Consider the following 57,671-nt stretch of genomic DNA (forward strand, 5'->3'; position numbering starts at 1 on the left):
TTGGATTTTTGACGCCGATACAGTGTTCGATACCATCGGTCTGCTGGAATGGTCGCGTCTTGCTCCTGTTGGACGCGTGAAGGGGGTAATGCGTATTAAAGAAGGACTGGTACGCATTAACCGCCAGGGAGACGACTGGCATATAGAGACGCAAAACGTCGCACCACCCGATAGCCGTATTGAACTCATCGCCGATACCGAGACCGACTGGAATACGTTACAGAGCGCGTTGTTGAGACTTCGTTTAGACGCTAGCGCGTAAGGTTGCCTTCGTTTTTAGCAATGGTAAACGACGATGAAAACCCGATACCCTTCAATCCTCCTGCTAAATATTGCGGGCCTGGCACTGTTTATGTCCTGGTATATTCCAGCCGGGCATGGGTTCTGGTCTTCACTGGATACGGGCGTTTTCCGCTTCTTTAATCATAAACTGGTGGAAAGCCCACTGTTCTTATGGGTTGTTGCTATTACCAATAATCGGGCATTTGATGGCTGCTCATTGCTGGCTATGGGCGCATTGATGCTGCACTTTTGGCTCAAAGAGACGTCGGAAGGTCGCCGACGTATTGTGGCTATCGGTTTGGTTATGCTGCTCACCGCAGTGGTATTAAATCAGCTGGGCCAGGCGCTTATTCCCGTTAAACGCGCCAGCCCGACCCTGATGCTGGATAATATTTATCGCGTCAGCGAACTGCTGCATATTCCGACCAAAGATGCGTCGAGAGACAGTTTTCCTGGCGATCACGGCATGATGCTGCTTATTTTTTCCGCATTTATGCTGCGTTATTTCGGAAAAGTCGCAGGAATAATCAGCCTTATTATTGCTGTGGTTTTTGCCTTTCCACGCGTAATGATTGGCGCTCACTGGCTCACTGATATCGTGGTTGGTTCCATGACGGTGGTCTTGATTGGCCTTCCCTGGTGGCTAATGACGCCATTAAGTGACCGATTAGTCACTCTGTTCGTGAATTATCTCCCCGGCAAAAACAAACAATTTTTAAACAAATAACGCAGAGTAATTAACATCATCAGGGATACTTCTGATTCCCTGATGATGCCGGGCAATATTTCATCATTCTGATTGTCATTCCCCTGTCATCTTATTCATGTTTAAAATGAGTAGGTTGCGTATTTTTTACCCTGATTGTTCTTAATTTAGACAATGCCGTTTATTCACTTTCTGTATCAATTTTTCTTATAAGAAATCACGTAAAATCACTCGCATTGACCGGAACGATCGGGTAATCTCGAACTCGTTTTGCCTCGCGGGATAATTATTCCCTTTCAGAATAAATTTGTGCGTTCTGCCACAGATTTGACCTTAAGGAATTGTCTCATCGTGCGATGGTAATTAGTCTCGTCACGTTTGGCATTTTTTATAACGATATTTATCGTTAAGGACTTCAAGGGAAAACAAACAAAATGGTCAAATCTCAACCGATTTTGAGATATATCTTGCGGGGCATACCCGCGATAGCAGTTGCGGTTCTGCTTTCTGCATGTAGCACAACGAACACCGCCAAGAATATGCATTCTGAGACGCATGCTGTGGGCAATGGAGATAACTCTTCACTGCAAGCCTCTCAGGATGAATTTGAAAATATGGTACGTAATATCGATGTTAAATCACGTATTATGGACCAGTATGCTGACTGGAAAGGCGTGCGTTACCGCCTTGGCGGCAGCACCAAAAAAGGTATTGATTGCTCAAGCTTCGTGCAGCGTACATTCCGCGAGCAATTTGGTTTAGAGCTTCCGCGCTCAACCTATGAACAACAGGAAACGGGAAAATCCGTTTCGCGCACTAATCTGCGCACAGGCGATCTGGTTCTGTTCCGTGCTGGCTCTACCGGCCGTCACGTCGGTATTTATATCGGTAACAACCAGTTTGTACATGCCTCGACCAGCAGTGGCGTTATCATTTCCAGCATGAACGAGCCTTACTGGAAAAAACGCTACAACGAAGCTCGCCGGGTTCTGAGCCGCAGTTAGTTTCGTTTGGCAGCTATCCCTTGGCTATCCTGATGAGACATTCCAAAAGCACTGCTTCGGCGGTGCTTTTTTGTTTCACCCTGCGACTAAGAAAAATCTCACAACATGAGTCATTTCAGGTTATATTCATACAGAGTAAGCGGTTAAATCAGGTAAAATAAGGATCTATGTTCAGACGCTCTTCTTCATCCGGTCGGAAAATCCTGCTTTCCTGTATGTTAACGGGGCTTATCGTCGCAATACTCGTGAGTACCCTGCAGTTTTTCGTCACCTGGCATAAACGAGAAGTTAAGTACGACACGCTCCTTGCCGATATCCAGAATTACGTCAGCAGCTACTTCACCGACCTCAAAACCACCACCGATGCCCTTCAGCCGCTGGTTGCCAACAGTTGCCAACAAGTCAGCGCTAAACTGACCTCCAGTGCAGCCTTTAGCCTGAACGTTCGCGCTTTTTTACTGGTAAAAGACGGCATCGCTTTCTGCTCTTCCGCAACAGGTTCCATGTTCACTCCGATTTTAGATTTGATCCCGAACCTCGATATCAGCAGAAATATTGATGTGGAATTACTTCCCGGTACGCCCATGATGCCGGACAAACCAGCGATCATGATTTGGCACCGAAACGCGTCGTTCAATGATAGCGGCGTATTTACCTCACTGAATATCAATCTGGCGCCTTACCTACTCTATACCGCCCGGCAGGATGATTTTGACGGTATTGCTATTATCGTCGGTAATACCGCAATTTCGACATTCTCATCGCGAATCATCGATGTCTCCGCTCTTCCTCATACTTCCTGGCGGCAGGCCACTCTTGAAGGGATCCCGCTTAAAATTCGCTTATACGCACAAGAGTGGAACTATACCGACGTCTGGTATTCTATTTTGTTGGGATGTATGGCCGGGATTATTGCCGCCCTTCTCCTCTGGTACTACATCTACAGCATCCGTTTACGCCCAGGCAAAGATATCCTCAACGCCATCAAACATAACCAGTTTTATGTGGTGTACCAGCCCGTCGTAGAGATGCAAACGCTGGAAGTGAAAGGCGTCGAGGTCCTGTTACGTTGGAATCACCCAACAACGGGCGAGATCCCACCGGATGCCTTTATTCATTACGCTGAATCACAGAAAATGATCGTCCCACTGACTCAGCATCTCTTTAAGTTGATCGCCCAGGATGCCCCGACACTGCAAAAAGTGTTACCCGCTGGGGCAAAATTAGGGATCAATATCGCGCCATCGCATCTGCATGGCGAGACGTTTAAAGACGACATTCGCCACCTACAGGCCTCGCTTCCCGCAAACTATTTTCAGATAGTACTGGAAATCACAGAACGAGATATGCTCAATCAGCACGAGGCCACAAAGCTATTTGAATGGCTGCATTCCGCAGGTTTTGAAATTGCGATTGATGATTTTGGCACCGGCCATAGCGCGCTTATTTATCTGGAACGCTTTACCGTTGACTACCTGAAAATCGATCGCGGATTTATTAACGCCATTGGGACGGAAACACTGACTTCTCCGGTACTGGACGCCGTGTTGACACTTTCTAAACGTCTTAATATGCTGACGGTTGCGGAAGGGGTAGAAACTCCTGAGCAAGCCCGTTGGCTGCGCGATCGTGGGGTGCATTTTTTCCAGGGGTACTGGATTAGCCGACCATTACAGCTTGCTGATTTTGTGCGTTGGATGGCACAGCCCAATAAGCCGACGTGGTGATCGCAGTATGCGATTCATATACTCTCACTCGCCGCTACATCCCTTATCTTTCAGGCATGATGCCCGTCGGGTTGTGGCAGGAAAAGGAAAGCGCTTTTATATGATCCCTCGCGTACTGCTACTGTTTATTACCCTCATCGGGTTTAGCGCCCAGGCGCAATCCATCAAAGAAAGCTATGCTTTTGCCGTACTGGGTGAGCCGAAGTACGCATTTAACTTTAATCACTTCGATTATGTTAATCCCGCAGCCCCTAAAGGTGGTCAAATCACCCTGTCCGCCATTGGCACATTTGACAACTTCAACCGCTATGCAATGCGCGGTAACCCCGGCGCACGTACCGAAACGCTTTACGATACGCTGTTTACGACCTCTGACGATGAACCAGGTAGCTATTACCCGCTCATTGCCGACAGCGCACGCTATGCTGACGACTATTCCTGGGTAGAAATTGCCATTAATCCGCGGGCGCGTTTTCACGATGGCTCACCCATTACCGCCCGCGACGTCGCATTCACCTTCCATAAATTTATGACTGAAGGCGTGCCGCAGTTTCGTCTGGTCTACAAGGGAACAACGGTAAAAGCCATCGCGCCATTAACCGTACGCATTGAATTAGCCAAGCCGGGTAAAGAGGACATGCTCAGCCTGTTTTCATTACCCGTGATGCCAGAGAAGTACTGGAAAGATCATAAGCTCAGCGATCCCTTATCATCGCCACCGCTCGCCAGCGGCCCTTATCGCATTACCAAATGGAAGATGGGCCAGTATATTATCTACTCGCGCGTCAAAGATTACTGGGCCGCTAATCTGCCCGTCAATCGTGGACGCTGGAACTTTGATACCATCCGCTACGACTACTATCTGGATGATAACGTCGCCTTTGAAGCGTTTAAGGCCGGGGCGTTTGATCTGCGTCTTGAAAATGATGCCAAAAACTGGGCTACGCGTTATACCGGGAAAAATTTCGCGAATAACTACATCATCAAAGATGAACAAAAAAACGAGTCCGCCCAGGATACTCGCTGGCTGGCATTTAATATTCAGCGCCCGGTATTCAGCGACCGACGGGTGCGGGAAGCCATCACGCTGGCCTTTGATTTTGAATGGATGAATAAAGCGCTGTTCTATAACGCCTGGAGCCGGACCAACAGCTATTTTCAGAATACCGAATATGCCGCGACAAAATACCCCGACGCGGATGAGTTGGTGATACTCGCGCCCTTGAAAAAGGATCTCCCCCCTGAGGTCTTTAGCCAAATCTATCAGCCGCCAAAATCAAAAGGCGATGGCTACGATCGCGACAATCTGTTGAAAGCCGATACCTTACTGGAACAGGCCGGGTGGGTACTAAAGGGTCAGCAGCGCGTAAACAGCGCCAGCGGTAAACCTCTGAGCTTTGAACTGTTGCTCCCTGCGGGCAGCAACAGTCAGTGGGTGCTGCCGTTCCAGCACAACCTGCAACGCTTAGGTATTACCATGAATATCCGCCAGGTGGATAACTCACAAATCACGAACCGCCTGCGCAGTCGCGACTATGACATGATGCCGAGGTTGTATCGTGCGATGCCGTGGCCGAGTTCGGACCTGCAAATTCTGTGGGCCTCTCAATATATTGATTCCAGCTACAACGCCCCCGGCGTACAAAGCCCGGTGATTGATAAACTGATCGACCAAATCATCGCGGCGCAAGGCGATAAAGCCAAATTGATCCCACTGGGCCGGGTGCTGGACAGGGTATTAACCTGGAACTACTACATGTTGCCTATGTGGTTTATGGCAGAGGATCGCATTGCATGGTGGGATAAATTTTCACATCCTGCTATTCGCCCAATTTATACTATTGGCCTCGACAACTGGTGGTATGACGTCAACAAAGCGGCGAAGCTGCCCGCAGCCAGGCGGCAGGGAGAATAAATGGGCGCTTATCTGATTCGACGTCTGCTGCTGGTGATCCCAACGCTTTGGGCCATCATCACCATCAACTTTTTTATCGTGCAGATAGCCCCCGGCGGTCCAGTTGAACAGGCCGTCGCCGCCATTGAGTTCGGGCAAAGCGGAGCATTACCCGGCGCAGGTAGCGAAGGCGTTCGTGCCAGCCACGCGCAAACCGGCGTGGGTAACATCAGCGACAGTAATTATCGAGGCGGCCGGGGTCTGGACCCGGAAGTGATCGCCGAAATCACTCGCCGCTATGGGTTCGATAAGCCCATTCATGAGCGTTACTTCAAAATGCTCTGGGATTACATTCGTTTCGATTTCGGTGACAGCCTGTTTCGTAGCGCCTCGGTGCTGACGCTTATCAAAGACAGCCTGCCTGTTTCCGTCACGCTGGGGCTGTGGAGTACGCTCATCATCTACCTGGTGTCGATACCGCTTGGGATCCGCAAAGCGGTGCATAACGGCAGCCGGTTTGATGTCTGGAGCAGCGCATTTATTATTATCGGCTATGCCATACCGGCCTTTCTGTTTGCCATTTTGCTGATCGTCTTTTTTGCCGGGGGAAGCTACTACGACCTGTTCCCGCTTCGCGGGCTGGTATCCGCCAATTTTGACTCCCTGCCCTGGTATCAGAAAGTAACCGACTACCTTTGGCATATTACCCTGCCGGTGCTGGCGACGGTGGTTGGTGGGTTTGCCGCGCTGACTATGTTGACCAAGAACTCATTTCTGGATGAGGTGCGCAAACAATATGTCGTCACCGCACGCGCTAAAGGGGTCAGCGAGAAAAATATTCTGTGGAAACATGTGTTTCGCAATGCCATGTTGCTGGTGATCGCCGGCTTCCCGGCAACGTTTATCAGCATGTTTTTTACCGGCTCACTGCTGATTGAAGTGATGTTCTCACTTAACGGCCTGGGATTGCTGGGTTATGAATCTACCGTATCACGCGACTACCCGGTAATGTTTGGCACGCTTTATATCTTCACCCTGATCGGTCTGCTGCTGAATATCCTCAGCGACATCAGCTATACGCTGGTCGATCCTCGTATTGATTTTGAGGGACGCTAATGTCGCGATTAAGCCCCGTCAATCAGGCCCGCTGGGCGCGCTTTCGCCACAACCGTCGCGGCTACTGGTCGCTGTGGATTTTTCTGGTGCTGTTCGGCCTTAGCCTGTGTTCAGAACTGATTGCCAATGATAAGCCGCTACTGGTGCGCTACGACAATAGCTGGTATTTCCCCCTGTTCAAAAACTACAGTGAAAGCGACTTCGGCGGACCGCTGGCGACTCAGGCTGATTATCAGGACCCGTGGCTACAACAGCGCCTGGAAAACCAGGGCTGGATCCTGTGGGCACCAATACGCTTTGGGGCCACCAGCATTAACTTTGCCACCGATAAGCCCTTCCCTTCCCCGCCTTCCGCACAAAACTGGTTGGGAACAGACGCTAACGGCGGTGATGTACTGGCACGCATCCTCTACGGCACACGTATATCTGTCTTGTTTGGTCTAATGCTCACCCTGTGTTCGAGCGTGATGGGCATTATGGCTGGCGCAATTCAGGGCTATTATGGCTGGCGCAATTCAGGGCTATTATGGCGGCAAGGTGGATCTGTGGGGGCAACGATTCATTGAAGTTTGGTCAGGAATGCCAACGCTGTTTCTCATCATTCTGCTATCGAGCGTGGTCCAGCCTAACTTCTGGTGGCTGCTGGGCATTACCGTACTGTTTGGCTGGATGAGTCTGGTTGGCGTGGTGCGCGCGGAATTTTTACGTACCCGAAACTTTGATTACATTCGAGCCGCTCAGGCGCTCGGCGTAAGCGATCGCAGTATTATTCTGCGTCATATGCTGCCCAACGCGATGGTCGCGGCCCTGACTTTTTTACCGTTTATTTTATGCGCCTCGATAACTACTCTGACCTCACTGGATTTTCTTGGGTTCGGTTTACCGCTTGGCTCGCCATCACTGGGAGAACTCCTGTTGCAGGGTAAAAACAACCTGCAGGCACCGTGGCTTGGCATCACCGCGTTCATCTCCGTTGCCCTGCTACTATCGCTACTGATCTTTATTGGTGAAGCGGTACGCGATGCGTTTGATCCCAACAAGGCGATTTAAAATGACACAACCTCTGTTAGCCATTGAGAATTTATCGGTAGGTTTTCGTCAACAAGAGACCGTGCGCACCGTAGTCAATGCCCTCTCACTACGGGTTGATGCCGGACAAACGCTGGCGCTGGTGGGTGAATCTGGCTCGGGTAAAAGCGTGACCGCGCTTTCTATCCTACGGTTGTTACCGTCCCCTCCGGTAGTTTACCCTTCCGGGGACATCCGTTTTCATGGTGAATCATTACTTCACGCCAACGAGCAGACGCTTCGCGGCGTACGGGGGAATAAAATCGCCATGATTTTCCAGGAGCCGATGGTGTCACTGAACCCGCTCCACAATCTGGAAAAACAGCTTTATGAAGTGCTGTCGCTGCATAGGGGAATGCGTCGGGAGGCGGCGCGGGCAGAAATCCTGACCTGCCTGGATCGCGTTGGCATCCGTCAGGCAGCCAAACGTCTCGCAGACTACCCGCACCAGCTTTCCGGCGGTGAACGCCAGCGTGTGATGATCGCCATGGCGTTGCTGACACGACCAGAGCTGCTTATTGCTGATGAACCGACTACCGCGCTGGACGTTTCCGTACAGGCGCAGATCCTGCAGCTGTTGCGGGAGTTACAGCGTGAGCTGAACATGGGATTACTGTTCATCACCCACAACCTGAGCATTGTGAAAAAGCTAGCCGATACCGTGGCGGTCATGCAAAACGGTCAGTGTGTAGAGCAAAATAAAGCGGTACAACTGCTCGCTGCGCCAACGCATCCCTACACGCAGAAGTTGCTAAACAGTGAACCTTCCGGCGACCCGGTACCTTTGCCTGTCGGACAAGCCCCGCTGTTGGAAGTAGAAAAGCTTCGCGTCGCCTTTCCTATCCGCAAAGGTATCCTGAAACGCGTGGTGGACCACAACGTCGTCGTTAACGATGTCAGTTTTTCCCTTCGGCCCGGTGAAACGCTGGGGCTGGTTGGAGAGTCAGGCTCCGGAAAAAGCACCACCGGGCTGGCGTTACTGAGGTTAATCACCTCACAGGGAAGCATTGTGTTCGATGGTCTGGCGCTGCATACCTTAAATCGTCGCCAGCTGTTACCGGTCCGGCACCGCATTCAGGTGGTATTTCAGGATCCCAACTCCTCGCTAAACCCACGCCTGAGCGTGCTACAGATTATCGAGGAGGGGTTGCGCGTTCATCAGCCTACCCTGTCAGCTGAACAGCGCGAGGCACAGGTGAAAGCGGTGATGGCGGAAGTGGGACTGGATAGCGAAACACGGCATCGTTATCCTGCGGAGTTTTCTGGCGGGCAACGCCAACGCATTGCTATTGCCAGGGCATTGATTCTTAAACCTTCCCTGATCATTCTGGATGAACCAACATCGTCGCTCGACAGAACCGTGCAGGCGCAAATCCTGACGCTGTTAAAGTCGTTACAGGAAAAGCATCGCCTGGCTTATATTTTTATCAGCCATGATTTGCACGTAGTACGCGCGTTATGCCATCAGGTTATTGTGCTAAGGCAGGGAGAGGTCGTGGAACAAGGGCAATGCGAGCACGTATTTAACGCACCACAGCAGGCCTATACGCGTCAGCTGCTCGCGCTAAGCTGACGCTCAAAAAGGATTGTTGTTTGAAAACGGTTCTGCGATAGCCACGCCGAAGTTTTTCAGTCTGCAGGTCGCGGCAAATTCGTCCTGGCGATTCACAAACAGGCACGGCTCTCCTTCACATTCCAGTACGGAACAAGGAACCTCGATATCACTGAGGGCCTGGCTGAGCTTATGCATGACTGACCACGCGCTGTCACCATCAGGGCTGAGCAATTTGAGTGCCACCAGGCTGTTCTCATTACTCTGACCGTTTTGCGGAATCGGTTCAACTTTCGAACCTGCGAAACCCACCGACCAACGATAGCTCTGCGGCAGACGATGAACGATTGAGAGTTGTAATGTCATCACTTTCTTTCCCTGGAAGTACAATTACTTCACAATTATTTTACATCAATATTAACACATCATTGACAATACGTCTTTAGACAGTTGGTAAACGTTTACACCCTGTCTTTATGCAGCTTTTCAAACCCGGTAATTAAAATTATTCAATGGTTCTGGCATATTTCCGGGCTATATGTACTCGTTTCTGCGATCTAACTCAACCTTTTTAACTACAATGATGTGACTTTTTACATAAATTGATTTTACATAAAATAAACATAAGCGGGGAAAATGATAGATTTGCGGTTGATGTACATCAACTCTGGAGACCTTATGGCCCCCAGGTTGTGTATTAGATCACCGTTTTTGGGCGCGACTGGCGTAAAGATAGAAGAGAATTGAGCAGGTAGCGCAAAATGCGATCGACCATATCATTGGCCAGGCCGAGTTAAAGGTCGCCAGAGACAACAGCGCCCCGACAATGGCGCCAATGCCGAAGCGGAATGTCCCAGCCAGCGATGACGCCGTTCCCGCCATATGCGGAAATTCATCCAGAATAACCGCCATGGCGTTAGATGACACCATCGACACACAGCCAACAAACGCCGCAACGCCCACGACCAGGGCCCAGAACCCCAGCCCAAACAGTGCGCTAAAGACCATCCATCCCGCCATCACGAACTGGATCCACAGACCGGTACGGAACATATTCAATGCCCCAACCCGACGCACAAAGCGGCTGTTGATGATAGTCATCACGAACAGGAATACGATGTTAAGTGCGAAGTAATAACCGAAATGCTGCGGTGAAACGTGGTTAATCTCAATGTAAACAAAGGGTCCGGCGCTCAGAAACGAGAACATCCCGGCAAAGCTGAACCCGCTGGCCAGCATATAGCTCAGCACTCGTTTATGACGAAACAGCGAGGCAAAGTTGCCAATAGTGGTACGCAGGCGAAACGGCTGGCGACGCTCTACAGGCAGGGTCTCTTTGATTAGCGTAAAGATCATCACCGACGCCAGAACAGCCGCCATGGCGAGGATCCAAAAGATATAGTGCCAGCTAAGCCATACCAGCACCCAACCACCCACGATAGGTGCCAACAAGGGCGCAATTGTGGTCACCAGCATGACGAATGACATCATGCGCGAGAACTCTTCCTTCGGATAGATATCGCGCATCAGGGCGTTGATAACCACGCTCGCCGCCGCGGCAGCCAGACCGTGGAAGAAACGCATCACGATCAGTTGATCGATAGTTTGCGCCAGGGCGCAGGCCACTGCCGCCGCCGCAAACACCAGCGTTCCGCCCAGAATCACCGGCTTGCGCCCAATGCTGTCAGCCATTGGGCCATAGAGCAACTGCCCCACTGCAAACCCCAGAATATAGGTACTGAGGGTCATCTGCGCGCTACCCGCAGGCACACCAAACTGTTCTGAGATAACAGGTAGCGCCGGAAGATACATATCAATCGACAACGGCATCAGCATGGCTAACAAGCCAAGGATAAAGACTATGGCAATTGACGAGTTCTGCCGGGTGGTCACATTTAGCTCCTGAAATTAACGCGGGGTTAAGTTAACGCTGGCGATTTCTTCTTCGGTCAATGGACGGTATTCACCCGGCTCCAGATCGTCATCAAGCCTGATGTCACCAATTCGTTCACGGTGCAGTTCCACAACGTGGTTACCCACCGCGGCAAACATACGTTTTACCTGATGATAGCGCCCTTCGCTGATGGTCAATCGCACCTGAGTTGGCGTAATGACCTCCAGAACAGCCGGTTTGGTCAGGTCTTTTTCATTATGCAACTGTACGCCACGGGCAAACTGCTCGGCGGTATCGTCTGCCACTGGCGACTCCAGCGTCACCAGATAGGTTTTCTCACAATGGTGACGAGGAGAGGTGATACGATGCGACCACTGTCCGTCATCGGTCATCAGTACCAGTCCGGTGGTGTCGATATCCAGACGCCCTGCCGCATGCAGTTTGTAGGCAACCGGTTCATCAAGGAAATAGAGCACCGTCGGATGATCCGGGTCATCCGTTGAGCAAACATAACCCTGAGGCTTATTCAGCATAAAATAGCGCGGGCCATTTTGTTGAACCAGGGAATTACCGTCATATTCGACGTCGTGTTCTGGTAGCAGCTTAAAGGCACTGTTTTTAACGATTTCACCGTCGACGGTAACGCGGTTAGCACGGATCTCACGCCCGGCAATAGCGCGGCTGACGCCGAGTTGCTGAGCGATAAATTTATCAAGTCGCATGAGTGTGATTTTTGCCTGTAAAAATACGAGAAGCGGGTTTACGCCCGAAAAGTGGGACTGTTATCCGCCCAGTATAGCGGTGTTACACCATCCCTCAAGGGAAATGATTCATGGCATACTATACATTGTTGCTGTTTACCTTAATGAGCTCATGATTTTTACTCTTCGCCCGTACCAAAAAGAAGCCGTGGACGCCACGCTCAACCATTTTCGCCACCACCGCACGCCAGCGGTTATCGTCCTGCCAACCGGCGCGGGCAAAAGTCTGGTGATTGCAGAACTGGCCCGCGTGGCACGTGGTCGCGTACTGGTACTGGCGCACGTCAAAGAACTGGTCGCACAAAACCATGCCAAATATTGTGCGCTGGGGCTGGAAGCCGATATTTTTGCCGCAGGCCTGAAGCGTAAAGAGAGCCACGGGAAAGTAGTCTTTGGCAGCGTACAGTCGGTAGCGCGTAATCTGGACGCCTTTCAGGGTGAATTCTCCCTGCTGATCGTCGATGAATGTCATCGTATTGGCGATGATGAAGAGAGTCAGTATCAGCAAATCCTCACTCACCTGACTAAAGTAAATCCCCACTTACGTCTGCTCGGGCTTACCGCCACACCTTTTCGTTTGGGTAAGGGCTGGATTTATCATTTTCATTATCATGGTATGGTGCGCGGCGATGAAAAAGCGCTGTTTCGCGACTGCATTTATGAATTACCGCTGCGCTACATGATTAAACACGGCTACCTGACGCCGCCAGAACGCCTCGACATGCCGGTCGTGCAGTATGACTTTAGCCGCCTGCAGGCACAGAGTAACGGCCTGTTTAGCGAAGCGGATCTGAATCAGGAGCTGAAAAAGCAGCAGCGAATAACGCCGCATATCATCAGCCAGATTATCGAGTTTGCCCAAACCCGCAAAGGGGTGATGATTTTCGCCGCCACCGTTGAGCACGCCAAAGAAATTCTGGGCCTGCTGCCCGCTGACGACGCCGCGCTAATCACTGGAGATACGCCAGGCGCTGAGCGAGACGTGCTGATTGAAGAGTTCAAAGCCCAGCGCTTTCGCTATCTGGTGAATGTGTCGGTCCTGACCACCGGCTTCGATGCCCCGCACGTCGACCTTATCGCTATTCTGCGCCCAACAGAGTCAGTTAGCCTTTACCAACAAATTGTCGGTCGTGGGTTGCGCCTTGCACCGGGTAAAACCGACTGTCTGATCCTCGATTATGCCGGCAACCCGCACGATTTGTACGCACCGGAAGTGGGTGCTCCGAAAGGAAAAAGCGACAACGTTCCGGTACAGGTGTTCTGTCCTGCCTGCGGATTTGCAAACACCTTCTGGGGCAAAACCACGGCAGACGGCACGCTGATTGAACATTTTGGCCGCCGCTGCCAGGGATGGTTTGAAGATGATGACGGCCATCGCGAACAGTGCGATTTTCGTTTCCGTTTTAAAAACTGCCCACAGTGCAACGCGGAAAATGACATCGCCGCCCGCCGTTGTCGGGAGTGCGACGCGGTGCTGGTTGACCCGGATGACATGCTGAAAGCCGCGCTCAGGCTCAAAGATGCGCTGGTCCTGCGCTGTAGCGGTATGGTGTTACAAAACGGGCAGGATGATAAAGGCGAATGGCTGAAAATCACCTATTACGATGAAGATGGCGCTGACGTCAGCGAACGCTTTCGCCTGCACACTCCCGCGCAGCGTACGGCCTTCGAACAACTGTTTATTCGCCCGCACACCCGAACACCCGGTATACCCTTACGCTGGATAACCGCCGCCGATATCCTCAATCAGCAGGCGTTGTTACGGCATCCTGATTTCGTGGTGGCGCATATGAAAGGTCAGTACTGGCAGGTCCGTGAAAAGGTCTTCGATTATGAAGGACGCTTTCGTCGGGCACATGAATTACGCGGTTAATCGTACTTTTGATTGATGTACCAGCCGTTTGAGTATAGAATCTCGCCCGCTTTTGCATACGCAAAGCAGATCACTTACCTGTTGCTGGGTCGCCTGTAGCAGGAATTATTAAAGAGAGATTTAAATGTTTACTATCAACGCTGAAGTACGTAAAGAGCAGGGTAAGGGTGCGAGCCGCCGCCTGCGTGCCGCTAACAAGTTCCCGGCAATCATCTACGGTGGCGCAGAAGCCCCGATTGCTATCGAACTGGATCACGATGCAGTTATGAACATGCAAGCTAAAGCTGAATTCTACAGCGAAGTTCTGACCATCGTTGTTGACGGTAAAGAAGTTAAAGTTAAAGCTCAGGCTGTACAGCGTCACCCGTTCAAGCCGAAGCTGTCTCACATCGACTTCGTTCGCGCGTAATCGCCAACAAGTTGAAGAAAAACCCCGCCTTGGCGGGGTTTTTTTATGGGATTTTGTCATCGATACTGATGGTTCTCGTCGACCGGATAAGGCATTAACGCTCTCACCCGGCAAACGGTTTTATTTCCCGCCTGACGTGCGGCGCTGCAGCTGGTCGCGCAGGTTCGGCGGCGTACCTTTGATGGTCAACGTATCTGTAGCCGGATCCCAGAAAATACGCTCACCCAATAACATAGCGTCGAAGTTAATGGTTAACCCACCGCCGCTGCCGGCAAATTTGGTTAACTGACGCAGCGTACTGCGATCCGCAGGGAAGCTCTCTTCCAGCTCGTAACCTTTATCAGCGGTAAATTCGCTGAAGCTAACTTCACTGACGCCGGAAAGCTCTTTAGACAGCGACTCCAGTTCGATCTCTTCACCAGCCTGCAGCTGCTCGTTACAGTAGCTATACACCTGCTGACGCACGTTCTGGCGTTCGGCTTTATCGAGTTGCGCCTCGGCAGTAAAGTCATCGACCGCCTGCAGCAGGCCACGGTTTTGCGCTTTGGCATTCAGACCTTCGCTGGCACCGAGGAAGTCCATAAAGAAATCGGCGACTTTGCGCCCTACCCGCCCTTTCAGGAACGTCAGATAGCGCGTGGACTCCGGGTTGGTTTCCCACTCGGTTAAATCAATGCGCGCCACGATGTCCGCATGATTGATATCCAGATAGTGCGTCGGATTGATATCCAGATTTTCATTGACGCGCATGCTGCTTAAATTGTTCAGCACAGCAACTAACAGATACTCTACCGCCAGATAGCGATAATGGCAGAACAGAACAATACCACCGTCGGCAAAAGGATATTTCGCCAGTTCGTCCCGCAAGCGTCCGGTCGCGGCACGACTAAATGCCAGAAAACCCTCTTCACCCTGACGCTGTAAACGCAGCGTTTGCGCCAGTTCACTCTCTTCGCTAAACAGGCCATAGGCTTTATTCTTGGCGCTATACACCCGATGCAACTCAGCCATCATATCGACAACCGTCGCTGTCGGTTCCAGTAATGAATCGCGCAAGACCAGCTCAAGATTCTGCTCGTCACGTTTGATAAGCTGGTGCAGGGCAATCTGGTTGATATCCAGACTCATGATAAACTCTCCTTTTAGACCGGGCGGTATTCAACCACCTGCCGGGCAGTGACGCAATAGAAGATAAAAAAGCAGAAAAAAAACTGTCTGTACGGTAATATGTTGCCCTTTCATGAACAGACTGATTTCGATTTATGCCACAAATTTCCCGCTATAGTGACGAACACGTTGAACAACTGCTGAATGAGATGCTCAACGTACTGGAAAAACATAAGGCGCCGACCGACCTTTCCCTGATGGTACTGGGAAATATGGTGACTAACCTTATCAATACAAGCATCGCACCGGCCCAGCGCCAGGCGATTGCCAATTCTTTTGCCCGCGCATTGCAGTCTTCGGTAAACGACGACCAAGCGCATTAAGAGCCTGCTCCGGGGAAACGAACAACAGTTTATGGTAACTCATCGTCAGCGCTACCGTGAGAAAGTCTCCCAGATGGTTAGCTGGGGGCACTGGTTTGCCTTGTTCAACATTCTGTTGGCCATGGTTCTCGGTAGCCGTTACCTGTTTGTCGCCGACTGGCCGACAACTCTTGCAGGTCGTGTATATTCCTACCTGAGCGTTGTCGGGCATTTTAGCTTTCTGGTGTTTGCCACCTATCTGCTGATCCTGTTTCCCCTGACGTTTATCGTCATGTCCCAGAGGCTGATGCGATTCTTATCAGCTATCCTGGCGACGGCTGGCATGACGCTGTTGTTAATCGACAGCGAGGTTTTCACCCGCTTCCACCTGCACCTCAACCCGATCGTCTGGGAACTGGTCATTAACCCTGACCAGAACGAAGCGGCGCGTGACTGGCAACTGTTGTTTATCAGCGTGCCGGTTATCCTGTTAATAGAAATGTTGTTTGCGACCTGGAGCTGGCAAAAGCTGCGCAGCCTGACGCGTCGTCGCCATTTCGCCAAACCGTTAGCGGCATTCTTTTTCGTTTCTTTTATCGCCTCGCATGTGGTGTATATCTGGGCTGATGCCAATTTCTATCGCCCGATTACCATGCAGCGCGCAAACCTGCCACTCTCTTACCCGATGACGGCGCGTAAGTTTCTGGAAAAACATGGCCTGCTGGATGCGCAAGAGTATCAGCGTCGCCTGATCGAACAGGGTAATCCGGAAGCGGTTTCCGTGCAGTACCCGCTCAGCGAACTGCACTATCGCGATATGGGCACCGGCCAGAACGTTCTGCTGATCACCGTAGACGGCCTGAACTACTCACGCTTTGAAAAACAGATGCCTGCGCTGGCTGAGTTCGCCGGGCAGAATATCTCCTTTACGCGTCACATGAGCTCAGGCAACACCACGGATAACGGGATCTTTGGCCTGTTCTACGGCGTTTCGCCAAGCTACATGGACGGCATTTTATCGACCCGAACGCCTGCGGCGCTGATCTCTGCACTGAACCAGCAGGGTTATCAGTTAGGGCTATTCTCCTCGGATGGCTTTACCAGCCCGCTTTATCGTCAGGCGCTGCTGTCAGATTTCTCCATGCCGAGCGTGCAAACGCAATCAGACGAACAAACCGCAAGCCAATGGATTAACTGGCTGGGACGCTACGCGCAGGAAGATAATCGCTGGTTCTCCTGGGTCTCCTTTAACGGGACAAACCTTGATGACAGTAACCAGAAGAACTTTGCCAAACGCTACGCCAGCGCCGCTCAGGATGTGGATGCCAATATTAACCGTGTTCTTAGCGCCCTGCGCGACTCGGGTAAACTGGACAACACGGTGGTAATTATTACCGCTGGCCGCGGTGTACCGCTGACGCAGGAAGAGAACAACTTTGCCTGGTCGCGCGGTCATCTGCAGGTTCCTCTGGTTATTCACTGGCCGGGAACACCTGCCCAGCGCATCAATAGCCTGACCGATCATACAGACCTGATGACGACGCTGATGCAGCGCCTGCTGCATGTCAGCACGCCGGCTAACGAATACTCGCAGGGGCAGGATTTGTTCAATGCTACACGCCGCCATTACTGGGTGACCGCCGCTGACGGCAGCACGATGGCAGTGACCACACCAGAGATGACGCTGGTACTGAACAACAACGGTAATTACCAGACCTATGATTTACATGGCGAGAAAATTAAAGATCAGAAACCGCAGCTCAGCCTGCTGCTACAGGTTCTGACGGATGAGAAACGATTTATTGCTAACTGATTAATTATAAATCAGTTAGTGAGGCATCCTCTTGCATTCGTAGCGGAAAGCAGTAGTATTAGCAGCGCGTCGGCACGTAGCGCAGCCTGGTAGCGCACCGTCATGGGGTGTCGGGGGTCGGAGGTTCAAATCCTCTCGTGCCGACCAAAAATCCCAGAAAAAACCAACCCTTGTGGTTGGTTTTTTTATGCCTGTTTTCTGAACGGGGATTAATCGGGGAAAAATCCCCAACGCAAAGCGTCGACTTCGCGGTAACATTTCAGCTATACACATCACCGGGAAGTCATCAACCTCGTTTATGAAAACGGAATTTTGATGGTCTGCCCGGTGCAAAAGATATCCTGAAGCAATGCTATTGTCAGAGAAAACGAATTTAAGAAACTCATCCTTTTGTTGCTTTTTCTGAAACAGTTGAGCTTCCCTTTCCACATCGCCATCATCTACCTATAGCTTACCCATTTCTGATATCGTAGACAATTTCCCCACAATGGTCTTCAACCACAGACCACTTCGTATTAGCAACGTCAAATTTACAAAGTTGCTAAAGTAGCCAACCATCGACTTAGCAAAGGCTGCTATTTTTGATTTACCATCACTTATCGTTTTCTGTCCAGCCAAATACACCGCATACAGAACGCTTCCCAAATGGAATGAAGCCAAGAAAGTTTTAAAGTCACATAGGCCCCAGCCCAATCATAATACCCTGCATTCACTTTGTAATGACAAGGCTGATTTATTCAGAAACCAGATGATTTATAGTAATTTAATTTTAAAGAATTCAGAATTTATCCCGGAAAGAAACATTCCCTATGCTTTAGGGTAGGAGTACGATTAGCGCATAAAACAATACAAATAATATGGATATGCTATACCCGTTGACTGGACAATAAACCCCACGTCGGGAACTCCCATAGTCCCCGGAGGGGTCAGGCAACTTACAATAGGAGAGATTGCACTAGCCAGGACGCTGTTTGGTGGAAGTATTATCTATAGCAAGGTGTGGGTACACCTTGAAAGCTATCTCCCCTTCAATATGCAACCCATAAATGTTGCCATGACGCCAAACGGTGAACTTTGGTTTAGAGAGGGAACTTATTCACCTGATTTCTCTTTGGAACGTGACATACAGAAAAAACACAGATTCATGCATGAGATGGTTCACGCCTGGCAAGCACAGAAGGGAATGTTTGTTAGAACCAGAGGTTTGTTCTCTCGTTTCGCTGATTACAGTTACAGTTTAGATAAGGCTGATTTTCTTCATTACGGATTAGAACAGCAAGCATCAATAGCCAGTGATTATTGGTTACTTCTCACATATGGATTTAATAGTGGCACCTCATATTTATCTGTATACAGAGATTACAATCCTAATGAATCAGTTTATTCTTTAATATCAAAATATAAAGCTGTTATGAAAGGATTTCCAGGATGAAAAAGTCAACCATTGTCCCCTTAATATTTCTTCTGTCGGGCTGCCCCGGTGGAGGTGTACCAGTTTCACAGCAACGTAGTGTTTTTAAACAAGGCGATACTATTTGCTTCACTGTAAATAAAACAGATATTTTAGAGCGTTATAGTATCTACTATTCGCCTGACAGAAAATATACGGTTATTAAAGCAGATGATGGAATCTCTCTAAAATATCCTGACACTTGTTTTAAAATTAAATTAAAGAACGGATATATATATAATATATCTTATTCTCTCAATAATAAAAGCTATTCAGATTCATTCTTTATAGATAACGATGGAAACTATTAATCATGTCATTACCAGCTTATTTATTTTTATATGATGAAAACGGAATGCAGATTCCGGGAGATTGTTCATCTTTAGGCCGTGAAGGTGCCATAGAAGTCATGAATAGTAGTTACGGTGTTAGACAGCCTGTTGATAGCAACACTGGCAGCATGACAGGCTGCAGGCAGCATGACAGGCTGCAGGCAGCATAATCCCGTAATTGTGCATAAGCAACTTGATAAAGTCAGCCCTTATCTGGCTGTAGCTGTTTGTGAAGGGAAGAGACTGCAAAAGGCAGTCATTAAATATTATGAGACTATAGAGGCAGGGATCGAAGTAGAGATTTATAATATTACTCTGGAAGATGTCGTTATATCCTCTGTAGATTTTACACATGTCTACTATCCCGGTAGTTCATCCCCTAATATGCATGAGGTAGTAGGTCTTAGATTCCGTGGCATTGAATCGAATTATGTTAGAGGAAATATTAAATACAATGATGCCTGGATTAAATGAGTAAAGAAAGAACAGCAGCAATAAATAAAGGGGCATCACGCGCCCTCTATTTCATCAATAAATTTTAAACTCAACAATATCAGAACGTGGGTAACTTTTTTGTACTTGGGTACCCATTTCTGATGAAGAACGACGGCTGATGTGTAAAGACGTACGGGTCGATCCTCAATGCTCCAGAATGTTACACCACAACCATTCGTGAACGTTGGTTCTCAATAAGGCGCGGTAACTATACATTACTGACAGAACCGTAACCGTATACAGGATCGGCCGATTGCAGATACTGAAAAGTTATGCCATAGCCTGATCCCATTTTCCACCCACCCCCAGCACCCTCCCGGCTTCTTACCGTTCTTGAGCATCACATTGTCCAGGTATCCCCTCTCTCTTCAGCACAGGTTTTACTACTTACCCATGCATAAATTGGGGTAAAATTTATCTTCTCATCAGCGCGATGAATCTGGACGATTGATGCGCTGAAAACAATAATGATACTAATAAAAGCTCAGGAGAATAGTATGCCTGAAGTAACGCCTTTTCGGGTGCTGATTGTCGACGACCACCCGCTCATGCGGCGGGGAATTAGTCAATTATTGCAACTGGATCCCGCATTTGACGTAGTCGCTGAAGCTGGCGACGGCGCAAGTGCTATCGATCTGGCAAACCGTCTGGACCTTGATGTGATCCTGCTGGATCTCAATATGAAAGGTATGAGCGGGCTGGACACCCTGAATGCGCTGCGTCGGGACGGCGTCACCGCGCAAATTATTATTCTTACCGTATCGGATGCCGCCAGCGATGTGTACGCCTTAATTGATGCCGGCGCGGATGGTTATTTACTGAAAGATAGCGATCCTGAAGTCTTGCTGGAAGCCATTCGTAACGGCGCCAAGGGGGGTAAAGCGTTTAGCGCTCGCGTTAGCGAATATCTGCGCGAACGTGACCTGTTTGGCGCACAAGAAGATCCGTTCAGCATTCTCACCGAACGCGAGCTGGATGTATTGCATGAACTTGCTCAGGGGCTGTCGAACAAACAGATTGCATCAGTGCTGAATATTTCTGAACAGACGGTGAAGGTGCATATTCGCAACCTGCTGCGCAAACTCAATGTGCGTTCTCGCGTTGCTGCCACCATCCTGTTTTTGCAAACGCGCGGCATGCAGTAATCAATGAGATGCCGGATGACGACGCAGCAGCGTCATATCCGGCCTACAAAGCTCGCACAGGCCCGAAAGCAGCACGCCTTCGGGTAATCTGGACTCTTACTTCTCCTGCGGCGTTAGCTGCTCCATCGCCTGCTTAATGCTGCGTTCTATCACCGCCCGACGGGTATCATTGGCCGGTAATAATTTCAGCATCATCTCCCACGCCGCAACCGCCTCACCAAAGCGCTGCTGTTCAAAAGCGTTAAATGCGTACATGCTGAGAACCCGCACGTTGGCATGCTCGCCGCGCACCAGCTGGCGTAACAGCTCCCCGCCCCTGCGATTATCGTCAGGATCGGATGAACGGGTCAGTGCTTCCGCATAACCCAGCGCCGCATCGCTGTTTTTAGGATCCAGTCGATATGCATTGGCATAGGCTTCAGTGGCCGTACTGGCATTACCGAGTACCATGCCAATACGGCCAAGCATGATCCAACCTTCAACGTTTGTAGGATCGGCTTGTAAACGCGTGCGCAGCCCCAGCGCCAGACGTGTCATATCCTCTTCATTGAGCGGGTCAGCTTTCGGATCCAATGCGCGTTCCAGCAGCGCCGGAGCCTGAGCAGTGGCCTGATGCCAGACCTGAACCTGCTTATAGCTGCCGGTTTCATAATAGCTCACCGCGCCAACGATCAGCGCCACCACTATGCCGGGCACAAACAACCCAAATCCACCGCGCTTGCCATCCGGGATAACGTCATCAGGAAACTCTTCCAGCTTCACCCGAACGCGTCGGCGAGTACGGGCAAAAATAATCCAGCCGCCCAAACCAATCGCTACTACCGGCATCACCCACAAAAGCACTGTAAGCGGCGTCAACGGCGGATCGTAGGTGACGAAGTTGCCGTAGCGCGCCACCATGTAGTCGACAATCTCTTTCTGACTTTTTCCTTCCTGCATCAGTTCGTACACTTTCTGGCGCAGGTCGGTGGCAATCATCGAGTTAGAATCGGCGATACTGTTGTTCTGACATTTAGGACAGCGCAGCTGTTCGGTAAGCTGACGGAACTGCTGCTCCTGCGCTTCATCCTTAAACTGCATCACATCGATGGTCGCCAGCGCAGATCCCGAGATAACCAGCATCAGCAGGCCCAGTAAAAATCTCATTGCGCAGCCTCCTTACTGTACTTATCCCACAACGGTTTGATCTCGCTCTCCCACACCCTGGCATTCAAATCACCGGCATGGCGATAGCGAATAATACCTTTACCGTCGATCAGGAACGTCTCCGGCGCGCCGTACACGCCAAGATCCAGACCGAGCATACCGTCACCGTCAAACAGGCTTAATGAGTAAGGATTGCCCAGCTCTTTCAGCCAGACAATGGCTTTCTGACGATCGTCTTTATAGTTCAGACCCACCACCCGCACGCCTTGTGCAGACAGCTGGTTCAGATACTGATGTTCGGCGCGACAGGTCGGACACCAGGTCGCCCAGACGTTCAGCAATACCGGTTTGCCCTGGGTCAGCACATCGGCCTGATAATGCTGACCTGGATTCTCCAGCGACTCCAGGCGGAATGTCGGAACGGGTTTGCCGATCAACGCCGATTCCAGATTCGTGGGATCGTCCCCCTGAGCGTTACGCGCCAGCTGCCACAGCAGCGCCGCCGCAATGATCAGAAAAATAATAAACGGAATTAACAGTGCGTTGCGCTTCATACAGCCTCCGACGCATTTTTTTGCACCGCGGCGCGAGGACGCGCGCGCTGACGATAGCGTGGATCAAACAGGCAGAACAATCCGCCCAGCGCCATCAGCAATCCTCCGGCCCAAATCCAGCGAATAAACGGTTTGTAGTACAGACGCACAGCCCATGCGCCGTTATCCAGTTCTTCACCCAGCGCGGCGTACAGATCGCGCGTGAACCCGCCGTCAATTGCCGCTTCGGTCATCATCGAACTGGTGCTGTTATAGAAGCGTTTTTCCGCATGCAGCGTGGCTTCCGGTTTACCATCTCGGGTAACGCCAATAATGGCGACACCGCCCCGGTAGTTAGGTCCGGTAATATCTTTCACTTCGCGGAACGTGAACTGATAGTTATGGATACTGACGCTATCACCCGCTTTCATGCGGACATCGCGTTCAACGCTGTAGTTCTGGCTGAAGGCAATACCGACAATAGTAATCGCCAGCCCAACGTGGCCCGACACCATACCCCAATAGCTTGGTGTTAACTTCGTTCCGCGGGAAACACGCAGGAATGCTTCGGACATCGCCAGCACGAATATCCAGCATGCCATCGCCAGCCCTACCACCGTCATAGCGGCAATGCGATCCTCAAACAACCACGGCAGCAGCAGCGACAGAACAAGCGTGGTGACAAACGCGATAATCAGTAACGTTTTCAGTTTACGCGGTCGGTCACGGCCCCAGCGCACTAATGGCCCAATTCCCAGCAGCAATGCGAACGGCGCCATCAGCCAGGTAAACATGGTGTTGAAGAATGGTTCGCCAATCGAAATGCTGCCCAGCCCCAGCTGTTTGTGCACCAGCGGCAGCAGCGTGCCCAAGAGCACCACCAGCATGGCGGCAATCAGCAGGACGTTGTTGCCCAACAGCAGAGATTCACGCGACCACAGCGCGTTGTTTACCCGTGAGCGGACCTTGTGACCACGCACGGCAAACAGCAGCAGAGAGCCGCCAATCACCAATACCATAAAGGCCAGAATAAACATCCCGCGCGACGGATCGGAGGCGAAAGCATGCACCGATACCAGTACGCCGGAGCGCACCAGGAAAGTACCTAACAGGCAAAGCGAGAATGCGCAGATTGACAGCAGCAGCGTCCAGGCTTTAAAGCTGGCACGTTGTTCGGTTACTGACAGCGAGTGCATCAGCGCCGTTCCCACCAGCCATGGCATAAACGAGGCGTTCTCAACTGGATCCCAGAACCACCAGCCGCCCCAGCCCAGCTCGTAATAGGCCCAGGCCGAACCGAGCACAATGCCCAGCGTCAGGAACACCCACGCCGCCAGCGTCCACGGACGCGAAAAACGAGCGAAGGTACTGTCCAGTCGTCCACTCATCAGCGCGGCAATCGCAAACGCGAAGGCCACGGAGAAACCGACATACCCCATGTACAGCAACGGCGGATGGAAAATCAGCCCCGGATCCTGCAACAACGGGTTCAGATCGCGCCCTTCAATAGGGAAGTTGGGCAACGTACGGGCAAACGGGTTGGAGGTAAACAGAATAAACAGCAGGAAGCCAACGCTGACCATCCCCATCACTGCCAGCACGCGGGCAACGATATCCAGCGGCATACGCTGACTGAACGCCGCAACGGCGAACGTCCAGCCGCTCATCAGCAATACCCATAGAAGCAGAGAGCCTTCATGGGCCCCCCAGGTTGCTGCCACCCGATACCAGACCGGAAGCTGGGTATTGGAGTTGCTGGCAACGTAGGTGACGGTAAAGTCATTAACCACGAAGGCGTTAACCAGAATCAGGAACGCCCCCATCACGCAGATAAACAGAACCCAGGCAAAAGGCCGCGCGGAGGCCATCATTCGCACGTCGCCGCGCGCTACGCCCCACAGCGGATAGACCGACAGCAATAACGCGACGCCTAGCGCAAGGCACAACAGCGCATTGCCAATTTCAGGCATCATGACGTTTTATCCTTATAAACACTTTCCGGGCGACGGTGGTTTTCCTGCATCGCTTTTTCGACTTCCGGCGGGGTGTAATTCTCATCATGTTTAGCAAGCACTTCTTTAGCCTGCACATGATTTCCCCCGTCCAGCTCGCCCTGAACAACGACGCCCTGCCCTTCGCGGAACAGATCCGGCAGAATGCCTTCATAGGTGACATCCACCACACCTTCGGCGTCATAGATACTGAAATTCACCTTCAACGACTGCGGATCGCGCTTTACGCTACCGGGCATCACCATTCCGCCCACGCGCAGGCGCTGACCGACTTCGGGCATCTGCTGCGTTTCGCGCTTACCGTAGAGTATCTCTCCCGGCGTATAGAACAGGTCAATATTAGAACGCAGCGCATAAAGCACCAGCGTAATGGTCAAAGCCAGACCCGCCAGTACCGCACAGGCTATCCATAACCGATTTTTACGTCGAATATTCACGCCGCCTCCCGTTGCACTTGCGCCGCACGCATACGCGCTTCTCTCGCCCGCTGCTGCGCCACACCGCGTAAAATTGCGCGATGTTGTAACGTGGAATGCAGTACCAGCACCACCAGCGGGATTACGCTCATCGCTACAGCAAGCCAGACATACAAGGCGTAGCCGCCCATCGCGAAAAAATCACTCCATGATGCAAATGCAGGGGTCATTGGCGGCCTCTTTTTAAGATCAGTTCGCTCACCCACGGGCGGCGTTTTTCCATCATCAAAATCAGGTTACGCATGCGCATCAGCGCCAGCGTGACAAACAGTAACAGGTAGCCGACGATCGCCAGACGCAGCGGCGTACGCATCGCCGGATCGATGCTTTGCTGCATGCGGGTAGACCCCTGATGCAGCGTATTCCACCACTCAACCGAGTAGTGGATAATCGGTAAGTTGACTACGCCAATCAGCACCAGAATACCGGCGGCACGACCTGCCAGACGGCGGTCGTCAAAGGCATGCCACAGCGCAATGGCGCCAACGTAGAGAAACAGCAGCACCAGTTCAGAGGTGAGTCGGGCATCCCAGACCCACCAGGTTCCCCACATCGGTTTGCCCCATGCGGAGCCGGTCACCAGCGCAATAAAGGTAAACACTGCACCAATCGGCGCCATCGCAGCCAGCGCCAGATTGGCCATTTTCATCTGCCAGACCAGGCCGATAAACGCGGCAACAGCCATCGAGGCATAAATGCCCATCGACCAGATTGCCGCCGGAACGTGCAGATAAATAATGCGATAGCTTTGCCCCTGCTGGTAATCCGCAGGCGCGAAACCAAAGCCCCAGATCCATCCCGTTATCAGTACCACCGCACTGGCAATCGCCAGCCACGGGATAAACCAGCCACAGATCTGATAGAGCCGAGGGGGCATCGCCAATTGATGAAGTGTTTTCCACATAGTTCAGTCACCAGACTCCATAAATTAAAATCCGTTGTGCCAGAGCGCCTTGCCCGGCCTACACATCTAATTCTCGTTACTGCACGCTTATCCGTAACGCAGCGGCTGTGGCAAACGGGCTTGACGTGGCGCTGCCGACCAGCAACGCACCCAGAATTGCCATGTACCCTTCAACCGGTAAGTGCATAGAAGCCGCATCCATCGCGGCGGTCGCAAAAATCAGTAAGGGTATGGTGAGCGGGAGCACCAGCACGCTTAACAGCACGCCGCCGCGCTTTAATCCCACCGTCAACCCCACACCCGGCGCGCCGAGAAAACCCAGCGTCGGAGTACCAAGTAACAAGGTCAGCGCCATAATTTTCCAGCCGTACATATCCATGCCCAGCAGCAGCGCCACCAGCGGCGAGAGGATCAGCAGCGGCAGGCCGGTCACGACCCAGTGCGCCATCACTTTTGCCAGCACCACGGCCGGCAGCGGCAGCGGCAGCAGCATCAGTTGCTCAAGGCTGCCGTCCTGCAGATCATCACGAAACAGGCGCTCCAGCGCCAGCAATGACGCCAGCAGCGCCGCAACCCAGATGATGCCCGGCGCAATGCGCGCCAGCAGCTGTGGCTCCGGCCCAATGCTCAGGGGGAACAGCGTAATAACAATCAGGAAGAACCATAAAGGATTGGCGATTTCCGCACTATGACGAAACGCAACTCGCAGTTCTAAACGGAAGATTCGCCACATCATTGCGTTGCCCTCTCGCTGGTCAGCGCAATACGTCGCACTTTATCGGTTTCAACATTGAGCGGTTGGTGGGTGGTGAGAATAACAATGCCGCCCTGCTCCGTATGCTGCGCCATACGCTGAGTCAGTCGCTCAACGCCGTTCACATCAATGGCGGTAAAGGGTTCATCGAGGATCCACAACCGGGCGCGGGTCAGCCACAAACGGGCCAGCGCTACGCGCCGCTGTTGTCCGGCGGAGAGCTGGTTCACCGGGATATCTTCATATCCGGCAAGTCCCGCCTGCGCCAGCGCAGCCAGACACTGTGCAATGTCGCCGTCATGATGGAAGAAACGCAGGTTCTCCAACGCCGAAAGCCGGGTTTTTATCCCCGGCTGATGTCCGATCCACAGCAGTTGCTGATGGTAGTTGTCCCGCACGTGATGCAGCGGCTGCTCTTGCCAGCAAACCTCCCCTGCATCGGGACGCGCCAGCCCGGTAAGCAACCGCAGCAGAGTAGTTTTCCCTGCGCCGTTGCTGCCGGTAATTTGTACCCATTCCCCTGCGTTGACGCGAAATGACAGATTGCTGAACAGTATTCTGTCATCCCGCTCGCAAAGTAATTCTCTGGCTTCAAGCATACCTGGTTATCTACATCCTGTTAAAAGCCCGGTTTGACTTCGCGCATATCAGGCAGTTTGTGCGCTATCCCTTTATGACAGTCAATACAGGTTTGCCCGTCTTTCACGGCCTGGTCGTGCATTTTGGCCGCAACGCCTTTCTGGGCGGTTAAATCCATAAACTCGAAGTTGTGACAGTTTCGGCACTCTTGCGAATTATTATCTTTCATACGCCGCCACTCATTTTGCGCCATCGTCAGACGATGATCTTCAAATTTCTGCGGTGTATCTATCAGCCCCAGTGCTTTCGCGTACAGCTCTTTACTGGCCTTGATCTTACGAATCATTTTCGGGCCCCACTCATGCGGGACGTGGCAATCAGGGCAAGTCGCTCGCACACCACTGCGGTTGTTGTAGTGTACGGTTTCCATGTATTCCTGGTATACCGTATTGCGCATTTCGTGACAGCTAATGCAGAACTCTTCTGTATTGGCCTTTTCCATACCGGTATTAAAGCCGCCCCAGAAAATAATGCCGCCCACAAAGCCGATTAACAACAGCGTGCCGAGCGCCAGACGGCTGGGGCGACGCCACCATTGCCAGACGCGCTTAATCCAGCCTGGTTTACGGTTAGAATTTTCCATAATGACCTCTTATTTCCCGTAACCTTTCGAGGGGGTGAAGGTATTTTCAACAATCGGCGCGGCGTCAGCCTGCGGAACGTGACATTGCAGGCAGAAATAACGACGCGGCGCAACTTCAGCCAATACCTTACCGTCGCTGTCCATAAAGTGCGTCGGACTGATTCGCGGCGCACCGGTAGTGCGATAGCTTTCCACACCGTGGCATTGCAGGCAGCGGTTAGTGTTAGTCGTCACCTGATACCCTTCAACGCTATGCGGAACCATCGGCGGCTGATTCACATAGTTCAGCGGCATGCGCTCTTGCTCTTTCGGCATGCGAATCGCCCCTTCCTGTGTTCCTGAGACTTCCGGTGACTGGCTCAGATCCACTCCATTTGCAGCCCAAACGGCCCCACTGACGACCAGGGCAAGCAGGGCCGTCCATTGACACAGCGTCTTAATCAGGTCATGGCTTTTCATGATTTCGCTCCCGAACTCCATCGTGTTGTTATTGTAAAAACATCCTCAGAACAGACATCCACACAGCGACCGCAGGCCATGCAATCGCGGCTGGTTACCTGCACCGGACTTTGCTCATCCAGCACCGGCGCACGTAGCACATGCGGTTCCGGGCAAACATGAAAACAATCCATACAGCGGTTACATCTGTTACGTTCTTTTGCCGAAACGGTTAATGCCCCTTTGCTTCCCACCACGCTATACAGCGCACCCAGTGGGCAAAGATGCCCGCACCAGCCATGCTCAACGACCAGTAAATCAAATAAAAACAGCGCGAGGATCAGCAGCGCTCCGCTACCGAATCCCATTACCAGACTCCGTCCAAGCAGAGAAACTGGATTTATCCACTCCCACAGCAGCGTACCGGTCAGGGCGGAACCGACCAGGATAACCACCAGCAGGACGTACCGTATATGGCGCGGCAGGGTTGCGGACTGATTCAGGTCAAACCTTCTGCGCAACCAACTGGCTAAATCGGTAACCGGGTTCATGGGACAAACCCAACTGCAAAACAGTCGCTTACCGGCCAGGGCATACAGCACCGTGATGATGGCAGCCCCCGTTAATGCCACCGTCGCCGGCAGGTGTCCGCTAGCCAGGCTTTGCAGAGTAATCAGCGGATCGGTGAACGGGATAGCGTCCAGCAACAGGCTGCTACTGTAGTTGCCATGCAGGATCCACACGCCAAGCCATGGGCCGCTGAGGAACATCGCCAGTATCAGAAATTGACTCAAACGACGCAGCAGCAGCCAGCGATGACTCTTCCACCATCCTTTTTTTGCCTGCGCTTCACGCCCGGCATCACGTTTACGATTTGCCATTGTTCCCCTCCAGCCAACCGAAGCGGTAATGGTGTCCTAACTCCCCTTTCGCCAACGACAGCGGCAGCACTTTTATTGCTGGCTGTTCCAGTACGCAGACTTTTTCGCATTTCCCACAGCCGGTACAGGCATCGCTGTGCACGGTCGGAATAAACCGCGCATGCTTGCCGGTACGCATATTGCGGTCCAGCTCCAGGGTGATCGCCTCATCGATTTTCGGGCACTCGCGATAGCAAACGTCGCAGCGTAATCCCTGATAGTTGAGGCAGTTTTCGTGATCCAGCAGTACCGCCAGCCCCATACGCGAATCGTCAATGGATTCAATTTCCCTGTCCAACGCGCCGCTCGGGCAGACTTTGGCACACGGAATGTCCTCACACATTTCGCAGGGAATATCACGGGCGACAAAATATGGCGTACCGGCCGCCAGCCCGGAGGCCAACGTTGCCAGTTTCAGCGTGTCATACGGACACGCCTGAACGCACTGACCGCAACGTACGCAGGCGCTGGCGAATGCCTCCTCGCTCAGTGCACCTGGCGGGCGCAACCGCACGCCGGTTGCGCGTGCGGTTTGTTGTTGCAACCCCAGCGCCACGCCAACGACGGCCAGCCCGCCCGCTGCGCGAACCATATCGCGCAGAAAGCGGCGGCGGCCATTTTGGGGTTTTGCTGACCGGGACATAACGCGTTACACCTTCGCCAGTTTCACGGCGCACTTCTTGAAATCCGTCTCTTTGGAGAGCGGATCCGTCGCATCCAGCGTCAGGTTGTTCACCAGCTGTGCGGCGTCGAAGAACGGCATGTACACCAGCCCCTGCGGCGGACGGTTACGACCGCGTGTTTCAACAATCGAAATCACTTCGCCACGACGGGAAATCACTTTGACCTTATCGCCACGGCGCAGATCGCGTGCTTTTGCATCCAGCGGGTGGATAAACAGCACGGCTTCCGGGAAAGCACGGTGCAGTTCAGGCACACGACGCGTCATACTGCCGGTATGCCAGTGTTCCAGCACACGTCCGGTAGACAGCCACAGGTCATATTCTTTATCCGGCGCTTCAGCAGCAGGTTCAAATGGCAGCGCGAAGATAACCGCTTTGCCGTCCGGTTTACCGTAGAACTTGTAGCTTTCACCTGCTTTCACGTAAGGATCATTGCCTTCGCTGTAGCGCCACTGGGTTTCTTTGCCCTCAACGACCGGCCAGCGTAAACCGCGCGCTTTGTGGTAATCGTCAAATGGCGCAAGGTCATGCCCGTGACCGCGACCAAACCAGGCGTACTCTTCGAACAAGCCTTTTTGCAGATAGAAGCCCAGCTCGCGGGATTCATCGTTCAGTTGATCTTCAGCCAGTTCAGTCACTGGGAATTTCGTTACTGCTGGCGTGGCAAACAGCACGTCATACAGCGTTTTACCGCGCAGTTCCGGTTTTTGTGCCAGCAGCTCTTCCGGCCACACTTCTTCTGTTTTGAAGCGACGAGAAAATTGCACCAGTTGCCACAGATCCGATTTCGATTCGCCCGGCGCTTTAATTTGCTGACGCCAGAACTGCGTACGGCGTTCCGCGTTCCCGTAGGCGCCTTCTTTCTCTACCCACATCGCGGTCGGCAGGATCAGGTCAGCCGACAGGGCGCTGATCGTCGGGTACGGATCGGAGACGATGATGAAGTTGCGCGGATCGCGCCAGCCCGGCATACGCTCTTCGTTGATGTTCGGACCAGCCTGCATGTTGTTGGTACACATCGCCCAGTAGACATTGAGCTTGCCATCTTTCAGCGCGCGGTCTTGCGCCACGGCGTGCAGACCGATTTTAGCCGGAATGGTCCCTGACGGAATATTCCAGTGCTTCTCGCAGATATCACGGTGTTTTTCGTTCGTCACCACCATGTCCGCAGGCAGACGATGGGAGAATGTACCGACTTCACGCGCGGTACCGCATGCGGAAGGCTGACCTGTCAGAGAGAACGGGCCGCAGCCTGGCTGGGAGATTTTGCCAGTCAGCAGGTGCAGGTTATAGACCAGGTTGTTGGCCCACACGCCGCGGGTGTGCTGGTTAAAGCCCATCGTCCAGTAGGAGATAACTTTTTTCTTCGGATCGGCATACAGCTGCGCCAGCTGTTCCAGCTGATCTTTCGGTACGCCGGTCATTTCGGCGGTTTTATCCAGCGTGTACTCAGCAACGAAGGCTTTGTAATCCTCAAAACTCATCGGTTCAGAGGCATCGGATCCCGGGTTTTTCGCCGCTTTTTCCAGCGGATGGGTTGGACGCAGACCGTAGCCGATGTCCGTCACGCCTTTACGCAGGTTAACGTGCTTGCTAAAGAAATCCTGGTTAATCGCATTGTTTTGAATGATGTAGTTCGCGATGTAGTTGAGGATCACCAGATCGGTTTGCGGCGTGAAGACCATACCGTTATCCGCCAGCTCAAAGCTGCGGTGCTGGAAGGTGGAGAGAACCGCGACGTTCACGTTAGGATCGGACAGACGACGATTGGTGATGCGCGACCACAGGATCGGGTGCATCTCCGCCATATTCGCGCCCCACAGGACGAAGGCGTCTGCATGCTCGATATCGTCATAGCAGCCCATCGGTTCATCCATACCGAAGGTACGCATAAAACCGACTACCGCTGATGCCATGCAGTGACGTGCGTTCGGGTCGATGTTATTGGAACGGAAACCCGCTTTAAACAATTTGGCAGCGGCATAACCTTCCCAAATCGTCCACTGGCCAGAGCCGAACATACCGATAGACTCTGGGCCTTTCTCTTTCATCGACGTTTTGAATTTCTCTTCCATCACATCAAAGGCCTGGTCCCAGCTAATCGGGGTGAACTCGCCTTCTTTGTGATACTTGCCGTCTTTCATGCGCAGCATCGGCTGCGTTAAACGGTCTTTTCCGTACATGATTTTCGGCAGGAAGTAACCTTTGATGCAGTTAAGCCCACGGTTAACCGGCGCATCCGGATCGCCCTGGCATGCCACAACACGCCCTTGCTGCGTTCCGACCAATACGCCACAGCCCGTCCCGCAAAAACGGCACGGGGCTTTGTCCCATTTGATGGCTTCTTGCTGACCGACTACCGCGCGGGCAACGCCCGGCACGCTTAACCCGGCAGCCGCCGCAGCGGCCGCAACGGCGTTAGCTTTCATAAAGCTACGACGACTGAGTTTCATGGTGTTTCCTCACCTTGCTCATCCTGCTGGTGATAAACCAGCGACACCGCCAGCACGCCCGCAACGTTGCGCACTGACTCAATTGTTTTCATTAGCGTTTCACTTTGCTCAGCTTCCACCACCACAATCAGCTGACCACTTTCCACATCGCTGAGTGCAACTTCGCAACCGGGAAAGGAACGCAACTGCGTGGCGATATCGTTGATATGCTGGCTTTTGGCCTGAACGACCAGGCTGCAGACCTGCCAGTTATTGTCCATGGTTGTACTCCGCGTTAATGGCTGATACCGGGCAGATAGCGACACAGGCGCCACATCCGTTACAGTCCTGATTGTCGAGCTGCGGCTGATAAATGCCGGACAGCGTGGGGCGAAAGGTTATGGCCATGGGCTCACAGCTATCCTGACAGCGGTGACATTCAACGGACTGATGTGCGAGACAGTTTTCCCCAATCGTAAAATTCAGATCCCATGCCCTGGTGTGGCGCGGAAGAAAAAGTGATTCGGGACAGGCTTCTGCGCAGGCATAGCAAAAGCTGCACTCGCCGTGTTTGAAATTTACGCTCGGGTAACCACCCTGGCCTCGCTGCAGGATGTCGGTTTCGCACGCCTGGATGCAGGCGTCACAACGGAGGCAATGGGCCAGAAAGTGAGAGTCTTCCTTGCTCCACGGCGGACGGATCCCTGCGCTGGCGTTTCGCCAACTGCCTGTCAACATGCCTCGACGGGATAAATCAACCATGACATTGTCCTTCCATAATGACGCCCTCCCTCGGCGGGTTGAACGACATAAAAAACTGCACTATTTATGAGTAGTTATTTTTAGCCGTAAGATATTTCAGGATGTGTTAGAGGTGCATACCCCAATTGGGGTAAATGCTGTTGCCGGATCAAAGGAGTGTTGAGTTGGCGGGAAAAAATGCGCTTTTGCTCACATTTCAATGAGTTATATAACAATGTATATAACGAATTATTCAAAAAGACAAAGATCTCAATATTAGGATAATTCTTAGAATATATCGCTATCTTGATAGTAAACCTCTATCTAATACACTTTAAATATAAGTAAATCCAGATTAATAGATTATCCAAATATGTTAATCTGCAACAGACTCGTTCATAAGACAGAAGAAAGGAAACACTGTGAACAATAAGATGAAGACAATTGTCCCTGCCGTACTTTTCGCCGCCTTTGCCAGCACCTCTGCATGGGCTGCCAGTAACGATACCGCCGCTCAACCGCTGGAAAAAGTCGCCCCTTATCCTAAGGCCGAAAAGGGTATGAAGCGCCAGGTTATCCAGCTTACCCCTGAGAAAGATGAATCTACTCTGAAAGTAGAACTGCTGATCGGACAAACGCTGGAAGTTGACTGTAACCAACACCGCCTGGGCGGAGAACTGGACAGCAAAACGCTGGAAGGTTGGGGATATGACTACTATGTCTTTGACAAAGTTACGTCTCCGGTTTCAACCATGATGGCCTGCCCGGACGGTAAGAAAGAGAAGAAATTCATTACTGCGCACCTGGGTGATGACGGCATGCTGCGTTACAACAGCAAGTTGCCGATTGTGGTCTATACCCCGGAAAACGTGGACGTTAAATACCGTATCTGGAAAGCAGAAGATAAAATTCAGGACGCAGTCGCGCGCTAAGTGAGAATGCGCTGGATGGCGGTGTACCGCCTTATTCGGCCTACAGACGCATGAACAATGCCGGATAAGCGCAGCAGCGCCATCCGGCATTTTATTTTATAGCGCGATATCCGCGACGGCTTTCTGCTCAGGCTGCGGTTGTGCCTGAGGTTTCAGCTGTGGTTTCGGCGCTTCATCAGCAACCTGCGGCTTGTCATATTTCAGACCCAGAACCTCACTGGTGTATTGCAGCTCTTGCTCCGTAGCCTCAACGTTACTGTTCAGCTTAGTACCATAAGACGGAATAATGGTTTTCAGCTTCGCCTGCCACTCTGGGCTGGCTACTTTATCTTTAAACACTTTTTCCATCAGATGCAGCATGATCGGTGCCGCGGTAGATGCGCCCGGAGAAGCTCCCAGCAGCGCAGCAATCGTGCCTTCTTTATCGCTGACGACTTCAGTGCCCAGACGCAGCACGCCGCCCTTCTCCGCATCGCTTTTTATGATCTGCACACGCTGGCCGGCCTGCCATAAACGCCAGTCTTCTTTTTTCGCCTGCGGATAGTACTCTTGCAGCGCAGCAAAACGGTCGTCGTCGCTGAGCATCACCTGGCTCACCAGATATTTCACCAGATCGAAGTTATCCAGACCCACGTTGACCATCGGCATAAAGTTTGAGGTGGTGGTCGAGCTGAGCAGATCCCACAATGAACCGTTTTTCAGGAACTTGGTGGAGAATGTCGCGAATGGCCCAAACAGCACAACGCGCTTGCCATCAAGGATACGGGTATCGATATGCGGTACAGACATCGGCGGCGCGCCAACGGAGGCCTGGCCGTACACTTTTGCCAGGTGGCGATTGACCACATCCGGATTGTCCGCAACCAGGAACTGCCCGCCCACCGGGAATCCGGCATAGCCTTTCGCTTCCGGAATGTCGGTTTCCTGCAACAGCTTCAGCGCAGCGCCACCGGCACCGATAAAGACAAACTTCGCCTTGATATCGTGTTCCGCTTCATTATTTTTCAGATCGGCGACCGTGACCGTCCAGCTATTGTCGGCATTACGCTTAAAGCCACGTACTTCGGTGCTCAACTGCAGTGCAAAGTTGGGCTTTTTCTGCAATGAGGTAATCAGTTGGCGGGTGATTTCGCCGTAGTTCACGTCAGTACCAATCTCGGTACGCGTTGCTGCGACTTTCTGCTGCGGATCGCGACCTTCCATGACCAGCGGCGCCCACTCTTTAATCTGCGCATGGTCTTCGGAATAGCGCATACCACGGAATAGCGTGCTCTGCTGCAGTGCGGTGTAACGGGCACGCAGGAAGTTCACGTTCTCGTCACCCCAGACAAAACTCATGTGCGGAACGGTGGTGATAAACGAGCGTGGTTCATGCATTACGCCATTATTGACCTGATAGGACCAAAACTGGCGGGAAATCTGGAAGGCTTCGTTAATTTCGACTGCCTTTTCAATGCTGATGCTACCGTCGGCCTTTTTAGGCGTGTAGTTCAGCTCCATCAGTGCGGAGTGGCCGGTTCCGGCGTTATTCCAGCCGTTTGAGCTTTCCTGCGCTACACCATCCAGTCGCTCAACCATGGTCATTGACCATTGCGGCTCCAGCTCCTGTAAATAGGTTCCCAGCGTGGCGCTCATGATGCCGCCGCCAATCAACAGTACATCCGTTTCCTGCTCTTCCGCCGCTTTCGCTTTTGCCGCCATTGAGACAACATTCAGCCCAACGGCCATGGTGAAGAGCATGGCAGTCACTTTTTTCATAATGTTAATGCCTTACTTTTAGTATCGCTTTTTTGCTTTTAATGCAGGTGAAAATCGAGCGGCACCAACGGTAACACTTAAGTAAAAATAATTAAATAAAGTTTATAAATTATATTTAATTTTTAAAAATGTTATTAATACGTTGATAGTTTATGCGGTTATTGACAATCATTTCTGGAAACCGGTCCATCTGACGGGTACTATGCTGCGCTTTGCTATTCACCGCACGGATGCCTGTCGGTCTGCTGTATCAGGCCATTTTTGACCTGAGTGTAACTATGTCTGCAACTCAACATTCTTCTGCCGCAGTCGCTGAACACGCGACCCGTGCCGTGCTCCGCCAACCCCGTCTGCTGGTTCGCGAAACGCTGGCCGGTGTGGTAACCGCCCTGGCGCTGATCCCGGAAGTGATTTCGTTTTCCGTGATCGCCGGCGTTGATCCTAAAGTCAGTCTGGTAGCCTCCGTCGTACTGTGCCTGGCGATGTCTTTTTTAGGCGGTCGTCCCGCAATGGTTACCGCCGCTGCAGGATCGGTTGCGCTGGTGATTGGTCCGATGGTGCATCAACACGGCGTGCAATACATCCTGCCTGCAGTGGTGCTGGCCGGGATGATTCAGATCCTGTTTGGTGTATTGGGAATGGCACGTCTGATGCGATTCATCCCTACGGCCGTGATGACCGGTTTTGTCAACGCGCTGGGGATATTGATTTTCTTTGCCCAGGCCCCGCACTTCTGGGGCAAAAGCCCGCTCATCTGGGGGTTGTTTGTCCTGACGCTGCTGATTGTGCTGTGGGTTCCGCGGTTTATTAAAGCAATTCCCGCACCGCTTATCGCCATCGTGCTGCTAACCGTGTTCACTGTCACCAGCGGGCAACTGTTACCGACCGTCGGTGATGAAGGTTCAATGAGCGGCGGCCTGCCGGGTTTCACCGAGTTGTTGGTTCCGCTCAACCTGCAAACGCTGGCGATTATCTGGCCCTGCGCGCTGAGTATCGCTTTTGTTGGTTTGATGGAGTCGCTGTTAACCGCCCGCCTGGTGGATGACCTGACGATGACGCCGTCGAATAAGAATCGCGAGAGTGCCGGGCTGGGGATAGCCAATATTCTGGCCGGATTTTATGGCGGCATCGCCGGGTGCGCGATGATTGGTCAAACCATCGTTAACGTCGAGATGGGCAAAGGACGCAGCCGCGTCTCGACGGTTGCCGCCGGACTGGTATTGCTCCTGTTAGTCACTGGGTTAAGCGAAGTGATGGCAGAAATACCCATGTCGGTGCTGGCAGGTATTATGGTGATTGTGGCGGTAAAAACCTTCAGTTGGCACAGCATCCAGCCCGCTACGCTGAGGAATCTCCCCGTCACTGAAACGCTGGTGATGCTGGTGACCGTCGCTGCCACGGTCTCAACCGGCAACCTGGCGATTGGCGTGGTTGCCGGGGTGATGACGATGCTCATTCTGCCGCGTATCGTCAGACGCAAACGGGCGACTACATCAGAAACAGCGTTGCCAGACCGAGAAAAATAAAGAAACCACCAGTATCAGTGATAGCGGTTATCATGACGCTCGAGCCGACCGCCGGGTCGCGCCCGAGCTTCACCATCGTCATCGGAATGATAACCCCCATCAACGCCGCCATCAGCAGATTGAGCATCATCGCCAGGGTCATCACACCGCCGAGCGCCATATCATCATACAGCCACCAGGTAATGCCCCCCATAATCCCGCCCCACACGAGGCCGTTGATTAACGCCACGCCCATCTCGCGCAGGATGAGAAACGTCAGGTTCCCCGGCTGAATATTTTGCAGCGCCAGCGCGCGGACGATCATAGTGATAGTTTGATTCCCGGTATTGCCGCCGATACCCGCCACAATCGGCATCAACGAGGCCAGCGCCACCAGTTGCGAAATCGTATGTTCAAAACCGTCGATCACCCGCGAGGCAATAAAGGCGGTACAGAGGTTAACGGCCAACCATGCCCAGCGGGTTTTTACCGCTTTGGTAACAGGTGCGAACACGTCCTCTTCGGCGCTTAAGCCCCCCATTCGACGCAGATCGGTGTCGGTTTCTTCATAGACCACATCGACGATCTCATCAATGGTTAAACGGCCCATCAGTTTACCGGAAGGATCAACCACCGCGGCACTGACCAAGTTGTCACGTTCGAAAGTACGCGCAGCGTTTTCGGCGATATCTTCCGGAGAAAAGGTGAGCGGGTCTTCTTCCATCACCTCGCTGACTTTTCGCTGCACATCATTGAGCAAAATGCAGGTTAGCGTCAGTTCGCCAACCAGCACTTTATTGCGATCGGTCACGAAAAGTTTATCGGTGTTCTCCGGCATTTTCCCCAGCCGCCGCAGGTAGCGTTGCACCACTTCCAGCGTCACGTCCGGACGCACGGTGATGACTTCGAACTCCATGATCGCGCCGACGCTATTCTTCTCATAGTGCAGCACCTGGCGGACGCGCGTCCTCTCCTCTGCCGGTAACGTCGCCAGCAGACGACCGGTAAGGTTACGAGGCAAATGTTGAACAAGGTAAATCTGTTCATCGATATCGAGGTATTGCAGCGCATCCAGCAGCTCGCGGTCGCTCATCTCATCGATCAGGTCGTCCCAGACGTTTTCAGACGCCTCAAGCAAGACGTTACCGCGCTTTTCATTTTCGACCAGTCGCCACAGGGCGTGGCGCTCTTCTGAGGGCAAAGCTTCGAGGGTATCGGCAAGGTCAGGCGGTGGCAGGTGAGCCACCAGCGCCCCTACCTCAGCAATATCGTCGGCTAACGTACCGACGTCATATTGCTCAGCCAGGGTAAGCTTGCCCAACAGCGTTGAAATAATGGCTTTATCAGTGGTCAGCAGCCAGATGAGGCGCGCACGCTCTTCATCACGCAGTCTGGCGCTGTTTTTGTTTATTACGGACATTAATCATAAATCCATGATATGAAATATCATTAATCATGATGCCGATTTATGTAAATAACAATAAACAGTGCCGCCGGGTGGCTAAAAAACCGGCGGCACGAAGGTTCAGGCTGTGCGAGCCACCGCGTCGCGCGAGGCGGCGTCACGTTCATCGCCCAACAGTTCACTCAACTGTCCGTTACGCATTTCCAGCAGACGATCGGCGTGAATAAAATAGTGATCGTCGTGGCTGATGGCGAAAATGGTTTTCCCCATTTCCTGCATCAAAGGCAATAGCACCTGATAGAACTCCCGGCGGAAATGGGGGTCCTGATCGGCAGCCCATTCATCCAGCAGAATGATGTCGCGCTCCTCCGCCAGGGCCAGCAGCAGCGCCACGCGTTTCTTCTGCCCTTTCGACAGCTTCAGATTGAGGATACGACCATCGCTCAGCTCCAGCTTATGACCCATCTTCAGATGTTCCAGCCACTTCGCGACCAGCTGCGGATTAGCCTCTTTACCTTCCGGCCCCAGCAGTTTGTCGAACAGCCAGACGTCGGTAAATACGGCAGAGAATAGCTTGCGGTAGTCTTCCGGTTTTTCAACGGCAACGGCCTTACCATCAAGCAATATTTCGCCTGACTGCGGCTGGTATAGACCGGTCAGTAACATCGCCAGCGTAGATTTCCCGCTACCGTTGCCGCCAATCAAGAAGATCAGTTCACCGCGATGAATCGTCAGATTCACCGGCCCTACGGAAAACGCATTATCCTGATAGTGGAAAACCACGTTGCGCAGCTCCAGCGTTTGCCAGTTGGGAAACGCGGTTGGGCGTGGGAATTCGGCCTTAAAAGGTGCTAGTGCGAATTTATTCAGTTTGTTGAACGCCACCTGCGCGGTAAGCAGCGTCGGCAGCGCGCCAACGGCAGAGAGCAGCGGCGTTCGCAGGAATAACAGCGTCAGAGAATAGGTCGCTGCCACGGCGGTATCAGCCCATCCCAGACTGTTAGCCATCCAGAACACCAGGCCAATGGCACCCAGCATCATAATGTTCGACCAGTTAACCGCGCTCAGGTGGAAGGTATCGGCACGGATAATATGGTGGCGATACTCTTTGGCATCCGGGACGTACATCTGATTAAAGATATGCTCGGCGCGCTCGCGGTTAAGCGTCAGCTCTTTGCGCCCTTCCAGCACCGTCTGATAATCGTTGTACAACTTGTCTTCAGTTTCGCGCAAGGTGGCCATGTGTTTATACACCCGCGCCACCAGCACAAATCCGCCCCAGATGGTGATTGCCATCCAGATTGCCGTTACCAGCAGCATTTTGGTCGACAGCATCGCCAGATACGCCGCCGATCCGATGGTCAGGATAATCCCCTGTACCAGTTCAGGCAGACGAACAAAGGCGATGGTGATGTTGCGGATATCACTGGTTAAACCGGCCAGCAACGAGGCGCTGCCAAGCTGTTCAATACGCTCGACGTGAGTATCCAGAATTCGTTTGATAAATTCGCTACGCAGGCGGTAGACAAAGTGGTGACCCAGCGTGGTCAACGCCAGCTGAGAACCGAGGGTGACAACCATCAACAACAGCAGCAGGCCAAGAAACTCCGGTAGCACCATCAGCGTGGTGTCGACCGTTTCGATCAAGCGCTGGTTGATAAACGCAATCAGCCCAATCCCCAACGCGGCGCTGGCGAGGCTGAGCGCCATCACGCTGATAAATGGCCAGCGATACTGCCGCCAGACAAGAAGTAAAAGTTCCATGCACACAACCCGGACAAGTAATAACAGCCCGCAGTTTAAACATCTCTTCGCTGACAGCAATAATAATTCTTATTTTTATTCTTTTTTACCCGCCAGACGAAACGTCAGGTTGTAACGACAGTCTCCGGTTAATGGGTGATACCCTGTTTTAAGCGGCTGGATCCCATGATAAAACAGCCGCGAATTACCGCCCCACACCACGACATCGCCGTGTTCCAGCAGTAAACGCTTTAAAGGGTCATTACGGCGCAAGCCGCCAAATTGAAAGATGGCTGGTAGCCCCAGCGATACAGAGACAATCGGCGCCCGCAGGTCGGGCTCGTCTTTATCCTGATGTAAGGACAGCTTTGCCCCTGGCGTGTAGCGGTTAATCAGGCAGGCATCGGGTTGAAAATCAGCATAGCCCGCCGCCGTCGCCGCCTGTTGGCACAGATCAGCGAACGCATCCGGCAGCGGCGGCCAGTGCGTGCCGGTGAGTGGATCAAACGGAGAATAAAGATAGCCATGCTGATCCGTCGTCCAGCCCAGATGGCCGCAGTTGGTCATCGCCACCGACATTGTATAGCCGCCGGGCGTCACCATCTGGCGAAACGGCGACTGTCTGGCGACAGCCGCTATCGCCTGCAGTAAAGAGGGCGCAGAGTCAAAAGCGAAACGTCGCAGAATAACCGCACCTGAAGCCAGCGGCTCCTGCCAGGGTTTAGCATCCGCAAAGAGATCGAGCATTATGTTTCCTCGCCAGTAGTTTCCCGTTGCAGTAACTGCGCCTTGCGCGCAATACCCCATCGGTAGCCCGAAAGTGCGCCATCGCCACGGATCACCCGGTGACACGGAATAACAATCGCCAGTTTGTTGGCCCCACAGGCACTGGCCACCGCGCGCACCGCCTTCGGTTTGCCGATGGCGCTGGCCAGCTGTTGGTAGCTCACTGTTTCGCCGCACGGAATTGTGCGCAGCGCCTGCCACACCTGCTGCTGAAATGCGGTGCCCCGGATATCCAGGGGTAGCGATAGCGACGCGTCACGCGAATTGATCGCGACGATCACTTCGCGCACGCGCTGCTGAAAATTGGCCTCTGCAGGAACATCCTGCGCGGCGGGAAACAGCGCATGAAGATCCGCAACCAACGTAGCGTCATCATCGCCAAGCAAGATCGCGCAGATACCCCGCTCGCTTTCCGCCACCAGACAACGGCCCAGAGCGCAATCTGCGAGGGTATAGCGTACAGAAACGTTGTCGCCACCTTTACGAAATTGCTTTGCCGTCATGCCTAATGCTTGATCGGCTTTGCGGTAGTAGCTGCTGCTGTCGGGGAATCCGGCATTGAGAATCGCCTGTGTAACCGGAACACCTTTCGCCAGGGCATCCCGCAGACGGCGAGCACGCCATGATTGTTGCCACACTTTCGGGGTCATGCCCGTCGTGGCTTTGAACAGACGATGCAAGTGATACGGGCTCATTGCCACCTGCTGTGCCAGCTCGTCCAACGTAAGAGGTGACTCTTGCTCCAACAACTGACAGGCGCGGGCAATTTTGTCCAGCCGATGTTGTTGCGCGCTGTCTTTATCCGGCTGGCAGCGCTTACAGGGGCGAAACCCGGCATCCTGTGCCTGGTGAGCATCGGCGAAAAAACGGACATTTTTGCGCAGCGCATGTTTTGCCCGACAGGACGGACGGCAGAAAATACCGGTAGTCTGGACGGCAAAAACAAACTGACCGTCGGCGTCAACGTCGCGATCCACAACGGACTGCCAACGGTCATCATCAGTGATGCGTAAACGATTTTTCATTTCGGACTCCTTTGTTAAGCATAGCGCTTAGCCTCAGTGTGTCCCCATCGTCGGGCGTAAAAACCCGCAATCTTGCTTTTTAATTATTTTCGCTGACCAGAAAGCTATTAAACTGCGGCGACATCCAGGTTTTAAACCCCTCACCCTCTTTCACAATCATATAGACCGCCAGCCCTTCACGACGCACGACTTCTTTGGCCTTTTCCGGGCCGAGCACCATCAATCCTGTATCCCAGCCATCGGCTTCCAGCGCCGTTGGCGCAATCACCGTTACGGATACCAGATTATGTTCGATCGGGCGACCGGTTTGCGGGTCGATAACATGGGAAAGGCGCTTACCGTCCAGCTCATAATAGTTCCGGTAGCTGCCGGAGGTGCTAATGCCATGCCCATTAATGTCGACAATCGCCTGCACCGCGTTTTCACGATCGGTGGGTTTCTGGATTGCCACTCGCCACGGATGCCCTTCAGCATTCATTCCCCTGCTGTTCAGCGCACCACCAACGGAAACCAGATAACGGGCGATCCCCTCTTGCTCCATCAATCGAGCCAGATGATCGGCGGCGTACCCTTCGCCAACGGTTGAGAGATCAACATACAGATCCGGCAAGTCTTTTTGCAGGTAGTTCTGATGCGCTTCATTCACGACTTTCAGATGAGAAAGCCCGGTTTGCGCTTTTGCAGCGTCAATTTGCCCCTGGGTGGGAATATGCAACGGCTGCTGATCCGGGCCAAAGCCCCACAGGTTGACTAACGGCCCCACGGTGATATCCATGGCCCCATCGGTTTTTGCACCAATGCGTAGCGCCGAAGTCACGATATCCGCCATGGCGTCATTAACCGGCCACGGCGACAGACTTTTCGACAGGTTAAAGCGCATTAACGCAGAATCGTTTTTATAGGTAGAGAGCAGTTGATCATCGGCATCAAGCTGAGTCTGGATCTTGGCCTGCAGTTCCCTTGCGCGTTTGGCATCTACGCCTACCATACTGACCCGCCAGAAAGTGCCCATCGTTTTACCTTCCAGAACCGTGGCAGGAATTGTGGTCTGAGCAGGTTTCGAGGCCTCATCGCACCCGACAAAAAAGATGGTCACAGCCAGCAGTGCTGCGCGATAAAAATTCATTTCCATACGTAATTATCCTCATGCGAACGGGCGCAAGAGTACACCAAAAATCGTTGTTTGTACGGCGGAAAAACGACATTAAAAAAGGCCCCGCAGGGCCTTTTAACGACATGAGCGCAGATTAGAACTGGTAAACCAGACCCAGCGCTACGATGTCATCGGTAGCAATGCCAGCATCACGGGTGAAGTTGTTGTCATCCAGCAGGTTGATTTTGTAATCAACATAGGTAGACATATTTTTGTTGAAGTAGTAGGTTGCGCCAACATCAACATATTTCACGATATCCTGGTCACCGTAGTTGGTGAAACCATTGCTGATGTCTTTACCTTTTGACTGCAGGTAAGCGACGGATGGACGCAGACCGAAATCGAACTGGTACTGTGCCACAACTTCAAAATTCTGTGCTTTATCCGCGAAGCCATATGCAGCAGTCGGGTTGCTACCATTAGAGGTACCGAAACGGGTTGCGTTATAGGACTGGGAGTACTGTGCTGCCAGGTAAACGTTGTTAGCATCGTATTTCAGACCACCGGTATAAACCGTTGCACGGTCACCGCTACCGTACACGCCAACAGCATTCTGATCAGCAGTACGTTTAGACGTCGTGATAGCACCACCGACACCAAAGCCAGCGCCGATATCATAGGTCACAGATCCGCCGTAACCGTCGCCATTCTGGGTCAGCAGGCTACGACCACCTACGTTTTCACCGCTTACGCTGCCGTTTTTACCCTGGTACTGCAGGGCAAAGTTCAGGCCATCAACCAATCCGAAGAAGTCAGTGTTACGGTAGGTCGCATAACCGTTACCACGCTGCTGCATGAAGTTATCAGCACCGTAGGTGTCGCCGCCGAACTCCGGCAGAACGTCGGTCCAGGACGTTACATCATATGTCACGCCATAGTTACGACCGTAGTCGAAAGAACCTGCATCAGCGAATTTAAGACCCGCGAATGCCACACGCGTCCAGGCGTCGTTGCTCGCTTCACTCTGGTTACCCTGAATCTGGTATTCCCACTGGCCGTAACCGGTCAGTTGGTCGTTAACCTGAGTTTCGCCTTTGAAGCCGATACGCATGTAAGTCTTGTCACCATCATCACCTTTGTTGTCGGAGAAATAGTGCAGACCGTCGACTTTACCGTACAGATCTAATTTGTTGCCGTCTTTGTTATAAATTTCAGCCGCATTCGCTGCGCCTGCTACCAGCAGTGCTGGTACCAGGAGGGACAGTACTTTAACTTTCATGTTATTAACCCTCTGTTATATGCCTTTATTGCTTTTTTATGCCACTGCATACTGATTAAGGTCATTAACCAGTCGGCAACTTCATTCTCCGCAAAAACACAGAATAATCCAACACGAATATGATACTAAAACTTTTAAGGTGTTTCATTTATCGGTATAGATGTTTCAAAATATTAATATGAGGGAACTTTTTTAAAATCAAAAAACAGACAAAATAAGCACAAATAATCAAGAATCATTTTAATGATCTTTAAAATCAATGCATTACACAAAAAAATCTTATAGCACTGAATGACAAAACAAAATCTTCACTCGCAACTAAAATAGACCCGCTATCATCATTAACTTTATTTATTACCGTCATTCATTTATGAATGTCTGTTTACCCCTATTTCAGCCGAATGCTCTGCGTTCGGTTTTTTTTTACCCTTCTTTACACAAAACTTACCTTTCCGTGCTACCGATGCAAAACTATAACGACTATTAACTATCTCGGGCGTCACGATCAGATATAAGTTTGATAAATAATTTCTTGTTATTTAATGCTAAATGTATACATTCCGTACGAATATTTGTACCCGCCTTTATCTTCTGTACACCTTTGCATCGTAATGGCTGTAACAAAATCAGGCGCAAAGAATGCAGGCCAGGCGGCGTGGTGTAAGTGTGGTAATTCATACATTACCCTTTATACTGCCCTTTCATCTTTCGCGTCGTTTAACAGGTCATAAACACGAATGAGTCAGTCTGACACAACGGTTTCCACCCGATTCTCCCTGTTACCAGGAAGTATTACCCGTTTCTTCTTATTACTGATCGTTGTGCTGTTGGTGATGATGGGTGTTATGGTCCAGAGCGCCGTCAACACCTGGTTAAAAGATAAGAGCTATCAGATTGTTGATATTACCCATGCCATTCATAAAAGGGTCGATACCTGGCGATACGTGACCTGGCAAATCTATGACAATATTGCCGCCTCAACCAGTTCGCCGGGTGCAGAAGGGCTGCAGGAAACACGTCTGAAACAAGACGTCTATTATCTTGAGAAGCCGCGCAGAAAGACTGAGGCGCTGATTTTCGGCTCGCATGACAGTTCTACATTGGAAATGACCCAGCGCATTTCAACGTATCTGGACACGTTGTGGGGCGCGGAGAATGTCCCATGGTCAATGTATTACCTGAATGGCCAGGACAACAGCCTGATCCTAATCTCAACGTTACCGCTGAAAGATCTGACCTCTGGTTTTAAAGAATCGACGATTGGGAATATTGTCGATTCCCGGCGCGCTGAGATGCTGCAACAGGCTAATGCGCTAGATGAACGTGAAAGCTTCTCTTCACTGCGCCGTCTGGCCTGGCAGAACGGGCATTACTTCACGCTACGCACGACCTTTAATCAGCCAGGACATCTGGCAACGGTTGTCGCCTTTGACCTGCCGATTAATGACTTGATCCCGCCCGGTATGCCGCTGGACAGTTTCCATCTGGAACCTGATGCCACCTCAACGACCGAGCACCTGAATGAAAAAGAGTCGCCTGACAGCGTCAGCATTAATTTCAACAACAGTAAAATTGAGATCTCTTCGGCACTAAACTCAACGGATATGCGGCTGGTGTGGCAGGTTCCGTTTGGCTCATTGCTACTCGACACATTGCAAAGCATTCTGCTACCGCTTTTGCTGAACATTGCGTTACTGGCTCTGGCGCTGTTTGGCTATACCACCTTTCGCCACCTCCCTGCCCGTTCCACCCAGGTGGCGCCAAATCTTGCGGCAAATAATGAGTTGCGTGTTCTGCGCGCAATCAATGAAGAGATTGTATCCCTTTTGCCGCTGGGATTACTGGTACACGATCAGGAAGCAAACCGCACGGTTATCAGCAATAAAATTGCCGACCACCTGCTGCCGCATTTAAATCTGCAAAATATTACCAATATGGCAGAGCAGCATCAGGGAGTGATTCAGGCCACCATCAATAATGAACTGTATGAAATCAGACTGTTTCGCAGCCAGATCTCCCCGAGAACGCAGATCTTTATCATTCGTGACCAGGACCGCGAGGTGCTGGTCAATAAGAAGCTGAAACAAGCGCAGCGGCTGTATGAGAAAAACCAGCAGGCCCGAGCGGCCTTTATGCAGAATATTGGCAGCGCGCTGAAAGACCCCGCGAAAACGCTGGCTGCTAATGCCGCCGCGCTCAATACACCAGACAGCCAGAAACTGGCCAATCAGGCCGACGTTCTGGTGCGGATGGTGGACGAAATCCAGCTAGCCAACCTGCTGGAGAACGATGCCTGGAAAGGTGAATCCACACTGTTTTCCGTGCAGGCATTAATTGACGACGTGGTTCCGGAAGTTCTGCCGGCCATTAAGCGTAAAGGGCTGCAGCTACTGATTAAAAATCACCTAAGCGCCCATGACGAACGCCGTGGCGATCGCGATGCCTTGCGCCGTATTTTGCTGCTGTTGATCCAATATGCGGTAACCACCACGCAGATAGGTAAAATCACGCTGGAAGTCGACCAGGATGAGTCGGAGGCCGAACGCCTGACCTTCCGCATTCTGGATACCGGGGAAGGCGTCACATTAAATGAAGTTGATAATCTCCATTTCCCATTCATTAATGACACGCAGGGCGATCGGTATGGCAAAGCCAACCCGCTGACGTTCTGGTTGTGCGATCAGCTCGCCCGCAAGCTGGGTGGACACCTGAATATTAAAGCGCGGGAAGAACTTGGAACACGTTATATCGTCCATGTTAAAATGCCGCTGCACGATCAACATGCTGATAGTGAAGAGCGCCTGTTGGATGACGTCTGCGTAATGGTTGATGTCACCTCAAATGACGTACGTAGCATTGTATTACGTCAGCTGGAAAACTGGGGGGCAACCTGCATCACGCCCGATGAACGGTTGAATAGTCAAGAATATGATCTCTTTTTAACGGATAATCCGTCTAATCTTACTGCCTCGGGCTTGCTTTTAAGCGATGATGAGTCTGGCGTACGGAAAATTGGCCCCGGTCAGCTGCGCGTCAACTTTAATATGAGCAATGCTATGCAGGAAGCTGTCCTTGAGCTGATTGAAGAGCAGCTGGCACAAGAAGAGTTCCAGGAACTCCCCCTCGGCGGAGATGAAAACGCCGAACTTCATGCCAGTGGTTACTACGCACTCTTTGTAGACACAGTACCGGATGATGTTAAGAGGTTGTATACTGAGGCGGCTATCAGCGATTTCGCTGCATTAGCCCAAACGGCCCATCGCCTGAAAGGCGTGTTTGCCATGCTTAATCTGGTACCCGGCAAGCAGTTATGTGAAGCGCTGGAACATCTTATTCAAGAGAAAGATGCTCCAGGTATAGAAAAATACATCAGCGACATTGACGTTTACGTCAAGAGCTTGCTGTAGCAAGGTAGCCCAATACATGAACACTATGAACGTAATTATTGCCGATGACCACCCGATTGTACTGTTCGGTATTCGTAAATCACTTGAGCAAATCGAGTGGGTAAATGTTGTCGGCGAATTTGAAGACTCCACTGCACTGATCAACAATTTGCCTAAGTTGGATGCGCATGTGTTGATTACCGACCTCTCCATGCCGGGAGATAAATACGGTGATGGGATCACGTTAATTAAATATATCAAGCGTCATTTCCCGAGCCTGTCGATTATCGTTCTGACCATGAACAACAATCCGGCTATCCTGAGCGCGGTACTGGATCTCGATATTGAAGGGATCGTACTGAAGCAAGGTGCGCCAACCGACCTGCCAAAAGCGCTGGCCGCGCTGCAGAAAGGTAAGAAATTTACCCCGGAAAGCGTGTCTCGTCTGCTGGAGAAAATCAGCGCCAGCGGCTATGGCGACAAACGTCTGTCACCGAAAGAGAGTGAAGTTCTGCGCTTGTTTGCCGAAGGTTTCCTGGTTACTGAGATCGCCAAAAAGCTCAACCGCAGCATTAAAACCATCAGTAGCCAGAAAAAATCGGCAATGATGAAGCTCGGTGTGGAAAACGATATCGCACTGCTGAATTACCTCTCCTCCGTGACGCTGAGTCCGTCAGACAAAGAATAATTCTTTATCACGTCAAAATGCCTGATGGCGCTGCGTTTATCAGGCCTACGAACACACAGCATCGTGCACGTTTCGTAGGCCGGATAAGACTAACGCCGCCATCCGGCTCTTTTATTCCCTATCCCCGCGTTTTTCTCACTCTTTCCGCATAGACCGCCAGCGTTTGCTTCAATACGTCTAAGGTCACCGGCTTGGACAGACAGCTATCCATACCTGATTCCAGACAACGCTGCTTCTCTTCGGCAAGCGCGTTTGCCGTTACCCCCACAACAGGCAGCGTTAACCCTAGCTGGCGGATACGCTGCGTCAGGCGATAACCATCCATATTTGGCATGTTGACGTCACTCAGCACAATGTCGATATGGTTTTTGCTGAGTACATTGAGCGCATCCACACCGTCATTCGCCGTTTTACACTGATATCCCAACGATCCCAACTGATCGGCCAGTAAGCGCCGGTTGATAGGGTGATCGTCAACAACCAGGATCATCATGTCATCGTTCGTCGCACCGGCTTTATCCGGGGCTGGCAGCGCCGTGGAGAGATCTTCACTCCCCAGCTCTACACTGTATATATGCGCCAACAGCGCAGGCAGTTCGTGCGGTGACGCCACGCTGTGTACCCATTCTCCAGGCTCTCTTTCCAGCGGAATACCAATATGGCGGCGGCAGAAAATCACCGCAGCCCGTCCCTGCCACGCCTGTTCCAGCACATCGTCAGCCACCAGCAGGTCATCCGCATCGGGCTGTTGTCCCTCATATCGCAGCACCGTCATCCCGTTACGCGTCAGGCTGGATTCGAGAAATTGGTACAGTGACGCATTGCGTACTACCAGCCAGCAACGCGTGCCGGCCAATCCTTCAACACCCTTTTTCAGCGGATACTGTGCGCCATACAGCGGAATACGTAGCGTAAACTGACTCCCCATTCCCGGCTCGGAATCGACGGAAATATCCCCATCCATCATGCTGATCAGTTTTTCACAAATCGCCAAACCGAGTCCCGTTCCCTGGAAATTACGCTGTACGCCAGTCCCCACCTGGAAGAAAGGATCGAACAACCGAACCACCTCTTTGGCAGGGATCCCTACACCGGTATCACGCACTCGAATGCTCAGGTAGTCGCCGCTGCACTGTACGTGCAGCACAATACAACCGGTATCGGTAAACTTGATTGCGTTACTCAGTAGATTAGAAATCACTTGTTGTAAACGCATCGGATCGCCATTCAGCGCCACGGGCACATCCGGATCGATAAAGCAGTACAACCCCAACTGCTTGCGGACCACCAACGGCAAATAGTTAGCCGTAATATGGTTCATGACTTCACGTGGTGAAAACTCTCGCGGTTCAATCTTCAGCTGTTCAGATTCAATCTTTGAGAAGTCGAGAATATCGCTGATAATTTTCAGCAGCAGGCTGGAAGAGTTATTCATCGCCGTTACCAGACGATCCACCCCACTCGGTAACTCTTTGGTTTGCAATAAATCAAGGTTACCGATAATGCCATACAGCGGTGTACGTAGCTCATGGCTCACCGTCGCAAGGAACATCGATTTTGACTGGCTAGCCTGTTCCGCCGCCTGTGCCATCTCCTGCAACGACTCTTCCATTTTAACGCGTGCGCTGACATCAACCAGGACACAAATTGCCACGTTTTCATTGCGATAGCGCGAGTGCACAAAGCTGATTTGCAGATTGGTATTGTTGCTGGTCAGCACATCAACAAAATTGACCTGTTGGCCGCAAATAATTTGCGTTAACCGCTGACGGTCTTCATGCGTCAGCATGTTCAGATAGGTGTGCGCCAGTTCGTTACTCAGAATGTTAATGCCATCCATCGTGCGCAGAATACAAATACCCACCGGCGCAGAAGCCACGATTTTACGGTTAAACTGCTCATGTTCTTCCAGCCGCTGTGCATCACTTTCCGCTGGAATAAAAATGCGCCGTTCATACATGCGCGTGAGCATAAATAATGCCACCCCGACCAGCACGTTCAGCAGGATAGCGTTCAGGATCATCATGCGGATCCGCTCCAGTACCAGGTCGACCGGAACGGAGTACACGATGCTCAGGGAGGAAGGAGGCAGATTCTTCTTCAATACCAGCTCACGGAAACCCGGTGTGTAACCAAACCAGGAGCGTTCCTGCATCCAGTGGGGCTCAGCCTTAATATTCCCTTCAGGGCCAGTGAGAGAAATTAGCGCATGCCCATTTTCGTCGAGGATGGTCACGCCCATCGGTAAACTGCCCGGCGTGAAGAAATTCTCCATGCGAATTGGCTGCTCTACGCCCAACAGCGCCTGGAGGCGATTGGCGAGGTAAACCGGCGTCAGCGCATAGAAATACCCTACTCCCGGACGTGGCCCCTGGCTGATCCAGAACAAGTTGTTGCCATTTTCGTCTTGCGTAGCATTACGATACTTAATAATGCGCTCATGCAGCGCCTTCAGGGCCTCGTCACGTTCAACGGGCATATCACGCAAACCGAAATTGGCCATACAGAGGTTGTCGCTGCCGATCAGGAACACTCGATTTAAATCATAGGCGGCGGAAAAGTTGTCGCGCCAGTAGCGCATAAACCAGGCCAGTGATTCCAGAGAACCTCGCCAGGCATTGCCCATGACAGAACAGTCGGAGTCGGCAAACAACGGCTCAAAATTAGGCACGACGGTTTTATCATCTTGCGCCCGCAGCGACATCACACCGTTTTCCGCCGTTAAGCGATTCTCGGCAATATATTTCAGCTCTTTAATGACATCAGATGTGCGCTGAATGTAGCGCTGGGCCTGATCGGAGCTGAGATTAAGCTCCTGATGGATCTCAGACTCTCGCTGGTGCAGCGCATTCACAATGTAGAACACGGAAGCAAACGCAATCAGACACCAGATAACGAGCGCCAACGCTCTAAACAGGTAGCGTGAGACTTTTAGGGTTGAATGAACGGAAGCAAGGTATTTCAAAGGGGCGAAGCTCCGCCTCAGGGCATTAATAGAGTGTGGTTAAGGTAGCGGTAAATGTCTTTTGTCGCAATGCCATTAAAAAAAGGGCCGGATTTCTCCGGCCCTTTTTATAGCGTCTTAATTACTCGTCAGCGTCATCCGCTGCTGCATCGTCATCGCTTTCCGCTTCAGGTGCGATATCCTCGTCACCTTCAGCTGCGCTTCCGTCGATGGAGTCGAGCTCTTCATCATCAACCGGTTCAGCAACGCGTTGCAGACCCACGACGTTTTCGTCTTCCGCAGTACGGATAAGGATCACACCCTGGGTATTACGCCCTACCACGCTGATTTCCGACACGCGAGTACGTACCAGCGTACCTGCGTCGGTGATCATCATGATCTGGTCGGTATCTTCAACCTGCACTGCGCCAACAACGGAACCGTTGCGCTCGGTAACCTTGATGGAGATAACGCCCTGGGTCGCACGAGACTTGGTCGGATACTCTTCCGCCGCCGTACGTTTACCGTAACCGTTCTGAGTAACGGTCAGGATCGCACCTTCACCGCGCGGAACGATCAGCGATACCACGCTATCTTTTTCCGCCAGCTTGATACCGCGTACACCGGTCGCGGTACGACCCATTGCACGGACAGCATCTTCTTTAAAGCGCACTACTTTACCTGCCGCAGAGAACAACATGACTTCGTCACTGCCAGATGTCAGATCTACACCAATCAGTTCGTCGCCTTCGTTCAGGTTAACCGCAATAATACCGGCAGAACGCGGACGGCTGAATTCGGTCAGCGCCGTTTTCTTCACGGTGCCGCTGGCGGTTGCCATGAAGACGTTCACGCCCTCTTCGTACTCACGTACTGGCAGAATTGCGGTAATACGTTCGTTAGCTTCCAGCGGCAGCAGGTTGACGATTGGACGTCCACGCGCGCCACGGCTTGCTTCCGGCAACTGATAGACCTTCATCCAGTACAAACGACCACGGCTGGAGAAGCAGAGGATCGTGTCATGGGTGTTGGCCACCAGCAGGCGGTCAATAAAGTCTTCTTCTTTAATGCGTGCTGCTGATTTACCTTTACCGCCACGACGCTGCGCTTCGTAATCGGTTAACGGCTGATATTTCACGTAGCCCTGATGAGACAAGGTTACGACAACATCTTCCTGGCTAATCAGATCTTCGATGTTGATGTCAGCGCTGTTCGCGGTGATTTCAGTACGACGAGCGTCACCGAATTGTTCACGAATCAGCTCCATCTCTTCACGGATAACTTCCATCAGACGATCGGCGCTGCCCAGAATGTGCAGCAGTTCAGCGATCTGTTCCAGCAGCTCTTTATATTCGTCGAGCAGTTTTTCGTGCTCAAGGCCAGTCAGTTTCTGCAAACGCAGATCCAGAATCGCCTGGGCCTGCTGTTCAGTCAGGTAGTACTGACCGTCACGCACGCCAAATTCCGGCTCCAGCCATTCAGGACGCGCGGCGTCATCACCGGCACGCTCCAGCATGGCGGAAACGTTGCCCAGTTCCCACGAACGCGCAACCAGCGCAGCTTTCGCTTCAGCCGGGGTCGGCGCGCGGCGGATCAGTTCGATGATCGGATCGATGTTCGCCAGCGCAATCGCCAGCGCTTCAAGGATGTGCGCACGGTCGCGGGCTTTACGCAGTTCAAAGATAGTACGACGGGTAACGACTTCACGGCGGTGACGTACGAACGCGGCAATAATATCTTTCAGGTTCATGATCTTCGGCTGGCCATGGTGCAATGCAACCATGTTGATACCGAAGGAAACCTGCAGTTGGGTCTGGGAATAGAGGTTGTTCAGAACCACTTCCCCGACCGCATCGCGTTTCACTTCAATCACGATGCGCATACCGTCTTTGTCAGACTCGTCACGCAGCGCGCTGATGCCTTCAACGCGTTTGTCTTTTACCAGCTCGGCGATTTTCTCAATCAGGCGCGCTTTGTTTACCTGATACGGAATTTCGTGAACGATGATGGTTTCGCGACCCGTTTTGGCATCCGCTTCGACTTCCGCGCGTGCGCGAATATACACTTTGCCACGACCGGTACGGTAGGCTTCTTCGATACCACGACGACCGTTGATGATCGCGGCAGTCGGGAAGTCCGGACCCGGAATATGTTCCATCAGCCCTTCAATGCTGATGTCTTCATCGTCAATATATGCCAGACAGCCGTTGATCACTTCGGTCAGGTTGTGCGGCGGAATGTTGGTCGCCATACCTACCGCGATACCGGACGAACCGTTCACCAGCAGGTTAGGAATTTTGGTCGGCATGACGTCAGGAATTTGTTCGGTGCCGTCATAGTTGTCGACGAAATCAACCGTTTCTTTTTCCAGGTCAGCCATCAGCTCATGGGCGATTTTCGACATACGGATTTCCGTATAACGCATCGCCGCTGCGGAGTCGCCATCGACAGAACCAAAGTTACCCTGACCATCTACCAGCATGTAGCGCAAGGAGAATGGCTGCGCCATACGAACAATGGTGTCGTAAACGGCGGTATCACCATGAGGGTGGTATTTACCGATTACGTCGCCAACGACACGGGCAGATTTTTTATAGGCTTTATTCCAGTCGTTGCCCAATACGTTCATGGCGTAAAGTACGCGACGGTGAACCGGTTTCAGGCCATCTCGGACGTCCGGCAGCGCACGGCCAACAATGACCGACATCGCATAATCCAGATAGGAGCTCTTCAGCTCTTCCTCAATGTTGACCGGTGTAATTTCTCTCGCAAGGTCGCTCATCTAACCGCTATCCCTCTACTGTATCCCGGATTCAAAGGTCGCAAATTATAACACATCCGTGCAGATTCAGGTAAATGGATTCCCCCTGACAGAGGCTTTATTCATCCCGTCAGGCTGATATACTCATTTGCATCGCAAATTTAGGAGTAGAAGCCCCAATGAATGCCGAAAAACCTCCGGTAGCTCACAACGTTGACCATGAAGAAATTGCCAAGTTTGAAGCAGTCGCGTCACGCTGGTGGGATCTTGAGGGTGAATTTAAGCCGCTGCACCGCATTAACCCACTGCGTCTGGGCTATATTACTGAGCGCTCAGGCGGCCTGTTTGGTAAAAAGGTACTCGACGTCGGATGCGGCGGCGGTATTCTGGCGGAGAGTATGGCGCGCGAAGGTGCCACCGTCACCGGACTGGACATGGGTTTTGAACCGCTGCAGGTAGCAAAACTGCATGCACTGGAAAGCGGTATCCAGGTAGAGTACGTACAAGAAACCGTCGAAGAGCATGCGGAAAAGCATGCACATCAGTATGACGTTGTCACCTGTATGGAAATGCTGGAGCACGTGCCAGACCCACAGTCAGTGGTCAGAGCTTGCGCCAGGCTGGTCAAACCGGGTGGCGAAGTATTTTTCTCCACGCTTAACCGCAACGGTAAATCCTGGCTGATGGCGGTGGTCGGAGCGGAATATATTCTGCGCATGGTGCCGAAAGGCACGCACGATGTGAAAAAGTTTATTAAGCCTGCTGAATTATTAGAGTGGGTTGACCAGACCGTACTGAAAGAGCGTCATATGACCGGCCTGCATTACAACCCCATAACCAACACCTTCAAACTTGGCCCGGGCGTTGATGTGAACTATATGGTACATACCACCGCCAAGGTTGATTAACTGCTCCTGTAGGCCGGAAAAAGCGTGCTACGCCGCCATCCGGCCTGCTTACTGGAACCATGCCTGATGACGTTTCGCTTATCAGGCCTACAAATCCTGTGCCAGATCATAAGAACTTTCCTTGCCTTAGATGAAGAAATCAGCACTCGATCAAATTTTCTATTTTTTTTCTCAATTATTGACATCCTCGCCAGGCCTTATAAGACGCGCACTTAGCGATTATCACCCTTTTGCAACCTCAATTTAACCTCAAAATCAACTCTTGTGCTGAAAAGAATCCCTACTAGAATACTCACCATATAGCGTCTATTTTATCAAACAACCCCTACATATAGTATTTATCCACAGACTTAGTCACAACATGACTCTGTGGATAATATGGGGGATATTTTTTCTTTCACGGACAGGTAAAAAACCACATGAATCAGAGTCTGCTGGTGACAAAGCGTGATGGTAGTACAGAGCGCATCAATCTCGACAAAATCCACCGAGTTCTGGATTGGGCGGCAGAAGGACTGAATAACGTATCGATTTCTCAGGTCGAGCTGCGCTCCCACATTCAGTTTTATGACGGAATCAAGACCTCCGACATCCATGAAACAATCATCAAAGCAGCCGCCGACCTGATCTCCCGCGAAGCGCCGGATTATCAGTATCTGGCTGCCCGTCTGGCGATTTTCCACCTGCGTAAAAAAGCCTACGGTGAGTTTGAACCGCCAAAGCTGTTCGACCATGTCGTGAAAATGGTTGAAATGGGCAAATACGACAATCATCTGCTGGAAGACTACACGGAAGAAGAGTTCAAGCAGATGGACTCGTTCATCGTACACGACCGTGATATGACCTTCTCCTACGCGGCGGTGAAGCAGTTGGAAGGTAAATATCTGGTGCAAAACCGTGTTACCGGTGAGATCTATGAAAGCGCACAGTTCCTCTACATTCTGGTAGCGGCTTGCCTGTTCTCTAACTATCCGCGTGAAACACGTCTGCAATATGTAAAACGTTTCTACGACGCCGTTTCTACGTTCAAAATCTCGCTGCCGACGCCAATTATGTCCGGCGTGCGTACCCCAACGCGTCAGTTCAGCTCCTGCGTACTGATCGAGTGCGGCGACAGCCTGGACTCCATCAACGCAACCTCCAGCGCAATTGTGAAATACGTTTCTCAGCGTGCCGGTATCGGCATTAACGCTGGTCGCATCCGTGCGCTGGGTAGCCCGATTCGCGGCGGTGAAGCGTTCCACACCGGCTGTATTCCGTTCTACAAGCATTTCCAGACTGCGGTGAAATCCTGCTCTCAGGGGGGCGTACGCGGTGGTGCAGCCACGCTGTTCTACCCAATGTGGCACCTGGAAGTTGAAAGCCTGCTGGTCCTGAAAAACAACCGTGGCGTCGAAGGCAACCGCGTTCGTCACATGGACTATGGCGTACAAATCAACAAGCTGATGTACACCCGTCTGCTGAAAGGCGGCGACATCACCCTGTTTAGCCCGTCCGACGTCCCGGGTCTATATGACGCGTTCTTCGCCGATCAGGATGAGTTCGAGCGTCTGTACACCCAATATGAAAACGACGACAGCATCCGCAAACAGCGCGTGAAAGCAGTTGAGCTGTTCTCACTGATGATGCAGGAACGTGCCTCGACCGGTCGTATCTACATTCAGAACGTTGACCACTGCAACACCCATAGCCCGTTTGATCCGGTTGTCGCGCCGGTACGCCAGTCCAACCTGTGCCTGGAAATCGCCCTGCCGACCAAACCGCTGACCGACGTTAACGATGAAAACGGCGAAATTGCGCTGTGTACGCTGTCCGCATTTAACCTGGGCGCTATCGAAAGTCTGGACGAACTGGAAGAGCTGGCTGTACTGGCGGTACGTGCGCTGGATGCGCTGCTCGATTACCAGGATTATCCGATTCCGGCCGCCAAACGCGGTGCGATGGGTCGTCGTACGCTGGGTATTGGCGTGATCAACTACGCTTACTGGCTGGCGAAAAACGGTAAACGCTACTCTGACGGCAGCGCCAATAACCTGACTCACAAAACCTTTGAAGCGATTCAATATTACCTGCTGAAGGCTTCTAACGAGCTGGCAAAAGAGCAAGGCGCATGCCCATGGTTTAACGAAACCACCTATGCGAAAGGTATTCTGCCGATTGATACCTATAAAAAAGATCTTGATGCTATCGCTAACGAACCGCTGCAT

Annotated in this window: 50 protein-coding genes, 1 tRNA gene and 1 pseudogene (2 of these 52 running past the window's edge); 24 read left to right on the top strand and 28 right to left on the bottom strand. The window is 52.0% G+C overall.

Annotated elements, in window-relative coordinates:
- The 8 genes and pseudogenes from OGY72_RS10735 to yejF form a co-directional block, all read left to right on the top strand.
- Positions 1-262, top strand: the 3' end of a protein-coding gene (locus OGY72_RS10735) for a CobW family GTP-binding protein (RefSeq protein WP_198579356.1). 725 nt of this gene lie to the left of the window's left edge; the window shows 262 of its 987 coding nt (coding positions 726-987); its start codon lies off the left edge, out of view; the stop codon is at positions 260-262.
- A 33-nt stretch (positions 263-295) separates the two neighbouring features.
- Positions 296-1,009, top strand: a complete 714-nt coding sequence (locus tag OGY72_RS10740) for a phosphatase PAP2 family protein (protein WP_279275688.1) — start codon at positions 296-298, stop codon at positions 1,007-1,009.
- Positions 1,010-1,422: 413 nt separating this feature from the next.
- Positions 1,423-1,992: a bifunctional murein DD-endopeptidase/murein LD-carboxypeptidase gene (gene mepS / locus OGY72_RS10745; RefSeq protein WP_003834567.1), complete on the top strand. Its 570-nt coding sequence runs from the start codon at positions 1,423-1,425 to the stop codon at positions 1,990-1,992.
- 167 nt (positions 1,993-2,159) lie between these two features.
- Entirely contained in the window at positions 2,160-3,719 is a 1,560-nt protein-coding gene (locus OGY72_RS10750) for a cyclic di-GMP phosphodiesterase (protein ID WP_126317671.1), read from the top strand.
- Positions 3,720-3,819: 100 nt separating this feature from the next.
- Entirely contained in the window at positions 3,820-5,634 is a 1,815-nt protein-coding gene (locus OGY72_RS10755) for an extracellular solute-binding protein (RefSeq protein ID WP_286547757.1), read from the top strand.
- Positions 5,635-6,729, top strand: a complete 1,095-nt coding sequence (locus OGY72_RS10760) for a microcin C ABC transporter permease YejB (protein WP_003834575.1) — start codon at positions 5,635-5,637, stop codon at positions 6,727-6,729.
- A pseudogene (locus OGY72_RS10765) lies at positions 6,729-7,779 on the top strand (ABC transporter permease). The gene OGY72_RS10760 and the pseudogene OGY72_RS10765 overlap by 1 nt, the downstream one beginning before the upstream one ends.
- A 1-nt stretch (position 7,780) precedes the next feature.
- Positions 7,781-9,370: a microcin C ABC transporter ATP-binding protein YejF gene (yejF, locus tag OGY72_RS10770; protein ID WP_149384773.1), complete on the top strand. Its 1,590-nt coding sequence runs from the start codon at positions 7,781-7,783 to the stop codon at positions 9,368-9,370.
- Between the two features lie 3 nt (positions 9,371-9,373).
- Here yejF and OGY72_RS10775 read toward each other — a convergent pair whose 3' ends face one another.
- The 3 genes from OGY72_RS10775 to rsuA form a co-directional block, all read right to left on the bottom strand.
- Entirely contained in the window at positions 9,374-9,718 is a 345-nt protein-coding gene (locus tag OGY72_RS10775; protein ID WP_085951589.1) for a YejG family protein, read from the bottom strand.
- Positions 9,719-10,051: 333 nt separating this feature from the next.
- On the bottom strand, positions 10,052-11,242 hold the full coding sequence (locus OGY72_RS10780; RefSeq protein WP_003834584.1) for a Bcr/CflA family multidrug efflux MFS transporter: 1,191 nt from the start codon (positions 11,240-11,242) through the stop codon (positions 10,052-10,054).
- Between the two features lie 15 nt (positions 11,243-11,257).
- Positions 11,258-11,965: a 16S rRNA pseudouridine(516) synthase RsuA gene (gene rsuA, locus OGY72_RS10785; RefSeq protein ID WP_003834586.1), complete on the bottom strand. Its 708-nt coding sequence runs from the start codon at positions 11,963-11,965 to the stop codon at positions 11,258-11,260.
- Between the two features lie 151 nt (positions 11,966-12,116).
- Here rsuA and radD point away from each other — a divergent pair, with 151 nt between their 5' ends.
- Complete coding sequence (radD, locus tag OGY72_RS10790; protein ID WP_286547758.1) at positions 12,117-13,877, top strand: DNA repair helicase RadD; 1,761 nt, start codon at positions 12,117-12,119, stop codon at positions 13,875-13,877.
- Positions 13,878-14,001: 124 nt separating this feature from the next.
- Positions 14,002-14,286, top strand: coding sequence for a 50S ribosomal protein L25 (gene rplY / locus OGY72_RS10795; protein ID WP_003027502.1), 285 nt, complete (start codon positions 14,002-14,004; stop codon positions 14,284-14,286).
- Positions 14,287-14,406: 120 nt separating this feature from the next.
- Here rplY and yejK read toward each other — a convergent pair whose 3' ends face one another.
- Positions 14,407-15,414 carry a nucleoid-associated protein YejK gene (yejK, locus tag OGY72_RS10800; protein ID WP_286547759.1) on the bottom strand — a complete coding sequence of 336 codons (1,008 nt, stop codon included), beginning with the start codon at positions 15,412-15,414 and terminating at the stop codon, positions 14,407-14,409.
- A 134-nt stretch (positions 15,415-15,548) separates the two neighbouring features.
- On the opposite strand from yejK, the gene OGY72_RS10805 reads away from it, so the two are divergent.
- From OGY72_RS10805 to narP, 8 genes are all read left to right on the top strand, one after another.
- Positions 15,549-15,776 carry a YejL family protein gene (locus OGY72_RS10805; RefSeq protein WP_003027506.1) on the top strand — a complete coding sequence of 76 codons (228 nt, stop codon included), beginning with the start codon at positions 15,549-15,551 and terminating at the stop codon, positions 15,774-15,776.
- Positions 15,777-15,807: 31 nt separating this feature from the next.
- Positions 15,808-17,568: an LPS biosynthesis-modulating metalloenzyme YejM gene (yejM, locus tag OGY72_RS10810; protein WP_149281478.1), complete on the top strand. Its 1,761-nt coding sequence runs from the start codon at positions 15,808-15,810 to the stop codon at positions 17,566-17,568.
- A gap of 70 nt (positions 17,569-17,638) precedes the next feature.
- A tRNA-Pro gene (locus OGY72_RS10815) sits at positions 17,639-17,715 on the top strand.
- Positions 17,716-18,436: 721 nt separating this feature from the next.
- A complete protein-coding gene (locus tag OGY72_RS10820; RefSeq protein WP_003834597.1) occupies positions 18,437-19,000 on the top strand; it encodes a hypothetical protein in 564 nt (187 codons plus the stop codon).
- Positions 18,997-19,329, top strand: coding sequence for a putative T6SS immunity periplasmic lipoprotein (locus OGY72_RS10825; RefSeq protein ID WP_003834599.1), 333 nt, complete (start codon positions 18,997-18,999; stop codon positions 19,327-19,329). Before OGY72_RS10820 ends, OGY72_RS10825 begins: the two co-directional genes overlap by 4 nt.
- A 2-nt stretch (positions 19,330-19,331) precedes the next feature.
- Positions 19,332-19,520 carry a type VI secretion system tube protein Hcp gene (locus OGY72_RS10830; protein ID WP_286547761.1) on the top strand — a complete coding sequence of 63 codons (189 nt, stop codon included), beginning with the start codon at positions 19,332-19,334 and terminating at the stop codon, positions 19,518-19,520.
- Entirely contained in the window at positions 19,498-19,824 is a 327-nt protein-coding gene (locus OGY72_RS10835; protein WP_286547762.1) for an Hcp family type VI secretion system effector, read from the top strand. Before OGY72_RS10830 ends, OGY72_RS10835 begins: the two co-directional genes overlap by 23 nt.
- Before the next feature lie 518 nt (positions 19,825-20,342).
- Positions 20,343-20,990 carry a nitrate/nitrite response regulator protein NarP gene (gene narP, locus OGY72_RS10840; RefSeq protein ID WP_003834605.1) on the top strand — a complete coding sequence of 216 codons (648 nt, stop codon included), beginning with the start codon at positions 20,343-20,345 and terminating at the stop codon, positions 20,988-20,990.
- 96 nt (positions 20,991-21,086) lie between these two features.
- On the opposite strand, the gene OGY72_RS10845 is transcribed toward narP, so the two are convergent.
- The 15 genes from OGY72_RS10845 to napF all read right to left on the bottom strand — a co-directional run bounded on the left by OGY72_RS10845 (position 21,087) and on the right by napF (position 33,272).
- A complete protein-coding gene (locus OGY72_RS10845) occupies positions 21,087-22,136 on the bottom strand; it encodes a cytochrome c-type biogenesis protein CcmH (protein ID WP_125112613.1) in 1,050 nt (349 codons plus the stop codon).
- On the bottom strand, positions 22,133-22,690 hold the full coding sequence (gene dsbE / locus OGY72_RS10850) for a thiol:disulfide interchange protein DsbE (protein ID WP_003834613.1): 558 nt from the start codon (positions 22,688-22,690) through the stop codon (positions 22,133-22,135). Before dsbE ends, OGY72_RS10845 begins: the two co-directional genes overlap by 4 nt.
- The gene (locus tag OGY72_RS10855; RefSeq protein WP_008785295.1) at positions 22,687-24,642 is read right to left on the bottom strand and encodes a heme lyase CcmF/NrfE family subunit; all 1,956 of its coding nucleotides are present in this window, start codon (positions 24,640-24,642) and stop codon (positions 22,687-22,689) included. The genes dsbE and OGY72_RS10855 overlap by 4 nt, the downstream gene beginning before the upstream one ends.
- Complete coding sequence (gene ccmE, locus OGY72_RS10860) at positions 24,639-25,118, bottom strand: cytochrome c maturation protein CcmE (RefSeq protein ID WP_032949674.1); 480 nt, start codon at positions 25,116-25,118, stop codon at positions 24,639-24,641. Before ccmE ends, OGY72_RS10855 begins: the two co-directional genes overlap by 4 nt.
- On the bottom strand, positions 25,115-25,327 hold the full coding sequence (gene ccmD / locus OGY72_RS10865; RefSeq protein ID WP_048215892.1) for a heme exporter protein CcmD: 213 nt from the start codon (positions 25,325-25,327) through the stop codon (positions 25,115-25,117). Before ccmD ends, ccmE begins: the two co-directional genes overlap by 4 nt.
- The gene (locus tag OGY72_RS10870) at positions 25,324-26,061 is read right to left on the bottom strand and encodes a heme ABC transporter permease (RefSeq protein ID WP_032949675.1); all 738 of its coding nucleotides are present in this window, start codon (positions 26,059-26,061) and stop codon (positions 25,324-25,326) included. Before OGY72_RS10870 ends, ccmD begins: the two co-directional genes overlap by 4 nt.
- A gap of 76 nt (positions 26,062-26,137) precedes the next feature.
- Positions 26,138-26,797, bottom strand: a complete 660-nt coding sequence (gene ccmB / locus OGY72_RS10875) for a heme exporter protein CcmB (RefSeq protein ID WP_286547763.1) — start codon at positions 26,795-26,797, stop codon at positions 26,138-26,140.
- On the bottom strand, positions 26,794-27,414 hold the full coding sequence (ccmA, locus tag OGY72_RS10880) for a cytochrome c biogenesis heme-transporting ATPase CcmA (RefSeq protein ID WP_057066517.1): 621 nt from the start codon (positions 27,412-27,414) through the stop codon (positions 26,794-26,796). Before ccmA ends, ccmB begins: the two co-directional genes overlap by 4 nt.
- A 20-nt stretch (positions 27,415-27,434) precedes the next feature.
- Positions 27,435-28,037: a cytochrome c-type protein NapC gene (napC, locus tag OGY72_RS10885; RefSeq protein ID WP_003027548.1), complete on the bottom strand. Its 603-nt coding sequence runs from the start codon at positions 28,035-28,037 to the stop codon at positions 27,435-27,437.
- A gap of 9 nt (positions 28,038-28,046) precedes the next feature.
- Positions 28,047-28,496: a nitrate reductase cytochrome c-type subunit gene (gene napB / locus OGY72_RS10890; RefSeq protein WP_003834627.1), complete on the bottom strand. Its 450-nt coding sequence runs from the start codon at positions 28,494-28,496 to the stop codon at positions 28,047-28,049.
- A complete protein-coding gene (gene napH, locus OGY72_RS10895; protein WP_003027552.1) occupies positions 28,493-29,356 on the bottom strand; it encodes a quinol dehydrogenase ferredoxin subunit NapH in 864 nt (287 codons plus the stop codon). The genes napB and napH overlap by 4 nt, the downstream gene beginning before the upstream one ends.
- Positions 29,343-30,038, bottom strand: a complete 696-nt coding sequence (gene napG, locus OGY72_RS10900; RefSeq protein WP_003834629.1) for a ferredoxin-type protein NapG — start codon at positions 30,036-30,038, stop codon at positions 29,343-29,345. The genes napH and napG overlap by 14 nt, the downstream gene beginning before the upstream one ends.
- Before the next feature lie 6 nt (positions 30,039-30,044).
- A complete protein-coding gene (napA, locus tag OGY72_RS10905; protein ID WP_119174428.1) occupies positions 30,045-32,531 on the bottom strand; it encodes a nitrate reductase catalytic subunit NapA in 2,487 nt (828 codons plus the stop codon).
- Complete coding sequence (gene napD / locus OGY72_RS10910) at positions 32,528-32,791, bottom strand: chaperone NapD (protein ID WP_003027560.1); 264 nt, start codon at positions 32,789-32,791, stop codon at positions 32,528-32,530. The genes napA and napD overlap by 4 nt, the downstream gene beginning before the upstream one ends.
- Positions 32,781-33,272, bottom strand: coding sequence for a ferredoxin-type protein NapF (gene napF, locus OGY72_RS10915; RefSeq protein WP_003027564.1), 492 nt, complete (start codon positions 33,270-33,272; stop codon positions 32,781-32,783). The genes napD and napF overlap by 11 nt, the downstream gene beginning before the upstream one ends.
- A gap of 413 nt (positions 33,273-33,685) precedes the next feature.
- On the opposite strand from napF, the gene eco reads away from it, so the two are divergent.
- Positions 33,686-34,183 (top strand): serine protease inhibitor ecotin, encoded by a 498-nt coding sequence (gene eco, locus OGY72_RS10920; protein ID WP_048216405.1) that lies wholly within the window; start codon positions 33,686-33,688, stop codon positions 34,181-34,183.
- Between the two features lie 96 nt (positions 34,184-34,279).
- Here the strand turns inward: eco and mqo are convergent, their stop codons facing one another.
- Complete coding sequence (gene mqo, locus OGY72_RS10925; protein WP_286547764.1) at positions 34,280-35,941, bottom strand: malate dehydrogenase (quinone); 1,662 nt, start codon at positions 35,939-35,941, stop codon at positions 34,280-34,282.
- Positions 35,942-36,219: 278 nt separating this feature from the next.
- Between mqo and OGY72_RS10930 the strand changes: the two genes are divergently transcribed.
- Positions 36,220-37,467 (top strand): SulP family inorganic anion transporter, encoded by a 1,248-nt coding sequence (locus tag OGY72_RS10930; protein ID WP_286547765.1) that lies wholly within the window; start codon positions 36,220-36,222, stop codon positions 37,465-37,467.
- Here the strand turns inward: OGY72_RS10930 and mgtE are convergent.
- The 6 genes from mgtE to OGY72_RS10960 form a co-directional block, all read right to left on the bottom strand.
- Complete coding sequence (gene mgtE, locus OGY72_RS10935; protein ID WP_198579362.1) at positions 37,430-38,866, bottom strand: magnesium transporter; 1,437 nt, start codon at positions 38,864-38,866, stop codon at positions 37,430-37,432. The genes OGY72_RS10930 and mgtE overlap by 38 nt on opposite strands.
- 105 nt (positions 38,867-38,971) lie before the next feature.
- Positions 38,972-40,615 (bottom strand): multidrug ABC transporter permease/ATP-binding protein, encoded by a 1,644-nt coding sequence (locus tag OGY72_RS10940; protein ID WP_003834645.1) that lies wholly within the window; start codon positions 40,613-40,615, stop codon positions 38,972-38,974.
- 75 nt (positions 40,616-40,690) lie between these two features.
- Entirely contained in the window at positions 40,691-41,341 is a 651-nt protein-coding gene (gene alkB / locus OGY72_RS10945; RefSeq protein WP_003834647.1) for a DNA oxidative demethylase AlkB, read from the bottom strand.
- Positions 41,341-42,405: a bifunctional DNA-binding transcriptional regulator/O6-methylguanine-DNA methyltransferase Ada gene (ada, locus tag OGY72_RS10950; RefSeq protein WP_125112619.1), complete on the bottom strand. Its 1,065-nt coding sequence runs from the start codon at positions 42,403-42,405 to the stop codon at positions 41,341-41,343. Before ada ends, alkB begins: the two co-directional genes overlap by 1 nt.
- A gap of 79 nt (positions 42,406-42,484) precedes the next feature.
- Positions 42,485-43,537 carry an FAD:protein FMN transferase ApbE gene (gene apbE, locus OGY72_RS10955; protein WP_155848034.1) on the bottom strand — a complete coding sequence of 351 codons (1,053 nt, stop codon included), beginning with the start codon at positions 43,535-43,537 and terminating at the stop codon, positions 42,485-42,487.
- Positions 43,538-43,652: 115 nt separating this feature from the next.
- Positions 43,653-44,777: a porin OmpC gene (locus tag OGY72_RS10960; RefSeq protein WP_003834654.1), complete on the bottom strand. Its 1,125-nt coding sequence runs from the start codon at positions 44,775-44,777 to the stop codon at positions 43,653-43,655.
- A 737-nt stretch (positions 44,778-45,514) separates the two neighbouring features.
- Here OGY72_RS10960 and rcsD point away from each other — a divergent pair.
- Together rcsD and rcsB are read left to right on the top strand one after the other, a co-directional pair.
- Positions 45,515-48,184 carry a phosphotransferase RcsD gene (rcsD, locus tag OGY72_RS10965; protein ID WP_148361718.1) on the top strand — a complete coding sequence of 890 codons (2,670 nt, stop codon included), beginning with the start codon at positions 45,515-45,517 and terminating at the stop codon, positions 48,182-48,184.
- Positions 48,185-48,200: 16 nt separating this feature from the next.
- Positions 48,201-48,851, top strand: a complete 651-nt coding sequence (gene rcsB, locus OGY72_RS10970) for a response regulator transcription factor RcsB (RefSeq protein WP_003027592.1) — start codon at positions 48,201-48,203, stop codon at positions 48,849-48,851.
- A 118-nt stretch (positions 48,852-48,969) separates the two neighbouring features.
- Here rcsB and rcsC read toward each other — a convergent pair whose 3' ends face one another.
- Both rcsC and gyrA read right to left on the bottom strand, forming a co-directional pair.
- Positions 48,970-51,816: a two-component system sensor histidine kinase RcsC gene (rcsC, locus tag OGY72_RS10975; RefSeq protein WP_286547766.1), complete on the bottom strand. Its 2,847-nt coding sequence runs from the start codon at positions 51,814-51,816 to the stop codon at positions 48,970-48,972.
- A gap of 121 nt (positions 51,817-51,937) precedes the next feature.
- On the bottom strand, positions 51,938-54,577 hold the full coding sequence (gene gyrA, locus OGY72_RS10980; protein WP_003834662.1) for a DNA topoisomerase (ATP-hydrolyzing) subunit A: 2,640 nt from the start codon (positions 54,575-54,577) through the stop codon (positions 51,938-51,940).
- A 158-nt stretch (positions 54,578-54,735) separates the two neighbouring features.
- Between gyrA and ubiG the strand changes: the two genes are divergently transcribed.
- A complete protein-coding gene (ubiG, locus tag OGY72_RS10985; RefSeq protein ID WP_008785314.1) occupies positions 54,736-55,464 on the top strand; it encodes a bifunctional 2-polyprenyl-6-hydroxyphenol methylase/3-demethylubiquinol 3-O-methyltransferase UbiG in 729 nt (242 codons plus the stop codon).
- A gap of 419 nt (positions 55,465-55,883) precedes the next feature.
- A protein-coding gene (gene nrdA / locus OGY72_RS10990; protein WP_003834667.1) for a class 1a ribonucleoside-diphosphate reductase subunit alpha crosses the window boundary here: on the top strand, positions 55,884-57,671 show its 5' portion. 498 nt of this gene lie beyond the right edge of the window; the window shows 1,788 of its 2,286 coding nt (coding positions 1-1,788); it begins with the start codon at positions 55,884-55,886; its stop codon lies beyond the right edge, outside the window.

The sequence above is a fragment of the Citrobacter sp. Cpo221 genome (assembly GCF_030332345.1).
Lineage (GTDB): Bacteria > Pseudomonadota > Gammaproteobacteria > Enterobacterales > Enterobacteriaceae > Citrobacter > Citrobacter portucalensis.

Excerpts from the sequence above, each read along its gene's own strand:
- OGY72_RS10740 (WP_279275688.1), top strand. The coding sequence starts at position 296 with ATGAAAACCCGATACCCTTCAATCCTCCTGCTAAATATTGCGGGCCTG.
- mepS (WP_003834567.1), top strand. The coding sequence starts at position 1,423 with ATGGTCAAATCTCAACCGATTTTGAGATATATCTTGCGGGGCATACCC.
- OGY72_RS10750 (WP_126317671.1), top strand. The coding sequence starts at position 2,160 with ATGTTCAGACGCTCTTCTTCATCCGGTCGGAAAATCCTGCTTTCCTGT.
- OGY72_RS10755 (WP_286547757.1), top strand. The coding sequence starts at position 3,820 with ATGATCCCTCGCGTACTGCTACTGTTTATTACCCTCATCGGGTTTAGC.
- OGY72_RS10760 (WP_003834575.1), top strand. The coding sequence starts at position 5,635 with ATGGGCGCTTATCTGATTCGACGTCTGCTGCTGGTGATCCCAACGCTT.
- yejF (WP_149384773.1), top strand. The coding sequence starts at position 7,781 with ATGACACAACCTCTGTTAGCCATTGAGAATTTATCGGTAGGTTTTCGT.
- rsuA (WP_003834586.1), bottom strand. The coding sequence starts at position 11,965 with ATGCGACTTGATAAATTTATCGCTCAGCAACTCGGCGTCAGCCGCGCT.
- radD (WP_286547758.1), top strand. The coding sequence starts at position 12,117 with ATGATTTTTACTCTTCGCCCGTACCAAAAAGAAGCCGTGGACGCCACG.
- rplY (WP_003027502.1), top strand. The coding sequence starts at position 14,002 with ATGTTTACTATCAACGCTGAAGTACGTAAAGAGCAGGGTAAGGGTGCG.
- yejK (WP_286547759.1), bottom strand. The coding sequence starts at position 15,414 with ATGAGTCTGGATATCAACCAGATTGCCCTGCACCAGCTTATCAAACGT.
- OGY72_RS10805 (WP_003027506.1), top strand. The coding sequence starts at position 15,549 with ATGCCACAAATTTCCCGCTATAGTGACGAACACGTTGAACAACTGCTG.
- yejM (WP_149281478.1), top strand. The coding sequence starts at position 15,808 with ATGGTAACTCATCGTCAGCGCTACCGTGAGAAAGTCTCCCAGATGGTT.
- OGY72_RS10825 (WP_003834599.1), top strand. The coding sequence starts at position 18,997 with ATGAAAAAGTCAACCATTGTCCCCTTAATATTTCTTCTGTCGGGCTGC.
- OGY72_RS10830 (WP_286547761.1), top strand. The coding sequence starts at position 19,332 with ATGTCATTACCAGCTTATTTATTTTTATATGATGAAAACGGAATGCAG.
- OGY72_RS10835 (WP_286547762.1), top strand. The coding sequence starts at position 19,498 with ATGACAGGCTGCAGGCAGCATAATCCCGTAATTGTGCATAAGCAACTT.
- narP (WP_003834605.1), top strand. The coding sequence starts at position 20,343 with ATGCCTGAAGTAACGCCTTTTCGGGTGCTGATTGTCGACGACCACCCG.
- OGY72_RS10845 (WP_125112613.1), bottom strand. The coding sequence starts at position 22,136 with ATGAGATTTTTACTGGGCCTGCTGATGCTGGTTATCTCGGGATCTGCG.
- dsbE (WP_003834613.1), bottom strand. The coding sequence starts at position 22,690 with ATGAAGCGCAACGCACTGTTAATTCCGTTTATTATTTTTCTGATCATT.
- OGY72_RS10855 (WP_008785295.1), bottom strand. The coding sequence starts at position 24,642 with ATGATGCCTGAAATTGGCAATGCGCTGTTGTGCCTTGCGCTAGGCGTC.
- ccmD (WP_048215892.1), bottom strand. The coding sequence starts at position 25,327 with ATGACCCCTGCATTTGCATCATGGAGTGATTTTTTCGCGATGGGCGGC.
- OGY72_RS10870 (WP_032949675.1), bottom strand. The coding sequence starts at position 26,061 with ATGTGGAAAACACTTCATCAATTGGCGATGCCCCCTCGGCTCTATCAG.
- ccmB (WP_286547763.1), bottom strand. The coding sequence starts at position 26,797 with ATGATGTGGCGAATCTTCCGTTTAGAACTGCGAGTTGCGTTTCGTCAT.
- ccmA (WP_057066517.1), bottom strand. The coding sequence starts at position 27,414 with ATGCTTGAAGCCAGAGAATTACTTTGCGAGCGGGATGACAGAATACTG.
- napC (WP_003027548.1), bottom strand. The coding sequence starts at position 28,037 with ATGGAAAATTCTAACCGTAAACCAGGCTGGATTAAGCGCGTCTGGCAA.
- napB (WP_003834627.1), bottom strand. The coding sequence starts at position 28,496 with ATGAAAAGCCATGACCTGATTAAGACGCTGTGTCAATGGACGGCCCTG.
- napH (WP_003027552.1), bottom strand. The coding sequence starts at position 29,356 with ATGGCAAATCGTAAACGTGATGCCGGGCGTGAAGCGCAGGCAAAAAAA.
- napG (WP_003834629.1), bottom strand. The coding sequence starts at position 30,038 with ATGTCCCGGTCAGCAAAACCCCAAAATGGCCGCCGCCGCTTTCTGCGC.
- napA (WP_119174428.1), bottom strand. The coding sequence starts at position 32,531 with ATGAAACTCAGTCGTCGTAGCTTTATGAAAGCTAACGCCGTTGCGGCC.
- napD (WP_003027560.1), bottom strand. The coding sequence starts at position 32,791 with ATGGACAATAACTGGCAGGTCTGCAGCCTGGTCGTTCAGGCCAAAAGC.
- napF (WP_003027564.1), bottom strand. The coding sequence starts at position 33,272 with ATGGTTGATTTATCCCGTCGAGGCATGTTGACAGGCAGTTGGCGAAAC.
- eco (WP_048216405.1), top strand. The coding sequence starts at position 33,686 with ATGAAGACAATTGTCCCTGCCGTACTTTTCGCCGCCTTTGCCAGCACC.
- mqo (WP_286547764.1), bottom strand. The coding sequence starts at position 35,941 with ATGAAAAAAGTGACTGCCATGCTCTTCACCATGGCCGTTGGGCTGAAT.
- OGY72_RS10930 (WP_286547765.1), top strand. The coding sequence starts at position 36,220 with ATGTCTGCAACTCAACATTCTTCTGCCGCAGTCGCTGAACACGCGACC.
- mgtE (WP_198579362.1), bottom strand. The coding sequence starts at position 38,866 with ATGTCCGTAATAAACAAAAACAGCGCCAGACTGCGTGATGAAGAGCGT.
- OGY72_RS10940 (WP_003834645.1), bottom strand. The coding sequence starts at position 40,615 with ATGGAACTTTTACTTCTTGTCTGGCGGCAGTATCGCTGGCCATTTATC.
- alkB (WP_003834647.1), bottom strand. The coding sequence starts at position 41,341 with ATGCTCGATCTCTTTGCGGATGCTAAACCCTGGCAGGAGCCGCTGGCT.
- ada (WP_125112619.1), bottom strand. The coding sequence starts at position 42,405 with ATGAAAAATCGTTTACGCATCACTGATGATGACCGTTGGCAGTCCGTT.
- apbE (WP_155848034.1), bottom strand. The coding sequence starts at position 43,537 with ATGGAAATGAATTTTTATCGCGCAGCACTGCTGGCTGTGACCATCTTT.
- OGY72_RS10960 (WP_003834654.1), bottom strand. The coding sequence starts at position 44,777 with ATGAAAGTTAAAGTACTGTCCCTCCTGGTACCAGCACTGCTGGTAGCA.
- rcsD (WP_148361718.1), top strand. The coding sequence starts at position 45,515 with ATGAGTCAGTCTGACACAACGGTTTCCACCCGATTCTCCCTGTTACCA.
- rcsB (WP_003027592.1), top strand. The coding sequence starts at position 48,201 with ATGAACACTATGAACGTAATTATTGCCGATGACCACCCGATTGTACTG.
- gyrA (WP_003834662.1), bottom strand. The coding sequence starts at position 54,577 with ATGAGCGACCTTGCGAGAGAAATTACACCGGTCAACATTGAGGAAGAG.
- ubiG (WP_008785314.1), top strand. The coding sequence starts at position 54,736 with ATGAATGCCGAAAAACCTCCGGTAGCTCACAACGTTGACCATGAAGAA.